Origin of the sequence: Staphylococcus sp. HMSC071G07, assembly GCF_001811435.1 — a bacterium.
Classification (GTDB): Bacteria; Bacillota; Bacilli; order Staphylococcales; family Staphylococcaceae; genus Staphylococcus; species Staphylococcus pettenkoferi.
The window spans coordinates 115,344-173,014 of record NZ_KV804750.1 but is presented as its reverse complement, the minus strand read 5'-3'; the positions used below and the strand labels follow the sequence as shown (position 1 = coordinate 173,014).

Sequence of the window (57,671 nt, the reverse complement as noted above, 5' to 3'; positions counted from 1 at the left end):
ACATGTTTTGCATTGATATATTTATCTTCATTAACGAACAGCTGAATCATATCGCGTCTTTTATCTGTATACTTATGACCCTTGTTTTTTAAAATTTTAATCGCATTATCTGTCTTCATGTGTTTTCACTCCTTTTACACTATGAGATCTCACTTTCTGTAGCAACATGACGAGTGCGAGACCCAGAACGAGTAAGATAACAATGACTCCACCTGGCGAGAGGTTCAGGTAGAAGGCAAGTACGAGCCCTGCAATAACTGCTATCTCACCGATAACAATACTGAGTAAGATAAGTTGTTTAAAGGCTTTCGTCAATCTGAGAGAAATAGCTACGGGCAGTGTAATAAGCGCGCTGACAAGCAAGATACCAACGACGCGCATTGAAGCTGAAATGACCATAGCTACAATGACGATGAAGAGAAATTGTATCCACTTTGGTATGCCGATTACAGCACTATACTCTTCGTCGAATGAGAGTAAAAATAATTCTTTGTAAAGTGACAGGATAAAAATAACCACAATCAATGTGATGATCAAGATCGTAATCGTGTCACTTAAAGTGACTGCACTGATTGATCCGAAAAGCAACCCTATAATTTCTTGATTAAAACCATCAGCGAGTGAGATAAAGATAGCACTCAATGCAATCCCTGCACTCATAATAATGGGAATCGCAATTTCTTGGTAATTGCTGTAGGACGTCCGTAGTTTCTCAATAAGTAAAGCACCTACTACAGCATACAGAATACCGAACCACATTGGGTTAATAAAGGCAACTGCAGGGACGACTGTGATAAGAAACATACCGAATGAAATTCCACCGAGCGTGACGTGGCTGAGTGCGTCGGCAATTAAAGATAAACGACGGACCACGATAAAGGCGCCGATGAGTGGCGCGACGAAACCGATGAGTAGACCACTGATGAGCGAGTAGCGGACGAAATCGAAATTGAGTAATGCATCAATCATGAGTTACAACACTCCCTCTCATGCTGGTGATCTACAAAGCGTACAGGATGACCGTATATTTTAGATATTTCTACTTCATCTAAAGATTTGAAGTCCTCAGTTGAACCATGGAAGTGTAAGTGTTTATTGAGACATGCCACTTCTGTCGCTGTATCCGCTACTACTCCAATATCGTGAGTTACAAGTATAATCGTCACACCTTCCTGCTTTAGACGCTCTAATGTTTGATAGAATTCGTTAACGTGTTTCGCGTCGATGCCATTGGTTGGCTCATCGAGAATTAAGACGCTCGGATTACTAATTAATGCACGAGCAATAAGAACACGTTGCTGCTGGCCACCTGAGAGCTCGGGGATATTTTTATTGATGAGATGTTCAATATTTAAACGTTCCAAGACGTTGTGCACTTGTGCGACATCTTTTTTATTGAACCATTGTAAAAGCCTCTTCTTTTTCGTTAAGCCACTCAAGACCACTTCTTTAACACTTGCTGGAAAGCCGGAATTGAATGCGCGCGCTTTCTGAGAAACATAACTCACTTGAGGCGCTTGTTGTGACTTTTTGTAGACTTTGCCGTCAATCAGGATTTGACCTTGTTGTAACGGTAATAACCCTAACATAATCTTAAGTAAGGTTGACTTACCTGCTCCATTAGGTCCTACAATAGCCAGAAATTCGCCTCGGTTAATTTTAATATTAATATTCTCAAGCACTTGCTTTCTGTCGAAATAATAATCTATATTTTTAAGTTCGAAGACTGGTGTCGTCATGATTTCACCTCGTAATTACTATACAATCTCTCGTTAGACTTGTAAATAGTAATGTTTTCGACTTGTTTAACTTTCAAAAAATAAGGAGGAAAACCGTTAGGATAAGTTTAAAAATAGAACTACATCGAAACAATAAGTACGAAGCAATTAAATGGGGGTTCAAATAAAAAAGTGGCTGTTCATTTCGTTTTGGGCGTTCCACTTATATTTACGCCTCTATCATTAATGAACAGCCATCATCCGCGAAGTGTCACTCAATTAATGACCTTCGTTAATAATCTTATCTTTCATATCTGGATCAAATTGTTGATTACGCAGCATTTGAATTTCACGTACGAATGGATTCTTTTTACTCTTCTTATCTAAACCTACAAAAGGTGTCTCAAGAATCTTAGGAATGTCTTTAAATGCATCATGATGAACGACATAGTTAAGCGCGTCGAAACCGATGTGACCGAAACCGATGTTCTCGTGTCTATCTTTATGTGCGCCGCATTCGTTCTTACTATCGTTGACATGAACAACTTTAATGCGATCTAAACCGATGATTTGATCAAACTCATTTAAGACACCATCAAAGTCATTCTTCACATCATAACCCGCGTCATGTGTATGGCACGTATCAAAGCACACAGAAAGTCTTTCGTTGTGTTCTACGCCGTCGATGATGCGCGCAAGTTCTTCGAAATTACGTCCAACTTCAGAACCCTTGCCTGCCATCGTTTCAAGTGCGATACGGACATCGTTGTCATGTGTAAGGACTTCGTTAAGCCCTTCGATTATCTTTTTGATTCCTGCATCTGCACCAGCACCGACATGTGAGCCAGGATGTAAGACGATATCTTTCGCACCAATTGCTTGGGTACGTTCAATTTCGCTTTGTAGGAACTCCACACCCAAGTCGAATACGTGAGGTTTTTGAGTATTAGCGATATTGATAATGTAGGGAGCGTGAACGACAATATTTGATAAGCCATATTCTTTCATAGCTTCATGACCTTTTTCAATATTCAAATCTTCAATCGCTTTACGGCGCGTATTCTGAGGAGCGCCGGTATAGATCATAAATGTTGTTTCGCCATATTCATGTGCTTGTTCGGCTGCTCCTTGTAACATTTTCTTACCGCTCATAGAGACATGTGAGCCTAATAACATGTAATTCACCTATCCTTTATTTCTTTTTCTTATTCATACGTCGCTGTTTCTTACTATACTGTTTACGTTCCTGACGCTTCAATTCTTCCAGTTCTTTTTTGAACTTTTTCTTATAACCTGGTTTGACTTTTTTCTTATTATTGCGTTTAACTTTATGTTTCACTTTTTGAGTAAGATGGTCGTCTTGTTTCTTACGAGTATGACGTTTGTTATGCGCCTTAATTTCTTTAAGTTCTCCATTTTTCACATCCACATTGGTAAAATGGTAACCTTTCTCTTCAATTAACATGACGTTTTCTTCTTCATCTGGACTATAAAGTGTAATCGCAATGCCTTTATATTGGCCACGTCCTGTACGACCGACGCGATGTGTAAAGAAGTCGAGTTCGTGTGGTACGTCAAAGTTGATGACGTGGCTGACACCTTCAATATCGATCCCTCTTGATGCCAAGTCACTCGCAATCACGTATTGATAGTCTAGGTTACGAATACGTTTCATTTGTTGTTTACGTTCACGAGGCGTTAAGCCACCATGAATCATACCCACTTTGATCCCTTCGTTTGTTAATTCCTCAGCTAAAGCATCAGCATTCTCTCTACTGTTACAGAAAATGATACAGAGATAAGGGTTAAGGATATCAATTAATTTTAACGTTTTCGCAACTTTACTATCGCCTTTAGTTGGGATTAAATAGAAGTCAATATTCTTCTTATTCTGAGATTTATTGTTGATTTCGACATAATCCGGATTCTCAAGATATTTATTCAAGAACGGATGTAATGATTTAGGAATTGTAGCACTAAATACTGCAATATGTGCTTCTGAACTCAGCCGTGCTGCCACGTGGTCAACATCTTCTATGAGGCCTAAGTCAATCATAAGATCCGCCTCGTCGATAACGAGATATGAAGCTAAATGTACATGTAGCTCTCCGTTGCGAGCTAAATCATTGATACGTGTGGGTGTGCCAATCACGAGTTGAGGTTGCTGTTTCGCACGCTGTCTATCACGTTCAATATCTGTTCCTCCGATAAATAGCTTGACGCTTACATCTCTTTTGAAACGCGCGAGCTGTTGTGCTACATCAAAGAGTTGTTGTGCTAATTCACGCGTAGGCGCCACGATGATTGATTGAGGTTCTTGAACTTCTGGGTCAATGAGTTGCATTAAAGGTAATAAGAATGCATGAGACTTCCCAGTTCCTGTCTGAGATTGACCAATCAGATTAGTTTGTTTAATGATCTTTGGGATGACGCGATTTTGAATTTGTGTAGGTTTGTTAAAGTTAAGGTCTTTAACTGCATCTATTAAAGATGAGTCAAGATTAAAATGTTCAAATGGATGTTTGCTCATCTTTTTCACTCCTTTGTCTTGATAGTTCAGTTTTGGTAATTAGTTATATTCATTAAGGATGGGTGTGTTTTAAGTTATTTTTGATTCATCATTTTAGCAGAGGTCAATATTACGCATTTTACCAGCTTAATAATAACTATAAGGATCCGTATTGTGTTCGCTCGCTTTAATTGGGATTTCTAATTGATGATTGTACCAACTATTTAAAAGGTTAACGAGCCCTTCTTTCATAACGTATTCACTATAATGATTAATGTCTAGCATATTTATGCCAGCAATCTTCGCATCTAACGCTTCGTGGTGTTTAATATCACCCGTAATGAAGATATCAGCGCCAAGGTTATGCGCAAGTGTTTCGAACCCTACACCTGCACCACCGATAATCGCTACAGTTTCAATCTTAGAATGTTCATCACCGATAAATCTCACACTTGGCATGTCAAGTTGTGATTTAACCTGCTTAACAAACGTTGGGACGTCCATGGATTGATCAAGTTGACCGATAACGCCCAAACCACGTTCGCTAAATTTCGTCATATGCATGATATCGTAGACTGGTGTTTCATAAGGATGATATTTCTCAATAGCTCGTTGCGCGAGTTGACGTTGATGTGGTGCAATCATAAATTCTACTTTCATTTCATCAACATGTTCTATTTCGCCTACCTCGCCTAGTGTCGGATTTGCATCACCCACCGGTTTAAACTGACCTTTGCCTTGTGATTGGAAGTAACAAGCTTCATAATTGCCTTCTTGAGCTAAACCGTGACGACTTAACTGATCTTTAAATGTTTCCACGTCTGTTTCAGGAATGAATACTTGAACTTTATAATACTCAGTCGTTTGTGGATTAAGAATATCAACGTCACTGAGCTGTAAACGGTCAGCAAGCATCGCATTGACACCTTGAGGATAAACGTCGAGATTCGTATGTAACGCAATGAGATTGATATCGTGTTGGATGAGCTTACGGATAATTGCGCCATAACCTTCTTGTTGGAGGATACTTTGAACACCTTTAAAAATTAAAGGGTGATGACTAATGATTGTGTTATATCCGAGTTCAATAGCTTCGTCTACTACCACTTCTGTGCAGTCGAGTGCTGTAAGAATACCTGTCACGTCACTCTCTTCGTCGCCAATGAGTAATCCTACATTATCCCATGATTCAGCTGTCTTAAATGGCACATGCTCATTTAACGTTGTGAGTAATTGTTTTAAATTCATATCTTTAACACCTCATTTATCATTTCGATTTCAGCGTTGATTTCCTCTAAACGTTGCTGATGTTTAGTCGCATCTAATTGTGCTTTTATTTTTTCTAGTGCATCAACTTCACGTTGCCATTTTTCTATAAATTGGGCATTTTTGTTACGCAGTAATAGAGGACCAAATTTTAATTCTTGCTTAGTTAACGGTTGAGAATTGGATTGATAATCTGCAACGACGAGTTCATAAATATGGCCTTTTTCTTTAAAAATCAATTCCTGTGTAATCTCGAAATCTAAGTGTTCTAGCGTCCGTCGCAAAGCCTCCGTTTGTACATTACTTTGTAGTACTAAGCGTGTGTGGGGTTTTAGCTTACTAGCCCCTTGTTGCAGAATTTGTGCTATGAGAGGGCCTCCCATTCCACAGATAGTAATGGTATCCACATGATCAGAGTCAGTGAGAATCGAGAGTCCATCTCCTAGACGTACATCAATTTGACTATCGTATCCATAGTATCGAACATTTTTAATAGAAGCTTCGTATGGACCTTGAATCACTTCACCTGCTATCGCTGTGCGAATTAATTGATGTTCTAAAGCATAAATAGGTAAATATGCATGGTCGGAACCAATATCTGCTAAACAGTCGCCTTGAATATATTCACTTACATATGTCAGTCGTTGATTAAGTTGTAGCATGCAGGATCTCCTTAATACGTAAAATAAAGGGATGAGACTAAATCCAAATTTACAAAAGGATAAGTAGTCACACCCCCATGAACAATTAATCCATAAAGTCTTTGAGTCGTTTGCTACGACTTGGATGTCTCAGTTTTCTCAATGCTTTCGCTTCGATTTGACGAATACGTTCGCGTGTTACTCCAAACACCTTACCTACTTCTTCAAGCGTACGCGTACGGCCATCATCAAGACCAAAACGTAAACGTAAGACGTTCTCTTCTCTATCAGTAAGCGTGTCGAGTACATCTTCAAGTTGCTCTTTCAATAACTCGTATGCCGCATGATCTGAAGGGCTTTGTGCTTCTTGGTCTTCGATAAAGTCACCAAGATGGCTGTCGTCTTCTTCACCGATTGGCGTTTCAAGTGACACAGGTTCTTGAGCAATCTTCAAGATTTCTCTAACCTTTTCAGGTGGTAAATCCATTTCTTCACCGATTTCTTCAGGTGCTGGATCACGACCTAAGTCTTGTAAGAGTTGTCTTTGAACACGGATGAGTTTATTGATAGTTTCAACCATATGCACAGGGATACGAATCGTACGTGCTTGGTCAGCGATTGCACGTGTAATGGCTTGACGAATCCACCATGTTGCATATGTGGAGAATTTAAATCCTTTACTAAAGTCGAATTTCTCAACGGCTTTGATGAGACCCATATTCCCTTCTTGAATAAGGTCTAAGAACAACATGCCACGCCCAACGTAACGTTTAGCGATACTTACCACGAGACGTAAGTTAGCTTCAGCCAAGCGAGATTTAGCTACTTCATCGCCTTGTTCAATATGTTTAGCGAGTTCTATTTCTTCTTGAGCGCTGAGTAAATCCACACGTCCAATTTCCTTTAAGTACATGCGCACTGGGTCATTTATCTTTACACCTGGAGGCGCGCTTAAATCGTTAGGATTTAATTTATCATCCGTATCAGAATTGTCCTTTTCATTAACGAGATTGATATCATTATCGTTGAGTTGATCAAAGAAATCATCCATTTGGTCGCTATCCATCTCGAAATTCTGCAATTTCTCAGCTATTTCTTCATGGCTTAAGTGACCTTCTTTTTTCCCTTTTTCTAATAATTGTTTTTTTACATCCTCTAGCGTAAGAGATGGATCAATCGTTTGTTTCTTTATTTTCACTTCATTACCAGACATCAAAAAGGCCTCCCGATTATAAAGTCAACATAGTATAATAATGAGAACAAATTACACTATAATAATTCACAAAATCGCCTTGTGTTAAACATTCAGTAACCCTATTATTATACTAAATAAGTGATATATTTGTATACTATGTCTTCGTATTTTTATTAAAATTAACGATTTTCTCTAAGTAATATTTCTGAAGTTCGACATCACCTAATCGTAAAGCTTCATTTAAACGACGATTGAGAGATTCTTTACTTTCTTCATCGCGATTCTCAAGAATGATCGCGACATAATCATCTAGCTCATGATCATAGGGTTCATCATTCAATAAGAAGTTGTCCAATGCGATGAAAGCTTCCTTCATCTCGTCTGAGTCCACATATTGAATCACATCACTGAGTGTATAGGTTTCATTCTCCGAATAAAAGTCGCGTAAAGTATTAAATATACGCTTAAAATAAGAATTTGTAAAATCATCTGCTTCAATCTGTCTATGATAATTAAGGAAACGGTCTTTATCATAAACAAAGTGTTTCAAGAGACAAACCTCTGCTTTCTCATTACGCGAAAGTTGCCTGAACTGTGGTATGTCCGGCGCTGCAGATGGTGGCTCAGGTGCTTGATGTGAGTAATGTCCCACTGATTGACTGAGACTATCAAAGCTAACTTTAAAAAAATCTGCAACTTCTTGCAATACTTTTTTGCGTAAAATTGAAGAATTCATATATGAAATATCTTGAGTAATTTCTTTTAAATATTTTTCATATGCTAAATCATTATTTTGAATTTCATCTTGATGTAAGTGAATCTTGAAATTGATAAACGTTTTCTTTTCATGTGTCACGAAATGATTGAACGCATCTTCACCGTGTTTGACTAAATATTCATCGGGATCCATGCCAGATGGAAGTTGAATGACAAAGACGTTGAATCCTTGTTGCAACAGTTGTTGACCTGTTTTGAGTGTAGCATTCTGTCCTGCACTATCGCCATCAAACATGAGTGTAATATTATTCGTTAATTTTTTGACCACAGTGATATGTTCTTGTGAAAGTTGCGTCCCCATTGTGGCCACAACTTGATGAAGACCAGCTTGATCGGATTTAATAACGTCCATGAAACCTTCAAGCAACATGATTTCATCAATTTTTCTAATAGAACGTCGTGCTTTATCAAGATTGTAGAGTAAGCGGCGTTTTTGGAAGATTGGTGTCTCTGGGCTATTGAGATATTTCGGCTCTTGATCAGTGTACGTTCTTCCTGAATAGCCTACCGTGCGACCTTGAGCATTCTGCAAAGGAAACATAATACGGTCGCGGAACCGGTCGTAGTAGCTAAAGTTCTCTTCATTTCTCGATAACAGACCTGCTTCATACGCGAGTTCGATGTCGTAACCTTTCTTCTCAAGGAAATCGTGACAGAAAGTCGCATTATTAGGTGCATAACCAATCTTACGTTTCTCTATCATTTCATCGCTAAAGCCACGTTCTTTCAAATAATTGAGCGCTGCTTCCCCTTCAACTGTCTTCACTAGCGCATAGTGATAGTACGCTTGCATTAGTTCATGCATTTCTATCATCTGTAAATCTTCAGAGGCGATTTGGTGTGTACCATCGTCTTGGCTGTAATTCGGTACATCTACTTGTATATTAACCCTTTCACCGAGTTCTTTCACAGCTTCGGTAAAAGGAATATCTTTAATTTCTTGAATAAATTGGAAGACATTCCCACCTTTTTTACAACCGAAACAGTGACAAATCTGTTTGTCCTCTGACACGGTAAATGATGGCGTCTTTTCATCATGAAAAGGACACAATCCAATATAATTGCGTCCCCTTTTCTCTAATTTGACATATTCACTGACAACATCGAGTATATCGGTCTTATCTTTAATTTCATTGATTGTCGATTGATCAATTCGCACTAGTCATCACCTAACTACTTTAAGTATTAGCTATCTTTCTTTAGTTCGTTGAAATCATTCTGGTCGATAATATTCATAATATCATTCGCTGTTTCTTCAATAGCTTTATCCGAAACATCAATTACCGTGCAACCTATACGATCAACTAGTTCATGGAAATATTCAAGTTCCTCTTGAATGCGTTGCTCAGTTGCATATCGCGCTTTATCTCCTAAACCGAGTTGCTTAAGACGCTCTTTACGAATCTTGTTGAGTTTCTGCTCACTAATTTTAAGCGCTATTATCTTCTTAGGATCAACCTCAAACAAATTATCTGGAGGAGTAACTTCTGGAACGACGGGAATGTTAAGTACTTTATAGCTTTTATGTGCCAAGTACTGTGATAAAGGTGTTTTTGAAGTTCTAGAAATTCCTAGTAGAATGATATCTGCTTTTGAAATACCTTTGGGATCTTTCCCGTCATCATATTTTACAGCAAACTCAATCGCTTCTATTTTATTAAAATAAGCTTCGTCTAGTCGGTGGACAAGTCCAGGCTCATAATACGGTTCCTCTTCAATTTCGTCTCTTAAAATATTCATTAAAGGTCCCATGATATCTACAGATTTCACAGTACTCTCCTGTAACTTCGACTCCATATAAGCGCGTATTTCGGGCTTAACTAACGTGTAAACTACGATAGAATTTGTGTCTTCTGCGACCTGCACTACCTCATCAACGTTCTCAAATGATTCCACATAAGGATAGCGTGCAGTTTCTTGATCGCATTGATCGGGTGTGAATTGTGATAAACCTGCTCTAGCGACTAAATCAGCTGTTTCACCAACTGAATCTGACGCGACTATTATATTAACTTTCTTCATCGTGATCAGACCACCTATTCTTTAAATAATGAAACAAATAATTTAGTGATTGTCGTCTTAGAAATGCGTCCTTTAATTTCTAAATTACCGTTCTCTTTCTGTTGTACGATGGGTAAGGAATCTATTTCTTTTTCAATCATTAATTGCGCTGCATAGATAACTTTGTCGTCCATGGAAATATAGCTTAGGTTAGGCATGCGCGTCATAATAATATCTACTGGCGTAGTATGGATATCTTCACCCATCATTGAAGCGCGGAGTAAATCTTTACGCGAGCAGACACCTACGAAATCGCCCTTATCATTGATGATAAAAAGCGTGCTTACATCTTCCATAAAAATAGTACAAATCGCATCATAGATTGACGTTCCATTTTTAATAATAATTGGATGAGAAGCGTATTCTCGAACATGATATTTTTTCAATTCATCAGCGATAATTTTATTCTGTGATTTATTAGTATAATAGTAGCCCACTCGAGGTCTTGCTTCAAGAATCCCCGACATCGTTAGGAAAGCGAGATCAGGTCGTAGTGTTGCACGTGTGAGATCGAGTCGATCAGCGATATGCTCACCCGTAATTGGGCCGTTATGTTTCACGATATCAATAATCTGTTGTTGACGTTTATTAAGTTCGATAGCGCTTCACCCCTTTTTACCTATACAAATATTAATTATACATTGAAATGATATTTGCCACAAATACAGATATTTACTTGCTATTATACAAGGTATCAATTAGAATAAGTTGTACAGCGAGTTAAGGATAGTGTGAGCTTAACGACTTAAATTGGCACACAATTATATACCTCTAAAGCGAGTGTCTACACTAATTTGGGTGGAACCGCGGGTTAATTTCAATTTTAATGCTAATAGTGATAGTTAATCAGCGCTTACGTCATACATATGACGCGTATACGAAGCGGATTAACATATACATGAAATCAGAAATCAAACTCGTCCCAAGGCAAGGTCAAATGTTTACTTTGTCTTGGGACGTTTTTATGTAAAAAAGGAGTGTTTGTACAATGGCAAAAGACATGGAAAGTGTCGTTCATTTAGCGAAACATAGAGGATTCGTCTTCCCTGGTAGTGACATCTACGGTGGTTTATCTAACACATGGGATTACGGTCCACTCGGTGTTGAATTAAAAAATAATATCAAAAAAGCTTGGTGGCAAAAATTCATTACGCAATCACCATACAACGTTGGTTTAGACGCAGCAATCTTAATGAATCCTAAGACTTGGGAAGCGTCAGGTCACCTCGGTAACTTCAATGACCCAATGATTGATAACAAAGATAGTAAAATTCGCTATCGTGCAGATAAATTAATTGAAGAATATATGCAAAATGAAAAAGGTGACGAGAACTTTGTTGCTGATGGTTTAAGTTTCGATGAAATGAAACGTATCATCGACGAAGAAGGCATCGTTTGTCCCGTGAGTGGCACAGCAAATTGGACTGATATTCGTCAATTTAACTTAATGTTCAAGACATTCCAAGGTGTAACGGAAGATTCTACTAGTGAACTCTTCTTACGTCCTGAAACTGCACAAGGTATCTTCGTTAACTATAAGAACGTGCAACGTACGATGCGTAAGAAATTACCATTTGGTATTGGACAAATTGGTAAATCATTCCGTAATGAAATCACACCTGGTAACTTCATCTTCAGAACACGTGAATTCGAACAAATGGAACTTGAATTCTTCTGTAAACCTGGTGAAGAAATTGAATGGCAAAGTTACTGGAAGACGTTTGCGAGCGAATGGTTAAAAGATCTTGGTCTTCAAGAAGCTAATACACGTTTACGTGATCACGATGCAGATGAATTATCTCACTACTCTAATGCGACAACTGATATCGAGTATCGTTTCCCGTTCGGCTGGGGCGAACTTTGGGGTATCGCAAGTCGTACAGACTATGACTTGAAGAAACACGCAGAGCATTCAGGTGAAGATTTCCGCTACCACGATCAAGAAACAAACGAGAAATATTTACCATATTGTATCGAACCTTCATTAGGTGCTGATCGTGTAACACTCGCATTCTTATGTGATGCATATGACGAAGAAGGCGTTGAAGGCAGTAAAGATGCACGTACAGTGCTTCATTTCCACCCTGCCCTGGCACCATACAAAGCAGCTGTTCTACCATTAAGTAAGAAATTATCAGGTGAAGCGATTAAGATCTTCGAACAATTAAGTCCGAAATTCTCTATCGACTTCGACGAATCTCAATCTATTGGTAAACGTTACCGTCGTCAAGACGAAATTGGTACGCCATACTGTATTACGTTTGACTTCGATTCATTAGAAGACAATCAAGTTACTGTGCGTGACCGTGATTCTATGGAACAAATCCGTATGCCAATTTCTGAGTTAGATGATTTCTTAGCTGAAAAAATTAAATATTAATTTTGAGTGTTAAGTTATAGAAAAATGCCCGTAGATGGATGTGATAATCCATTTACGGGCTTGATTTATGGCTTGTCTGATGAGGAATCAGTTCTAGAAACAATATACAAGAAGCGGGATATAGTAAATAACTTATACACTCTCCCGCGTTCCTACATCTTAATACCGAACTTACTTCGAATCAGTTTCTAAACGACGAAGTTGATTAATTAATTTTTGACTTTTAAAAAACATACCTGCATATTCGCGATAAAGCATAATCACTAACTCGGACATCTCATCTACAATTGCTTGATGAATACAGAGTCCACTCATCTTATCGATAGGAAGTGATTGTAACATATAAAGTAAATACAGTGTCTTGTTGGATAATCGTAGTGCGTGCGGATCTTGCGACAGCGCTTGTTGAGAAATAGCACCATCAAACTTGAAACTATAACCCACAAGATCAGCCTGAGTGGTTGAGCCAATGACAGCGCAATGATCAAATATTGCGTTGAAACCGAAACGTGGCATACATTTTAACAAGATCACTACTGACATTAATTGTGCAGATACCCCTTCGCGCATCTTCTCTAAAGCGAAAGAAAGGAGTTTGTAACTATATTCGGAGACTTCATCGTCCTCTAATGAACGGTCAATCGTCTCTACACACAGTGAGGCATAGCTACTTTCATAAATATCGAGTCGGAGATTGTAGTTCTGCTCAATCACATCGACAGAATTTAATGTTCCCATGCCTTTCCAACGAGAAAAGATAAAGAGACCATAAACGAAGCGTTGTGTATTCGCTTGTAAACCACTCTTATTCTTTTTCGCACGTCTAGCCATTAAAGGCACTTTCGCACCATGTTCGTTAAGAATCGTGATAATCTTATCGGATTCCCCATAATCAATCGTTTTGATAATTATACCTTTTTGTTTGACTAACATGACAAACACCGACTCTCATTCATATTAATCTTGGTCTTCAATGTAACCCATTTGACGAATGAAATTCACTTTGTTTCTCCAATCTTTTTGAACTTTAACCCACAGTTCAAGATAGACTTTAGAGCCGAGCAAATGCTCGATATCGAGTCGCGCACGTTTCCCTACTTCTTTTAATTTTTTACCGCCTTTACCGATAACGATACCTTTTTGTGAATTACGTTCAACGAAGATGGTCGCTTCAATACGTACGCGAGATTCACTTTCTTTAATCATGCGATCAACGTTGACCCCGATAGAGTGAGGGATTTCTTCACTCGTTAAATGCAAGATTTTTTCACGAATCAGTTCACTGACCACAAACTGTTCTGGATGGTCTGAAATTTGATCGTCTGGATAGTATTTAGGCCCTTCTGGTAAGTAGGACTTTAGAACTTCGATAAAGTGATCGACGTTGTGCCCTTCAAGTGCAGAGATTGGCACGATTTCGGTAAAGTCCATGTAGGTTTGATATTGCTCAATCTTAGGCATCAAATCATCTGGGTGGACGAGATCAATCTTATTTAAGACAAGAAATACAGGTGTGTCGACATGTTTCAACATCTCCATGATATATTCGTCACCACGGCCGATTTCTTCATTAATGTTCACCATGAACATGATGGCGTCGATTTCAGCTAGCGTATTTCGTGCGACACGCATCATGTAATCGCCTAATTTATGTTTAGGTTTGTGAATTCCAGGTGTGTCTAAAAAGATGATTTGGGCATCTTCTTGTGTCATCACACCTTGAATTTTATTGCGAGTTGTTTGGGGTTTGTCAGACATAATTGCAATTTTATGCCCAATTACTCGGTTGACGAACGTAGATTTACCTACATTCGGTCTGCCGATGATAGATACGAATCCTGATTTGTGTTCTGACATTCAGTTAACCTTCCTTTGTTAATTTATCTTTTACAAATAGCTCATGCATCTGACTAAAGTTATAGAATAACTTATAAAATGTACGGAATGAAGATAATTAATCCAATAATGGCTGCAATAATACTAACAATAAGCACACTCGTCGCAGCAATATCTTTCGCATGTTTAGCGAAGAGATGGTATTCATCGGTTGCCAAATCCACGACATACTCGACAGCGGTATTTATCGCTTCAAAGGACATGACTAACCCTATTGCTAAGATGAGAAATAGCCATTCAGTTTGTGTGATGTGAAAAACGAACCCAAAGAATATAACGATGAGTCCAAAGATACAATGTAATAGAAATTTGAAATCTTTCTTAATCAGGGCTATGAAACCTTGATAAGCATATTTAAAGCGCTGCATAGCCTCAGTCCCTTGTCAGACCATAGTCATCCAGTATGTCTTTCTGACGTCCGAACATCACTTTCTCTTCGTCTTCAGTCATGTGATCATAACCTAATAGATGGAGAAAACCATGCAACGCAAGAAAGCCTAATTCACGTTCAAACGAATGACCGTACGCTTCTGCTTGTTCCTCTGCGACGTCAGTACAAATGATGATGTCTCCTAGCACACGTGGTAAATCTGCTCCCATGATGTGAGGATCCTCTTCTTCAAACGCAAAGGAAATCACGTCTGTCGGTTTATCTTTATCTCTATAGGTTTGATTAATCTCATGAATTTCTGCTTTATCTGCAAAGGTTACAGAGAGTTCAGCATCTTCCTTAATCTCTTCTTTATCTTTAGCGAATTGGAGTAAGTCGTCAATTTGTTGAACCCATTCAGACTTCACACTATCCGTGTGATCGCTATAATCTATAGTAAACATTTACTCATTCCCTTCGTATCGATCGATGATGCGACTGACTAGTGGATGACGTACTACATCAGTTTGGTCGAGCTCCATAATACTGATGCCTTTAACATTTCGTAATTTCTTTGTCGCTTCTTTTAAGCCACTTTTAATCCCTTTAGGTAAATCGACTTGTGATTGGTCGCCAGTTACTACCATTTTAGAACCAAAGCCAAGACGTGTAAGGAACATCTTCATCTGCGCATGCGTAGTATTCTGCGCTTCGTCGAGAATAACGAAAGCATCATCCAATGTACGTCCACGCATATAGGCTAATGGTGCGATTTCTATAATCCCTCTTTCAATAAAACGCGCTGTTTGTTCGCGACCGAGTACAGTGTTTAAGCCATCATATAAAGGTCTTAAATAAGGATCAACCTTTTCCTTTAAATCACCAGGTAAGAACCCTAAAGATTCGCCTGCTTCTACAGCAGGACGCGTTAAGACGATTCGTTTCACATTACCTTTGCGCAATTGTTTAGCTGCAAATACGACAGCTAAGAATGTCTTACCTGTACCTGCAGGCCCTAAACCAAAGACGAGATCATCTCGTTGCATCGCATTAATATACATACGCTGACCCATCGTCTTGGCACGAATTGTTTTACCGAAAGCGTCTTTCGTAATCTCTTCTTCATAAAGATCTAATAGATATTGTATTGTATGGTTCTGAGCCATTTTAATAGCAGCTTCTACATCTTTAATCGTGATAGTGATGCCTTGCTCAATCACCTTTCTAAGATTCAGTAGTACTGCTTCGGCTTGTTCAACATGCTCTACTTTCTCACCTTTCACTGCAATTTCTTGCCCACGAGCATGTATGATAACATCAAATCCCTCTTCAATCGCTTCTAAATGTTCGTCGTTATTACCGACGAGAGCTTGAGTCACATTGATGTCATCAATTTGTATAATTCCAGGCATATAGGCGCTCCTTTACTACTAAATATTTCCATCATTATTCTAGCCTAATTGGCTTGTTAAAACAAAGTAAGAATCACTTTGAAATGGATAGTTGAAAGTTTCGAGTATCAACATCATTATAACATTGATTGAGGGTGACTTTGGAAGATTTAACATTCAAAAGTTTATGGAGATTCAAAGGAATTGATCAATGACATTGTTGGTGGAATGAATAGTGGCATTTGAGATATTAAAAGAGCGGGACGCCATCTTCGATGAGATGGTCCCACTCTTACTAATAGGAATTATTAAAGTTGTTTCGGTTTATTGAGTATTTCGGACCAAATGATGCCGTTGACGACATCGTCTTTATGGAAAGCGAGTGACGATTGAGTTGACTGAGATTGACGTGAAGTGCGATTAAACAGTTGATTGAGTCTAACCTGTTTCGCACGTGTAGATAACGTAGAATCTGAAATGATAGCTTGCGCTTTTTTCTCAAGGCGTTCTAATCTTTGATCGCTTTCTCGATTAATTTGGTCTCTAATATCATCGATACGTGTAAACATATCACGTTGAAGTTCTGCACGCTTTTCCTCATCTCTATCAAGTTGACGTCGCTTTGTTTGTTCTGCTTGGCTTGGTTGTTCTTCTACGTGCGACGTCGTTTGCGTAACGGGTTGAGGTTGTTCATTATCCATTTTTTCAGGACGTGTTTGATTTTTATAACGTCTTCCGTTCGGTTGATAATCAGGTCTAGGGACTTTATTTGTGCGTTTAGAGGAGTCGTCATCTGAGAACTCTCTCTCTATCTCCCGCATGCTTTTCTTGATTTCACCGAAGAAGCCATCATCATTTTGAGTTTGCTTTTTCGGTTTAGAGGGGTCGCGCTCTTTATCACTGTTATCTATAACAGCTTTAATAATCGAAATTACTACAGATATTACAAAGATAATAATACCTATACTCATTTAATCACCCCTAGTTATTCTTCTGGTGATTCGTCATCTTCTTGATGTGTACGTTCGTTAATTGCATTTCTCATGCCTGTATCTGCTTCGATATTCTTCAGATTATAATAATCTTTCACACCGATATTTCCTGAACGTAAAGCTTCTGCCATAGCAAGTGGTACTTCTGCTTCGGCTTCAACAACTTTAGATCTCATTTCTTGAACTTTCGCTTTCATTTCTTGTTCTTGAGCGACAGCCATTGCGCGTCTTTCTTCCGCTTTCGCTTGAGCGATGTTCTTATCTGCGATGGCTTGTTCAGTTTGAAGGTCGGCACCGATGTTCTTGCTAATATCTACGTCGGCGATATCGATTGAAAGAATTTCGAATGCTGTACCTGAATCGAGACCTTTACTTAAGACAGTCTTAGAAATATTGTCTGGATTCTCTAACACTTGTGTATGAGAATCACTTGAACCTAGAGTTGAAACGATACCTTCACCAACACGAGCGATGATTGTTTCTTCTCCAGCACCACCGACTAAGCGAGAGATGTTAGCTCGAACAGTAATACGTGCTTTCGCTTTAACTTCGATACCGTTCATAGCTACACCAGCGATAAATGGTGTTTCAATGACTTTAGGGTTAACAGACATTTTAACTGCATCTAACACGTCACGTCCTGCAAGGTCGATTGCAGCCGCACGCTCAAATGGCAAGTTGATTTCTGCACGTTCTGCAGCGATGTTTGCATCTACAACGCGGTCAACATTACCACCTGCTAAATAGTGAGATTCGAGCTGTTCAATCTTCAAGTGTAAACCAGCTTTGTGCGCTTTAATCAACGGTTCGATGACTTTACGTGGTGATACACGTCTGAAGCGCATACCGATAAGTGTACCGATACTTACTTTAACACCAGCAGCTATAGCTGAAATCCATAGACCTACTGGTACGAATGAGAAGAAGATAAGTAATACGACAATAATAACTATTGCTATGATGATAAGGCCAAATAGTCCTGGCATAGTTGAAATTCCACTCCTTTTAAGATTCTAGTTCACGAACAACGACGCGCGTGCCTTCAACTTCAAGTACACGGACTTGTTTGTTACGTAGGATAAAAGCCCCGTCGGACACTGCATCAATACGTTCGTTATCAATTGAGATCATACCTGCCGGACGTAAATCCGTTAATGTCAGAGCAGTTTGACCTACTAAATGAGAACGGTCATCGTGGGATGTAAAGCCAGCTTCGGCACTAGTTGAGTCATTGAGTACTACATTCTGCAATAAAGGTATCGTGCGATGACACACCTTAACTAGAATGACCCACTCGATAATTGCGAGTATAAGCGCAACGACGACATTGCCTACCATATAAACTAAACTATTACCGAGAGTCACGATACTGAAAATAATTAAACCTATACCAATGATGCCGATCACAGCACCCACGACAAACAATTCAATTACGACAAGAATGACACCTAAGATAAATAAGATAATCGAAAGTAAGTTCACTTCGCCCTTCAGTAGGAACCCTAAGAAAAAGATTAATAAGACAATTGTGGATAATACTCCAATCACGTTGATGCGTTTAGAATAGATTTGGAATAAGAAACCACAGAAAATCAGACACGTAAGTATTAGGGTAATAATTGGATGAACGATGAAATTAGCAAGTTGACTTACCCAGCTGCCATCTCCCGTCATATCTGTCGCAAATAAACTATGTATATCTGAGACGGTATTCATGTTCTCACCTCGCTCTCAATTAGATTATACATGAAACGGAAGTCTGGTTATAGCGTTTTTAAGCGAAAGTTTAAAAAAGTCAATTTATAAAATATATGTATTAGAATTTATGATTTATTAACAAATTTAGACTGAATTTTAAGTGATCGTGAGGGTGGTTCGAGAGGTAGTAAAAGTTGGGTTGGATTTGCCCTTTTAGTGAGATATAACGCAACAAAAAAGCCCCAGCACAAAGGCTGAGGCAAGATTTATAATTAATGTTAATGTTGAGGGAGTCAACGAACAATTAATTATCTGAATTTGCGTTTACGTGCAGCTTCAGATTTCTTTTTACGTTTAACGCTTGGTTTTTCGTAAAATTCACGTTTACGCACTTCTTGGATTGTACCGCTCTTAGAAACTGAACGTTTGAAACGACGTAACGCATCTTCAAGTGATTCGTTTTTACGGACTACTGTTTTAGACATCTGTATTTCCCTCCCTCCAAATATCAACGAAACTTTAAATTCATCAATAGTCATTAACATATATTAACTTGCTATAGAGTAAACAAACCTTATATTCAAGAAATAACATTGGGTCGGTTTATTTATTCTAAGAAGTCACTATAAGGTGGTAAGACGCACCACTGACTATTTATTACACAGTATAATATATCTTATTAACGTGGTCAATTAGTAAAATTTACATTTTTTACAATCTATTGTTCATTAGACTGTCATCACATGTTCAGTTTGATTTGAAGCATGTTGTACAACGCGAAGTACTTCACCTTGGTTCATTGGATAGTCAGCTCGAGTAATCTTAACTTTCACGAGCTCTCCGATGAGTGAAGGATCAGCTTCAAATTGTACTTTCATGTAGTTATCTGCATAACCGATGAGCGTACCTGGCTGATCGCCTTCTTCTTCAGGAATCACTTCTAATACTTCTTGATCGAAATTAGAAGCGTAAGATTTGGCTAATTGGTCACTTAAGTTAATTAAGCGATGTACGCGTTCGTTTTTCACATTTTCATCTACTTGATCATCCATACGTGCTGCTGGTGTACCAATTCTAGGTGAATATGGGAAGACATGCAGTTCTGAAAAATGGTGATCAACGATAAAGTCGTAAGTTTGTTGGAACTCTTCTTCTGTTTCACCTGGGAAACCTACGATAACATCACTTGTTACAGCTAAACCTGGTAATACTTCATGTAATTTAGTTAAACGCTCAGAAAAATGTGCCATTGAGTATTTACGACGCATACGTTTAAGCACGCTGTCTGAGCCTGATTGTAACGGAATGTGTAAATGACGTACGACTTTATTTGAATGTGCAATTACGTCAATCACTTCATCCGTAAGTTGGCTTGCTTCAATAGATGAAATACGGATACGTTCTAAACCATCTACTGTTTCTAAATCACGTAATAATTGAGCCAAGTTATAATTTTTTAGGTCTTGACCGTAACCGCCTGTATGAATTCCAGTTAAGACAATTTCTTTATAACCAGAATCTACAAGTTGGCTCGCTTGTTCTACTACTTTTTCAGGATCTCTAGAACGCATTAAACCGCGTGCCCAAGGAATGATACAGAATGTGCAGAAGTTATTACACCCTTCTTGAATCTTAAGCGAAGCACGCGTACGGTCAGTGAAGTAAGGCACTTCAAGTTCTTCGTAAGTACGGTTCTTCATGATGTTACCTACGCCGTTAATCGGTTCGCGTTCTTTCTTATACTGCTCTATGTAGTCTAATAACTTCGCACGATCTTGTGTACCTACTACAACATCTACGCCAGGAATATCCATGATTTCAGCTGGAGAAGTTTGTGCGTAACAACCTGTGACACATACGACCGCCTCAGGATTTTGTCTAATCGCTCTTCGAATAATTTGTCTACTTTTCTTATCTCCTGTATTTGTCACTGTGCATGTGTTAATCACGAACACATCTGCGTTAGTGTTAAAATCAACTCTATCGTAATCTGCTTCTTTGAATAATTGCCATATCGCTTCTGTTTCATAATGATTCACTTTACAGCCTAAAGTGTGGAAAGCAACTGTGGACATTAATATCACCCCATTAATTCTTTTTGATAACTCACTGCACTGAGCACATAAAGTGGTGCAGTTTCTGCCCGTAATATGCGAGGTCCTAATCCGACCTGATATGCCACATGTTTAAATAATTGAATTTCTGCTTCAGACAAGCCGCCTTCTGGTCCGAAGATGACTAGCACTCGATCTTGGTTGTCCATCTGACTGATTACTCGCTTAAGCATGCTTGTTTCCCCACTTTTGGCAGCATCTTCATAAGCGATAAGTACATAGTCATATTGTTCTATAGTATCATATAATGCCTTTAAATTCGATACATAATCTATCGTTGGGATATTTAAGCGGTAACTCTGTTCCGCAGCTTCTTTAATTATTTTTTCCCAACGTTGAAGTTTTTTCTGCACTTTGCTCTCGGTCAGTTTGACTACAGAACGATCCATACGTGTAGCGATAAAGTGGCTTGCCCCAAGTTCAGTCGCTTTCTGTAAAAGCCATTCATATTTATCAGCTTTAATCAAGCCACTGCATATTGTGATTTCTTGAGGTAATTCAGTTTGAATATCAAGCTTTTTAGCTAAGCTCAATTCTATAACATCTTCAGCTATCTTGATAATCTCACATTGATAAACGTTCTGATCATTGAAATTAACAATAATATGCTGGCCTTCCTGATGGCGCATGACCGTCACGATATGGTGAATATCATTTGAATCTGTAATAAAAAAACGCTGATTTTCATCAGCGTTTTGGTCAATAAAGTATCTTTGCATGACTATTCGCTCACTTTCTGTCCTACGATACATACCCAGCCGTTGTCATGGGTAGTTGAAATGATTGAAAATCCAACACGCTTCATATGATTTACAATATCTTGTTCTTTTTCAGTTATAATACCTGAAGTAATAAAATATCTTTCTTCATTTAAAGTATTATAAGCATCTTCAATCATTTCATCAATAATGTGAGCTAAAATATTAGCAATAACGATGTCATAATGTCCATCTTCATTTGTTAATAAATTACTCGCTTCAGTTTCAATCGCTTGTAAGCAGTGGTTTTTCTCAAAGTTCTCTTCTGCGACTTGAACCGCCATATCATCCACGTCTATAGCTTTAATCTTTTTAACGCCAAGCAAGTAACTTGCAATGCTTAAGATACCTGAACCGGTACCGACATCAATTACAGAGTGATGAGGAGATACGTAGCGCTCAATCGCTTTTAAACACATACTCGTCGTTGGGTGATCTCCTGTACCGAATGCCATGCCTGGATCAAGTTCAATACATAATTCTTGATCATCTTTACGGTCGTATTCTTCCCAGCTAGGAACGATAGTAAAACGTTCCGAAGCTTTGAATGGATGGAAATAATTCTTCCATTCATTCGCCCAGTCTACTTCCTGAATTGTTTGAGTTTCGTAATGGTACAAAGATTGATTTAACGTTTGAAGCTGTGACACTTCAGATTTTAGCGTTTCTTCGAGTTGTGTGTTGTATTCGAGTTCGTTAAAGTAAGCTTTAACTCTAACACCTTGATCTGGATAGTCATTAGGGTCAAGTTCATAAATTTCACCAAAACGATCCCCGAATTCACCATTTAAATCACTTGAATCTTCTATAACTACGCCATTAGAACCGTGTCGCTCTAATATTTGTGTGACACTGTCCATTGCTTCATGATTCACTGTAATTGATATCTCGGTCCAGTCCATGATTTATTCTCCTTTAAAGAAGCGTTTCGCTCTATCTTTGAAATTAGTTGGTTGCTCTTCTACCTTCTCGCCACTCTCTTCAGCAAACTCTCTGAGTAATTCTTTCTGACGATCATTTAACTTAGTCGGTGTTTGTACATTGACATTAACGAATAAATCGCCGTAACCAAAGCCATGTACATTTTTCACACCTTTATCTTTCATTCTGAACTGCTTACCTGTTTGCGTTCCAGCTGGAATAGTAAGCATGACTTTGCTTTTGAGTGTAGGCACTTTGATTTCGTCACCTAGTGCTGCTTGAGTAAATGTAATGTTGAGATTGTAGAAGATGTCGTCGCCCTCACGTTCAAACGTTTGAGAAGGTTTCACTCGGAAGACGATAAATAAGTCACCTTGTGGCCCGCCGTTTTCACCTGGCGCACCTTCACCGGCAAGTCGAATTTGTTGTTCATTATCGACACCTTCAGGAATTTTAACATTGATCTTAACGTTTTTATTTTCAGTACCTTTACCATGACAAGTTTGACATTTCTCTTCAAACTCTTGGCCAGAACCATTACATACTGGGCAGACTTTCTCGCTTCTTACACGACCGAGGATCGTATTCTGTTCAACTGACACATGACCTGCCCCATTACAGTAATGACAAGTTTTCTTCTTAGTTCCTGGTTTGGCACCTTCACCATGACAAGTGTGACAAGTCACATCTTTGCGAATTGAAATTTCTTTCTCAGCACCAAATACAGCTTCGTCGAAAGTAATTGTCATATTGTATTGTAAGTCGTCACCTTTACGTGGTGCATTCGGATCACGTTGACGACCACCGCCGAAGAATGAGCTGAAGATATCTTCGAAGCCGCCGCCAAAGCCACCAAAGTCTTGGCCGCCACCGAATCCTTGACTGCCAAAGCCACCTTGAGGGCCATCGTGACCGAATTGGTCATAATTTGCACGTTTATTCTCATCGCTTAGAACTTCATAGGCTTCAGAAATCTCTTTAAACTTCTCATCTGCGCCTTCTTCTTGGTTAATATCAGGATGATACTTTTTAGATAGTTTACGATAAGCCTTTTTGATTTCGTCTTTAGAAGCATCTTTGCTGACACCTAAGACCTCATAATAATCTCTTTTGGCCAATTGATCTCTCTCCTTTAACGATATTTTCTTGATTAAAAAGGAAAAAGTCAAAGCCAATGTTCAATTGACTTTGACTTATGTTGGCTAAGCAATTGTTTCACATATTTGATTGTGATGCATTATTTTTGTTGATTATCGTCGTCGTTAACTTCTTTGAAATCAGCATCTTCTACATTGCTATCTTGTGAACCTGCTTCTTGACCTTGTTGTCCTTGTTGAGCTTGCGCTTGTTCTTGTGCTTGTTGATAAACTTTAGCTGATAAATCTTGAACAACTTTTTCTAGTTCTTCTTTCTTAGATTTAATATCTTCTAAGTCTTCGCCTTCAAGCGCTGATTTAAGCGCATCTTTTTTCTCTTCAGCGTTAGATTTGTCTTCTTCGCTGATGTTGTCGCCTAAGTCAGAGATTGTTTTTTCAACTTGGAATACGAGGCTATCTGCTTCGTTACGTAAATCACTTTCTTCACGGCGTTTTTCGTCAGCTTCAGCATTTTCTTCAGCATCTTTAACCATGCGGTCGATTTCTTCATCAGATAATGAAGAGCTAGATTGGATAGTGATGTTTTGTTCTTTGTTAGTACCTAAGTCTTTAGCAGTTACGTTAACGATACCGTTTTTATCAATATCGAATGTTACTTCGATTTGAGGTACACCACGTGGAGCTGGTGGAATATCAGTTAATTGGAAACGACCAAGCGTTTTGTTGTCTGATGCCATTGGACGTTCACCTTGTAATACGTGGATGTCAACGGCTGGTTGGTTATCTGCTGCTGTTGAATAAACTTGTGATTTAGATGTTGGGATAGTAGTGTTACGTTCGATTAACGTATTCATACGGCCACCCATGATTTCGATACCTAATGAAAGTGGTGTTACGTCAAGAAGTACAACGTCTTTAACATCACCTGTTAAGACACCACCTTGGATAGCTGCACCCATAGCTACAACTTCGTCTGGGTTAACACCTTTATGAGGGTCTTTACCAATTTCTTTCTTAACAGCTTCTTGAACTGCAGGAATACGAGTTGAACCACCAACTAAGATAACTTCGTCGATTTCACTGTTTGAAAGACCAGCGTCTTTAAGTGCTTGACGAGTAGGATCCATAGTTTTTTGTACAAGTGAATCAGCAAGTTCTTCGAATTTAGAACGAGTTAAGTTGATTTCTAAGTGTAATGGACCACTTTCTCCTGCTGAGATGAATGGTAATGAAATTTGAGTTTGAGATACACCTGATAAGTCTTTTTTAGCTTTTTCTGCAGCGTCTTTAAGACGTTGTAAAGCCATTTTATCTTTTGATAAGTCGATACCATTTTCTTTCTTGAATTCTTCTACGAGGTAGTCGATGATAACTTGGTCAAAGTCGTCACCACCAAGTTTGTTGTCACCTGCTGTAGCAAGTACTTCAAATACACCGTCACCTAATTCAAGGATAGAAACGTCGAATGTACCGCCACCAAGGTCGAATACAAGTACTTTTTGATCTTGTTCAGTTTTGTCTAAACCGTAAGCTAAAGCAGCTGCTGTTGGTTCGTTGATAATACGTTCAACTTCTAAACCAGCGATTTTACCAGCGTCTTTAGTTGCTTGACGTTCACCATCGTTGAAATATGCTGGAACAGTGATAACTGCTTTTTCTACTTTTTCACCTAAGTAGTCTTCAGCAGTTTTTTTCAAGTTTTGAAGAATCATTGCTGATAATTCTTGAGGTGTGTATGATTTACCTTCGATGTCTACTTTATAGTCAGTACCCATGTGACGTTTGATAGATTGAACAGTGTTAGGGTTAGTGATTGCTTGACGTTTAGCAACTTCACCTACTTGAGTTTCTCCATTTTTGAATGAAACTACTGATGGTGTTGTTCTCGCACCTTCTGGGTTTTGAATTACTTTTGGTTCGTCACCTTCTAAAATAGCTACACAAGAGTTTGTTGTACCTAAGTCAATACCTATTACTTTACTCATAAAGAAATTCCTCCTATATCGTAATCAGTTAGTGTTGTGATTTATTTACTTATTATTGATTTACTTTAACCATTGAAGGTCGAAGTACACGGTCTTTCAATTTATACCCTGTTTGTAGTTCTTGAGTGATTTGACCTGATTCATAATCAGGGTTATCATCTTGCATTACTGCTTGATGATAGTTAGGGTCAAATTGTTCACCGTCTGTTTTGATAACTTCGAGTCCGTTATCTTCCAGTGCTTTTAGCAAGCTTTCGTGAACCATTTTAACGCCTTTTTGAAGTGATTGAAACTGTTCATCTTCACCTTCGATTTGCAATGCGCGTTCGATGTTGTCAATCGTAGGTAAGATGTCAGTAAGTACACTTTGTGATTGATATTTTTTCATCGTTTGATTTTCTTTTTGTAAGCGGCGTTTATAATTTTCGAATTCCGCGTACAATCTTAAATATTTGTCTTCATTTTCTTTAACTTGTTCTTTTAATTGTTGAATCTCTTCATCTTTAGGATCAACATTTTCTTCCTCATCAGCAGTTGTTTCTTCATCTGATGTCGTTTGTGAAGATGATTCATTTTGAGCGTCAGAATTAACATCAGTTTGTTCAGTTGATGCTTGCTCTTCTGAAGTTTCTTGTTCTACATCTTGAGATTGAACTTCTTCTTGAGCATCAGTTTGACTGTTGACTGATTCATTTTTTTCTGCCATTGTCTGCCCTCCAATTGTCACGTCTTACCAAATTGCATTTAGCAACTGGATAACGTTTTGATATCGCATTGCAATTGGTCCGATAATTGCAATTTGTCCACGTAAATTATCATCGATATGATAATCACTTGTAATGATGGAAATGTCGCTTAAATGATCGTCAATCTCATCCCCTATCTTAACGTTAATCGGTGCATCAGACATCGAATCTAATAACTGCGTAATCTTATGTGATTCAATGTACTGTAAGATAGGTTGGATTGATGATACATTCTGTTCGTTTAACGCATCAATTAGTTTAACCTTTCCACCGGTAAAAATGCCATTACTTTGTTCATCAATATGCACTTCCAAAGATGAGACGAGGTTTTTAATAAAATCTCTCTCAGTTGGAGAATTAGTGAACATATTGATTTCACTATCAAAACGAACATCTCGTTGATGTTTGAATTGCGCACTGACGAAATTTGCTATCTTTGTGAGTGTTTCGTTAGTCAACGGAGCTTGTGATGCAAGATGCAAATGTTCGACATGGCCTGAAGTGAAAACGACAATCATAATGACAAGAAATGCATTTGCTCGAACCAAATGAATGTCATTAATTACATCTTGTTTATGATCTGGTCTCATTACCAACGTTGTGTATTGTGACGCTTTAGAAATTTCATCCGCGAATTCACTGAGTGCAGACGAAATATTGTAATGATTGGAAGCCATTAGCGTTTTCAAACGTTGGGTCTTACTTTGTTGTTGATGAGATGCTTGATCCAATAGATAATCTACATGATGTCTGAAACCTTGAACTGAAGGCGTTCTTCCTGAAGACGTGTGTGTCTTCTCGATAAGGTCAAACTCTTCTAAAGCTTTCATCTCATTGCGGATCGTTGCTGGACTAACATCGAGTTGATGTCGTTCAATCAACGTCTTTGAACCTATTGGATGTCCTAAATCAACATAATCTTCAACAATTGCATTCAGTATGCTTAATTGTCTCTCAGTTATCATGTTTTCACCTCATTAGCACTCTTTTGTTTCAAGTGCTAATTATAATTTATCAAATTGGTCAAAGTAAGTCAATGTTAAAGCACGTTTTTTTGAAAAAATTTTTGAGAAAGTTTATACGCTGAGTAAAAATGCTTCAAATACTTCATTGCCAATCACTTTGCCTCTTTTAGTTAGTGAAATATATCCATCGTTGATTTCAATAAGACCATCTGAAACAAGTTGATTTAATGTTTGACCATAGATTTGATCAATAGATTGATCAAATTTTTCTTCAAAGCGTTTGATACTTACACCCTTGTTCATTCGTAAACCTAAGAACATCTCTTCTTCCATTTGTTCTTGAATCGTAGGTCGAGTTGAGTGTAGCACGGGTCGTTCCCCCGCTTGAATCTTTTTAATGTAATGATTGACAGGATTAACATTGGTATAACGCTCACCATCAACATAACCACTGGCACCAGCGCCGAAACCGTAGTATCCCTCGTTTTTCCAATATACTTTATTATGTTCAGATTCATGTCCTTTTTTAGCAAAGTTAGAGATCTCATATTGATGGAAACTGGTTTGATTCAGCCGTTCTATTAAATACGTATACATTTCTTCCCCAACATCTTCTGAAGGTAACTTGAGCTTTCCTTTACGATACATATTATAGAATTGCGTTTGTGGTTCTAATATGAGACCGTAACTGGAAATATGATCAATGTTTAGTGAAAGTGCAATATCTAAACTTTCTTTGAAATCATCTAAACTTTGCTGTGGTAAATGATACATTAAATCTAAACTTATCGATTCAATGCCGACTTGACGCGCGTTATCTATAGCTTGATAAATATCTTCTGGCGCGTGTGTACGACCGAGTAATTCCAGAAGTTGTGGATTAAAAGTTTGAACACCCATTGATAAACGGTTTACACCATATTTTTTGAGCAGACGAACTTTGTTCAGCGTTAACTCATCAGGGTTGGCTTCGAAGCTAAATTCATCTTCAATAGTGAACAATGACGTGATGGCTTGAAGTAATCTTTCTAGCTGTGCTTCAGATAAAGCGGTTGGCGTTCCACCACCCACAAATAATGTTTTAAGCTGACGTACTTCACTTGTCTTCATTTCCTTAATTAAACAACTGAGATATTCATCCACGGGCTGATTCTGTATAAAATATTTATTGAAATCACAGTAAGTACAAATACGTACACAGAACGGTATATGAATATAGGCACTTTGAACTTTCATGCTAACCCTCACTTTTTCTTGAAAAACGAAAGGTGAACTCCATGAAATGTCTGGAATTCACCCTTGCCTTTACGAGTATATATTATTCGTCGTCCATCTTAAGGACTGCTAAGAATGCGTCTTGTGGTATTTCTACGTTCCCCACTGCTTTCATTTTAGCTTTACCAGCTTTTTGTTTTTCTAACAGCTTACGTTTACGGCTAATGTCCCCGCCGTAACATTTAGATAGAACGTTTTTACCCATTGATTTAATGTTCGTACGAGCAACGATTTTTTGACCAATTGCTGCTTGTACTGGCACTTCGAATTGTTGACGAGGTATTAATGTTTTCAGCTTTTCAACTAAAGCTTTACCTCTTTCGTAAGCAAAGTCACGATGTACGATAAAGCTCAATGCATCGATTTTGTCACCATTAAGTAAAATGTCCATCTTAACGAGATTACTTTCCTTATTATCGATGAATTCGTAATCAAATGATGCGTAGCCTTTCGTTTGAGACTTCAATTGATCAAAGAAGTCGAATACTACTTCAGCTAATGGAATTTCATAGATGATGTTAACACGAATATCATCTAAGTAATCCATATTAATAAACTGACCACGTTTGCGTTGACAGAGCTCCATCACAGGACCTACGTAATCATTAGGAACCATCATTGTAGCTCTAACGAATGGTTCATAGACAGCTTCAATTTGATCACGCTCTGGCATTTGTGCAGGATTGTCTACAGACACCTCTTCGCCCGTTTTCAAAATACATTGGTAGATAACTGAAGGCGCTGTTGCAATCAATCCGATGCCGAATTCTCTTTCAATACGTTCTTGAATAATTTCCATGTGGAGCATTCCAAGGAAACCTGTACGATAACCAAAACCTAACGCTTGGGATGACTCAGGTTCAAACTCAAGTGATGAATCGTTAAGTTGAAGTTTTTCCAGTGCTTCACGTAAATCATTGTAGTCTTTGTTGTCGATTGGGAATAATCCACAGAAGACCATAGGATTCATCTTTTTATAACCTTTTAATGGCTCTGGAGCTGGTTGGTTCGCGTGAGTAATCGTATCACCTACACGTGAGTCATCGACATTTTTAATATTTGCGATAATGTAACCTACATCCCCAACAGTGAGTTCTTCAACCGGTAAATCTTTAGGCGTATTAATTCCAACTTCAGTTACCTCAAACTCTTTACCTGTCGCCATCATCTTAATACGGTCACCAGCTTTAACGACACCTTCCATTACACGGATAGCTGAAATTACACCGCGATATGAATCATATTCAGAGTCGAAGATGAGCGCTTTAAGAGGCGCTTGAGGATCGCCTTCAGGTGGTGGTACCATTTCGACGACTTGTTCTAGAATTTCTTCGATGCCGATATTAGATTTGGCACTAGCGAGCACTACATCATCTTGATCTAAACCTATAACATCTTCTAACTCTTGTTTCACTCGTTCAGGTTCAGCTGCTGGCAAGTCAATCTTATTAACAACAGGTAGCAGTTCCAAATCATTATCTAAGGCGAGGTAAACGTTAGCTAAGGTTTGGGCCTCGATACCTTGTGCTGCATCGACGACAAGAATCGCACCTTCACATGCTGCCAGTGAACGTGAGACTTCATAAGTGAAATCGACGTGTCCTGGTGTGTCGATTAAATGGAATGTATATGTATTGCCATCTTTAGCATCATATTTTAAACGCACAGCATTCAATTTAATTGTGATACCGCGTTCTCTTTCAAGATCCATTGAATCGAGTAATTGATCTTGCATTTCGCGTGATTCAACTGACTTTGTATTCTCTAATATACGGTCAGCTAAAGTTGATTTACCGTGGTCAATATGCGCAATAATAGAAAAGTTTCGTATATATTTTCGACGATTTAATCGTTCTTGATTATCCATGTCATATCCTTCTCGCTTTCATATTACCCTGATTATTAAACATCTTTGTCATAGTAACGTTTTTAACCTTTAATTGCAAGAGTTCTAAGCCGATAGTGTTAAGTCTCAGAACATACTTTGTGTTCATACATTTAAAGTTGAAGTTAAATTAAAGGCGGATACCTGTAACCTCATCTTAAACCTATTATCTATTTATTAAAGAGTTACATGGGTTAAGATTATTCCTCGGTTGTGATAAATCGCTATTTCACAGTTCTTCCTCTTTACGTTACCATGCTACATCTATTATTATATAAATTATGCAGAGACTTTCCAATCACTTATGATACAGTTATAATGTTATGTATCTGTATTAAATAAATGATTGCAGAATGAGAACTGTTTTGATAAAATATTTCTTGTTGTAATCAAAAATTATTTTGATATGGTAGCCTAATCTAGGAGGTGACAGATATGCCAAATATTAAATCTGCAGTTAAACGTGTGAGAAAAACTGAAGAAGTTGAACACCGTAACATTTCACAGAAAAACGCTATGCGTACAGCTGTGAAACGTGCTAAAACAGCTATCGAAACAAATGCTAGTGAGAAAGATGAATTAGTGAGCTTCGCACTTAAAAAAGTCGACAAAGCAGCTCAACGTAATTTAATTCACTCAAATAAAGCGGACAGAATTAAATCAAAATTAATGTCTGCTAGCAAATAATTATTACTTAATTAGAGGCCAAGGCTCAATGAGTCTTAGCCTCTTTTTATGTGTGATTTTAAAATTGCTAGAGAGACAGAATAAACAGTTCTAAAATGAGCTGTTTGTCCATATAAGAAGATTTCAGTTTATAATCTGTTTCAGCACAGTTATTAATAATATTTAAAAGTTGATGCAACTGATAGTAGCGCGCTTGTTGTAAAGCGAGCTTCACTCGATAAGGATGCACGTTCACTGTCTTTGCGATTTGTTGTCCGCTATACCCTTTCTCATTGAGTATCTTACTTTGGTAGAACAATCGATAATTACTCGTTATGAGTGCAAGCAATTTAATAGGCTCCTCTTTCATAGCTATCAAATCTCTCACTAGATGAATCGCTTTGTCTTTATTGCCTTTTTGTATATAGTCGGTGAGTAAAAAGACATTCTGTTCCAAACTACGGTTTACGATATCATGTACATCTTGACGATTAATCGTTGGACGGTCCCCCAAGAATAACTGTAATTTTTCAAACTCTTGTTTAATAATGTTGTAATTAATACCTGTCAATTCAATAAATAAGTTCAACGCATCTTCCTTGATATCTTTGTAGTTCTCATGTAAATAACTTTTGATCCAGTTTTTCATTTCTTTCTCAGACATCTGCTCTATTTTAATCAAGTTGGCTTGTTTCTTGAGCGTTTTTACTAATTTCTTCCGCTCATCTAATTTATTGTGATTGACTTCAAATATGAGTAACGTCGAACCATCATATTTACTTAAAAACTCAATGAGCCCCTCAATATTTGGATTAACGTCTTTTGGTGCTTTCTCACCTGTAAAGACGAATGCATTTTGCACTATCACGACTTTTTTATCTGAAAAGAAAGGCATAGTCAATGTTTCTTCAATAATTTGATTCAGTGAGTCTTCGTACATATTGTATCTAATATAGTTAAAGTCATCCTTAGGCTCATCTAAATATTCTTCAACCAGCTCGTTCGCTTTCTTCTCAATGAGTTCAGGAACTTCACCATAAATTGTATATATCATGTCACTCATAGTGTATTAGCTTCCTTTCTAAATCAACATCGCTTATTTATTATAGCATGTATTACGACGTTATTCCGACGATTTTAAAGGCTCATATATTTTCCATGGCTTTAGCATACTCTCAATAGAAGTTTCCAAATCAAGGGTGATTTCACCATTCTCGACCGTGGTCAGTATTGCTGATTGGTTATCGTTCAATCTTTCTTCTACTTCTTTGTTTGGTAAATGATAGCGATTATTTTTACCGGCTGAAATGAGACTCACACGGGGATGAATCGCATCGATAAATGCCTGACTGGAACTCGTCTTACTACCGTGATGTCCTACTTTCAGAATATCAATTGGTGGTAATTGATATTGTTGCAATAAGGTCTCTTCATTTCTCACTGTGGCATCTCCCATGAAGAGTAAATGTTTATCTCGGAATTGCATTAAAGTAATGATACAGTGTTCGTTTAAATCATCACTCGTATCATGCGTCGCATCTAATAATTGGAGTTGATATTCATCAAAAGTGAGTTGTGGCATTTGACGAAAATCTATGACGTTACCTTTCCACTGACTTAAACGTTCGGTAAGATGTGTGAGCTGTTGTGGTGTATAACTATGAGGGTTCAGGATAAGATGTTTCACTTTAATTTGTGTGAGTAAATAGTCCAATTCTCCCATATGATCCGCATGCGGGTGAGTAATAATTAAATAGTCTATACTCGTAATATTTCTCTTTTTAAAAGTTGGAAGAATATGATACTTACTAATTTGATGTTTATCGACTTCTCCTGGACGAAGATGTTTGCCTCCTGTATCAATCATCAAAGTCTGTCCCTTTTTACTTTCAACTAAAAAAGCATCTCCTTGTCCTACATTGAGCATGGTCAAACGATTAACATGATGAGCCGGGAAAAATTGCAGAATTAAAAATAAGCCTATACAAACTATAAGTGCAGTTATAAACCGCCGAGCTACAAAGAAGTATAATATACTTAATAAAACAAGTAACAATAATGTCAGCAACATTTCATTTAACTGGGGAATAAACCATTTAAAATGATTGAGTTGTAAAATCCAACGTACGATATAATCATGAATATTAAACATCATATTAATGAAATAATCTAGTGTATTTATAGGTATCTTTAAATGTAACCAAGCAAAGTAAAATATTGCTAGAGGAAATAAAACAATTGAATAAAATGGTACAAAAATGAGATTAGCAAATAGCCCTATCCATTGTACTTCGTTAAAATGAATGGCACTAATGAGAAAGGAACCGAGTTGAGCTATAAATGTCATGTAAAGCAAACTTTTAATGACTGAAGTTTCGTCTAACAGTGGTTGTGACAATAAGATAAAAAGTGTGATTAAGTAAGAAAATTGAAATCCAATATCGAATAAAAAATGTGGAAAAATAAGCGTTAATAAAATAAATGAGGCGCCTACGATATCTAAAGCATGATGGTAAAAGCGCGATGGAATCAGAATGACTAACATAACTGTAAAAATGGATCTGAGTGCGCTAGGCGCTAAATCAGTATAAAGACCGTAAACTGGTAACAAAAACAATAAAGTGAGTTTAATATAGAACAATGGAACGTTTAGTCTTAGAAGTAACGCATACGTAATCGAACATATAATCGCAATATGAGAGCCACTTACTGCAATGAGATGATAAATACCTAAATTTTTTACTTCTGAGACTTCTTGTTCACTTAAATAACTCGTATCTCCGGACACGAGCGCAATTATACGACCTGGATGTTCTAGATGAGTATGAGAAATTTGATGATAGATAAAGTTTTTATGTCGTTCAATCAAACTGAGAGAAGCTTTCGAATTTGCTTGGCAACTGTTTAAATTAATATCTTTGATAAAGAAATACTGCGGACTATATGGAGAATCACTTAAATACTTTAGCTCCCCTTTGACTTCACATTGAGTTCCGGGAGCTAAGGGAGGTATATTGTTTGGTTGTCGTAAAAAATAATGATAAGAATATGAATTATCATTTATGGAGACGTGGCCGCGAAGTGATGATCCATTATGCATCGCTTGATCGGTGAAAGTAGCACGACCTTGCAGTTCAGGATGTAACAACTGCGCACTATATGCTTGTTGGTGGCGCAAATCTTGATAATGGAAATAATATCCACTGACCCATGGCAATATGAGGCAGCCTACTGTAATTAATTTGCTAACGCGCTTGCGATACATTATAACTATTAAAGTTAACAACAAACATACAGCCATGTAACGGTGGTAAAGAAAGAGAATACCTATTAAGTAAGCGAGTGTTAAGTAAAACATCTTAGTCCATTAAATACTGCGCGACATTCTCTTTATCGAAAGGAATTTTCTTATATTCAATATGAGATTGATTGAGCAGTCTGAGAGCGTAGTCATGGTTATGATAATCTTCTGCGTAATAAATCTTCTTGATTCCGGCTTGAATAATTGACTTTGTGCAATTTAGGCAAGGAAAGTGAGTGACATAAATAGTTGCCCCTTCTGTTGATACACCTTGTTTAGCACATTGAAGCAAAGCATTCATCTCTGCATGAATCGTACGTATACAATGACCATCTTCTATAAGACAGCCTTCATCGATACAGTGTACTTCACCAGCAACTGAACCATTATACCCTCCTGCAATAATGCGATTGTCTTTCACTATTGTTGCGCCTACTGAGAGACGTGTACAAGTTGAACGCAAAGCAAGTAGATGGCTTTGTGCCATAAAGTACTCTTCCCATTGTAATCGTTTCATCTTTGATCCTCCGTGTTCTATTCTTGATTTAATACTTCTAGGTTAAGTCTTACAGCGTTAGAATGCAATAGATTTTAAACTGTGAGATAGTCCTTTAATTTATCGAAGGTCTTCTCGCCGATACCATTCACTTCCTTGATCTTCTCTACAGAATCAAAGGCACCGTTTGTGTCTCTATATTCAATAATCAATTTCGCTTTAGAAGGTCCTATTCCAGGTATTGATTGCAAATCACTTTCCGTGGCTGTATTAATATTGACTTGTTTATCCACAGATGTATTACTACTCGCTGAACCTGTCGTCGCACTAGTTGAGGCGGTTGTTCCTGGTGACGCGCCACTAGTACCAGCTGCTTGTTCCCCTTTCTTTGGAATGACGATGAGCTTTTGATCAGTAAGCCTTTCTGCTAAGTTAATTTGAGTTAAATCGGCTTGAGAGGTCGGTTGTGCTTTATCTAATAGCTGCTTGAGTCGATCTGTAGACATCATGCGATAAATATTAGGATGCTTTACTGCGCCTTTAATATCAACGTAAATTTCTTCAACCTTAGTATTTGATGTATTGCTAGCCCCAGAACTTGAAGCTCCATTCGTGGTTCCGTTATTCCTTCCTTGTGCATCTGTCGCTTTAAAGGCTTGTTCTTGTAACGTTGCATCCTCAGCCTTCAAGTCATTACTTTGGCCTATATGAGACACAAAGTAAAAAGCGAGTACGCATAAAGCGACACATGCGATGATGACATAAATCTTGTATTTCATCACTAGAGCTTTAATTTGAGTTAAATCCCAAGACATAAAAAATCACTCCTTTACTATATACACGTAGTTCGGAGTGATTTTACTTTATTTTTTTGCGATAAAGAATAAACGATTGCCTTTAGCGTCGCATGCGTCATACTCAAAGTCAGTAAACGTATTAATAACAATGAAACCTTGCTCTTGAAGCATTTTAAGATAAGTGTCTTGGGTATAGGTTCTCTGATAATGTGATTCGTTAATGCGATGATACGTGTGATCTTCATTCTGAACGAAAAAGGTTAAGTCATGCCATACACTGAGGGGTTCCTCGCCTCTTACAGCTTCCCAAGCGAGAAATACTTGATCTGTTTCATCGATATAACATTGATTGTTGAACCAAGTTTGCATTTTATGCTCAGTATGGACATCGAAAATGAGCAAACCACTTGGAGCGAGATGTTGATAAACACTTTCGAAAGTTTGCTTAACCTCTTCTTCAGAAGCTAAATAATTTAAGGAATCACACAGAATAGTTACGATGTCAAACTGTAGACCGAGATCAAAATCAGTCATATCGCCTTCAACCCATTGAACATTCGATGACTTCTGCTCAGCTAGGGTAAGCATATCAATACTTAAATCCATACCAAACACTGTATCAAAACCACGTAATAGAGTAGTAAGATTACCAGTTCCGCAGCCTATATCTAACAGTGTTTGTCGATGCTCTCGATAATGTTCTATAATGTCTCGCCATGACGTGTAAGGTTGGTCACGTGTGAGACTATCATAGAACTGACTTAATTCGTGATATTGTACCATATTTAATAAACTGCCTGATTGTAATTTTTAAGTGGTGCATCTTGATATAATTTCTCAAGATTGTAGTAGTTACGTTCGTCTTTATGAAAGACATGGATGACTACATCCGCCAAGTCTATGAGGATCCAACGCCCTTCGTTGAAACCTTCCATTCGTTTAACATCTAATCCTTGCTCGTGCGCAGTTTCTTTCACTGAACGTGCAATGGCCTGAACTTGGCGTTCGTTATTCCCGTGACAGACGACGAAATAGTCCGTCATATCACTAATACCTTGCATATCAAGTGAAATAATATCTTCTGCTTTCTTATTCTCAGTTGCTTCTATCACAATATTTAATAACTCGCTTGATTTCATTTAATCATCCTTTACTCTTTCATCACTATAGTTATAATAATTTAAACATTCGATTGTTGTATTAAAAACGGTAATGTCATTGCTAATTAAATAAAGTACAGTTCGCTTAGAAATTTCATAAATTGTATGATCTAAGCTACCTTGATTGTATGCCATATCTCGGATTTCTTCAACGCCTGGTATTTGACGTTCAGGCTCGATATAATCAGCAATAAAGACTATCTTTTCAGTTTTAGTCATCTGAGCACGACCTGTTGTATGGTAAGCGATAGCTGTTAGAATCTCATCGTCTGTTATATCATATTCTGATTTCATCAGTGCAGCACACACTGGGCCATGTAAGATCTCTCCTCCAAAGCTCAAGAGATTCGGATCTAAATCATGCTGTCTTACAATTTGGTACATATAACCTAAATCATCATATTTACAATAGTCATGTAAGATGCCGGCCATCTCTGCTTTATCGACATCACCTTCGTAAATACGTGCTAATTTCACAGCAGTATCTGCCACACGTAATGAGTGTTGATAGCGTTTATCAGGTAATTTCTTTTTAATTAATTCAATCGCTTCTGATTTATTCATACAAGTTCTCCTCTGCAATATATTGTTGAATGAGTGGTGGTACGAGGACCTGAATATTGTGTCGTTCTTGTATGCGCTGACGAATCATAGTTGAACTAATATCTAAGCGTGGTATCGTGACACTCACCGTTGAGGGATCAACTTCTTGTTGTGATGTTCCTCGATTCACGACGACAAATGTCACTAAAGATTTTAAATCTTCTATATGATACCACTTATCGAGTTGCTCATATTGGTCAGTGCCAATCACAAAGTATATCTTGCTATCTGGATAGGATTCACGAAGCGTACATATCGTATCGTAGGTGTAACTTTGACCTTTTCTTTCTAAATCCAAATAGCAAATTTCTCCAAAACCTAACGTTTCAATCGCTAAGTTCACCATAGCCACACGATGCTTTGAGTCTAAGGCATCTTTGTGTGACTTCAACGGTGACATATAGCTTGGCAAGAAGAAGAAACGTTCGGGCTTAAGTGTGTGATAAACTTCACTCGCCACCATGAGATGAGCAGTGTGTATTGGGTTAAATTGACCGCCATAGAGGACGATTGATTCAGCTTGATGTGTCATTATGAGGGTAAGTGAATCTGTTTATTCTCTGAAGACGCTTTATACAAGACGATCATTGACCCTATAACTTGAACGAGCTCACTTTCAGTCAACTCACTTAAATTGGCTGCTAATTCTTTCTTATCCTCGAAGTTATTTTGTAAAATGTGAACTTTAATGAGCTCTCTTTTTTCTAAGATATCTTTTAACTGCTCTACCATATTCTCATTAATTCCAGCCTTGCCAATTTGGAATGTCGGTTCAATATTATGCGCTAAGCTACGTAAATAGCGTTTCTGCTTTCCTGTTAACATAACTACTCTCCTTCTAAATGTTTAATGACAGTTTGTTTCATAGCTTCTGTATTAGGTGTTTCACCCGTCCATATTCTAAAGCTTTCGGCACCTTGATTGATAAACATGTCTAATCCATTATAAATTTCGTTTCCGTTTTCTTCTGCTTGGAGTAAAAATGCTGTCTTGCTTGGTGTGTAAATGATGTCGCTTACTAATGTGCGCTCATCGAGTTGATCTAATGAAATAACAACATCTCTATTACTACTCATACCCGCTGGCGTCGTATTAATAATGATATCAAATTCACTTAAGTGTGCTTCTGCTTGTTGTAAAGTGAGTTTATTGACATCTAAGTTCCAATTATCAAAACGCTGCATCGTACGGTTAGCAACAGATAGTTTAGGTTTAACAACGTGATTTAGTACATTAGCAATGCCTTTGCTGGCACCACCTGCTCCGAGTATTAATATATAAGCATTACCTAAGTCCGGGTATACCGACTGTAAGCCTTTAACGTAGCCGATGCCATCGGTGTTGTAACCAATCCATTGACCATCCACAATTTTAACTGTATTAACTGCTCCTAAATCGTGAGCTTGTACGTCAATGTCATCGAGATATGGGAGAATGCGTTCTTTATGTGGGATAGTAATGTTAAAGCCATCTAAATTTCTTGAAGAAATAATTTCCTTAATATCGTCAAACTGTTCCGGCGGTATATCGAGCGCCTCATACGTATCATCACGTCCTAAAGCACTGAAGTTCGCTTCGTGCATGACGGGTGATAACGAATGCGCAATAGGATGACCTATGACAGCGAATTTCATAATTGCTCCCCCTTACATTATAGATTTACGTAATACAACATCAACGTCTTTAGGAACGTGAACCACTACTTTAGCGCCTGCTTCAATGGTGATAAAACCTAATCCTGAAATCATCACGTCACGTTTCTCTTTACCCGTTTCTAAACGTACACGCTTAACTTGTGATAAATCGAAATGAGACGCAGAAGTCGGTGGTGTAAGCATTTCGCCTAAGTGGTTGTGCCACAAGTCATCTGCTTTCTCTGTCTTCGTACGATGAATGTTGAGTTCGTTTGAGAAGTAGCAGACGAGTGAACGGCGGCCGCCGCTAACATAATCGATTCGAGCGAGCCCTCCGAAGAATAACGTTTGTCCTTCGTTTAACTGATAGACACGTTGTTTGATTTCATTCTTAGGAATAATCGTCTTCAACTCTTCAGGTGTCACATAGTGTGTCATCTGATGGTCTTGGATAATTCCTGGAGTATCGTACATAAATGATGTTTCATCTAAAGGAATATCAATCATATCCAAAGTCGTACCTGGGAAGCGGGAAGTTGTAACGACGTCTTTCTCGCCCACACTTTGCTCAATTAAGCGATTAATTAATGTAGACTTACCTACATTCGTCGTACCTACAATATAGACATCTTCATTGCGACGAACTTTATTGATAGCCTCAATTAAATCTTGAATACCTTTATTGTGTTGGGCAGAGAGTAGTACGACTGCTTCAGCGTCTAAGCCATACTTACGGGCTGTGCGACGTAACCAGTCTCTTACTCTGTTTTTATTAATTTGTTTAGGTAAAAGGTCAACTTTATTCGCTGCAAGAATAATCTTCTTATTACCGACGATACGTTTCACTGCGTTAATAAACGAACCTTCAAAGTCAAAGACATCGACTACATTGACGACGATACCTTTTTTATCTGCAAGCGTATTTAGTAAGTTAAGAAAATCTTCGCTGTCCATACCGACATCTTGCACTTCGTTGTAATGTTTAAGACGGAAACATCTCTTACATACGACATCATCTCGGAATAAATTATGTTCAGGTACATAGCCTGGTGTCTTAGGATCTTCAGATTGAAGCGGCGCACCGCAACCTATACATCTTAGTACTTCTGTTTCACTCAATCACGATTCCTCCCATTTGATATAACCTTTACGTCTAAAGTGATTTAATAAACGACGTTCAATCATGCGATTTAATTTCGTTATCCAGCCATCTGTTTGTTTAACGGGTACGACCATAATCGTATAAAGACCTCGATTATTTCCACCAAAGACATCTGTCATCATTTGGTCGCCAATAACGACAGTCTCACTAGGCTGAAGCCCCATGCGTTGAATTGCTTTCTTAAATGCTTTGCCCATTGGTTTCTTGGCTTTGAAAATGTAATCGACATCTAGCGATTTAGAAAAGCTTCCTACTCGTTGTTTATTGTTATTTGAGACAATGGTTACAGTAATACCCAAGAATTGTAATTGTTGGAACCATTGTCTCACTTCTGGTGTAGGATCTGCTTCATCCCAGCCTACTAATGTATTATCTAAATCTGTAATAATTCCTTTAACGCCACTTTGGGATAACTGTGCTAAATCAATTTGATGGATAGATTGCACGTATGCATTTGGCATAAAGTATTTTTTAATCAAACCCATAGTTAGTCACCTTTTTGCCCTATTTTATTCACTAAATTCTCTACAACTTGACTTGAAGATTGTGCAGCTTTTTTCAGAAATGCTTCAAAGGATAATTCAGCTTCTCCATTAGCTAAATCTGAAATGGCACGTGTAATAATAAACGGTACGTTAAACTGGTAACAAGTTTGTGCAATCGCTGTCGCTTCCATCTCAACCGCGAGAGCATCTGGGAATGCAACGCGTATCGTTTCTCTCTGTGTATTCGTACCGATAAAGCTATCTCCACTTACGATGAGCCCTTTTTGAGCCGTTAATGATTGCGCTTCAATCGCTTCAGTCGTTAGCTCTAATAGTTCTGCATCAGCTGCGTATTGTGCTGGCATTTGAGGAATTTGACCGAGCTCATATCCGAAAGCTTGTGCATCTGCATCATGATAAGCCACGCTTTCGCTCACGACCACGTCTCCTACATTTAATTCACCATCAAGTGCACCCGCTGATCCTGTATTAATGATGACATCGGGCTTAAATTCGTGGATTAATAGTGTGGTAGAAATGGCTACGTTAACTTTACCAATGCCACTTTGCGTTAACACTACTTCATGACCGTTGAGTTGCCCACGATAGAACTTGACATGAGCAATATGTATTTCATCTAATTGAGTTAATTGATCTTTAAGTATCGCTACTTCTTCTTCCATAGCGCCAATAATACCTATCATGATTTGTCACCTCGTTGATATATTTAATGCTTTAGTTATTTTACCATAACTTCGAACATTCCTCGATCATGCGAGGTCATTTCTTCAACGTAAAAACACCTGCACAGATGAATATAATCACTCTAAGTCCGCGCAGGTGTTTATAACAAACTCTCTATTTATCTCACCGACTTTATATTGTTTAAAGTCGTATTATTCATCGTCATCGGATTTATTATCGAAGTTACGTCCTTCTAAGCCGGCTAACTCTTCTTTAGAAGCAGCAGGTGCTTTCATTTCGAATATTTGATCTACTACTGTGTAGTCATAATAACCTAAACGTGCAATCGGACGAATAGATGGGATATCGATCTTACCTTCGTCAGTGATGAAACGATCATCAATATGCACGTGCGCGACACGGCCAATAACGATATCGACGGTTGAAACTGGATCGCCAGTTGGAATACGTATTGTTTGTACATATTCACACTCGAAATGGATAGGACTTTCTTTAACGCGATAACCTGGTGCTTCAATACATTCTTCTTTCGTTACACCAGCGTAATCGAATTCGTCTACGTCATAATCGAGTGCTTTCGCTGAAAGATTGACTGCTTCTCTTAAATCATATGTTGCCATGTTCCAAACGAACCAACCTGTTTCTTCGATGTTCTTCACAGTATCTTTACGTTCATGGTCACCCAATACAGATTGGTTAGCTGCGAACATAACCATAGGAGGATCCCATGTTAAATTCTGATATTGACTGTAGGGAGCTAAATTATCTTTGCCATCTTTAGATGTTGTGGATAACCAGCCTATAGGTCACGGTACAGTGCTACTTTTAAATGGATCATGTGGAAGTCCGTGACTTCTTGTTCCTTGTTTTGGTGAATATTGCATTTTTTATACCTCCTTGTTGTTGTTCTATACCCTTGTTAACTAACTTCGATTCATAATAAATACTTATACATTTATTATTGCACGTAATCAACTTAATCTTTTTAAAAGAATAAAACGTGCAAACTTTAAGAAAATTTGTATTCGTATTAATGTTAAGAATAAATAGTTTGTTATCAATTTGTGAAAAATTAAATTTTACACTTTAAATACGTTTATCTTCGTGTGATAATATCACAGGCAAATAAAATAGAAAGGTGAATGTTATGGAACAAGAGCTTAAATATAATCGAATTACTACAGTGTTCTTTATCACTGGTATCATTGTAATGTGTAGCTTATATGCAGCTATTCCTATGCTACCCCACATTGCGAAAGATTTCGGCATCTCTAAAGCTACAGCAACTTTGAATGGCGTGGTCTTCTCACTGGCCTATTCAATTAGTTGTTTACTTTATGGTGTCATTTCAGATAAATTTGGTCGTATTAAAATTATCCTTATTGGACTAGTAGGACTCGTTGTAGTTTCACTCGGTATTGGATTTGTAAATTCCTTTGGCTTATTACTAGTTCTTAGAGTATTCCAAGGTATATTCGCAGCGACGTTCTCGCCTGTTTCCTTAGCGTATACGACTGAGATGTATCCCCCTGTTAAACGTGTGACGGCGATTAGTTTCATTAGTACAAGCTTTATGCTCTCAGGTATTATCGGTCAGAACTTAAGTGAAATCCTATCCAATGCTTACGGATGGCGTGTCACTTATATAGTACTCAGTGTACTTTATATCATCTTAACTTTCGTCGTTTCGAAACTTGTTCCGGAAAGTCCATATCGTAACCCAGATATTAAACTTTCACGTTTCATGAGTCACTTTAAAGATATATTCTTATATAAATCAGTCATTGGATGTTTCTTTATTTCATTAACTTTACTCACTAATTTTATCAGTATGTATACTATTCTTAATGACTATATTAAATCTCACTTTGTACATGGTGATTTAACGACGACCTTTGTTGTTAAGTTGTTAGGTATTATTGGCATGATTTTATCGTTATTTGCGGGTCGTATTAGTGACAAGTTGAGTGTCATTTGGGTGATTAAAATTGCGCTTGTAGCCCAAATTATTTCACTCATCGGTTTAGGTATTACTTCCAACATTGTTATCATTACTTTCTTTAGTATCGTATTTGTCGCAGGTGTTGCATTCTGTATTCCATCTGTGATCTCTAAAGTGGGTATGCTTGCAGCGACGAACCGCGGTTTTTTCCTATCAGTAAATACCTTTATCTTGTTCCTTGGTACCGCAATCGCACCAGTACTTTCAATCTATTTAGAAAAGCTCACACATTATTTCGTAGCCTTTAGCATTCTCAGTTTAATCGCTTTAGCTGCGTTAATCGTTAGCTTCTTTATTCCGAAAGGTATTAACCCTGATACAGCAAAATAGTAGAATTTATAAATAAGCCTCAATCGTTCGGATATAACACCGCTACGATTGAGGCTTTCTCTATAGAATAGTTATTTATTTTGATTATCTTCACTATCCATTGAATTGTGAAGGACGTTGAGGACGAGAGCACTAACTGGCACAAATGTTTTATTTTTAGTCGATTCAGCGATAACAGAAGTTAAGTCTTTATAAATCGCATCTAACGTACCATTATTTTTATATTCTTTAATTTCACCCCAGTTGTTCGCTGCCCAACTATTACCTGTACTTACTTCAACGATATCGAGTACATCTTCTTCTTCAAGACCATAACTATTACCAAATTTCACAGCTTCTGAAATACCTACCATGTTGATACCTAATAAGAGGTTATTTGCTAATTTAGCTGCTTGCCCTGCTCCGATCTTATCTCCTAAGTCAAAGATATGAGATCCCATCGCTTCAAAGTAAGGTTTGAGTTGTGACTTAGTCTCTTGAGCACCAGATGAGAAGATAGCTAAACTCCCTTTCTCAGCACCAGATAAACTACCACTAACAGGCGCATCAAGAAGATTTAACTTATAATCTGAAACTTTCTTTTCAAGATCTTCCATAATCGTTGGATTGAGCGTACTCATGACTACTACAGTTACATCGTGGTTATTTGCAGACGTGATACCATTGTCTCCGAAGATGACATCTTCTGTTTGTGCTTGATTGCGCACCATCGTAATGACTGCATCATCAACTTGTTCAGTAACTTCTTTTATGGAGTCACAACCTTGAATGCCCTCTTTTGCTAATTCATTAATTTTATCTTTATCAAGGTCATATGCCAGAACTTGGAAGCCAGATTTTTGTAAATTCTTTGCCATTCCAGCCCCCATATTTCCTAGACCTACAAAACCGATTTTTTTCATTGTAAACGCCTCCTAATAGTTACTATTTTAACTTTGCATCAAACTATGCGTAAAATATATAATTAGAATTATACTTATGACAAAAAATCATAAATCTATTGAGGAGGTTGCTTATGGATATTCGTCAGCTTAAATATTTTATCGCCGTAGTAGAGAACAAAGGATTTTCAAGAGCAGCTGAGACACTTTATCTATCACAATCGACATTGAGTAAAGTAGTGAAGAGTTTAGAGGATGAATTAGATACGATATTATTAGATCGTTCGAATAAACAAATTGAATTGACTGAATCTGGCAACATTGTCTATCAACAAGGTATTCAAGTCTTACATTCTTTAGATAACATCACCAATCAACTTTTTGACATTGAGAATCTGAAACAAGGTCATATTCATATCGGCCTTCCACCTATTTCAGGTACACTCTACTTTCCTGAAATTATTAAAACTTTTACAGACCTATATCCGAGAATCGATCTTCAAATTTATGAAGCAGGTGCATATAAGGTTAAAAACGCCTTGCTTGATGGCACGGTAGATATTGTTGTTTCGATGGAGCTTGAAAGTGAAGCGAACCTTGATGTTATTCCGCTCATCAATGACCCACTCGTAGTGTATGTAAATCAAGATCATCCATTGGCTCGCCAATCTTCAGTAACATTGACTGATCTTAAAAATGAATCATTTATTGTGCTAACGTCAGACTATGAATTACGTAAAAAGTTGATATACGAATGCTATAAATCTAACTTTAAACCTTCAATACAACTAGAAAGTGCACAATGGGACTTCATACTGTCAATGGTCAATGAAGGTTTCGGAATCGCCGTTATGCCTTATTCATTGAGTTCACTACTCAACTTTGAAAAAATCACTACAATTCCTATTGAGAATGATGAAATGACGATGGATATTAACTTTGTTGTTAAAAGTCACAAACCGCTATCAACACCTTTAAAAGCGTTTATAGAATATACCAAAGAACATATACAAACTATGAAATTTAGTAATACTTAGTATTATTATTATGAACTTTTAGAATATAAGATCTCGTATTACAATTGCATTAGAGTTTCGATATAGGAGGTCTTAACGATGGAACAAAGTCGTAGCGAAATCGGACAAAAAATTATGGATGATTTAACAGCAAGCGATAATGAGAATATCCCTACTCATGCTAACATCGAAGAAGAACTTGGTGATGTTGCACCCGGTTTAGGAGATTTAGTCAAAGAATTCGCGTTTGGAGATATTTATTCACGTGAAGGGCTTGATTACAAACAACGCGCAATCAGTACTATTTCTGCTCTTGTCACATTAGGTACTGAACCGCAATTAGAATTACACATTAATGTTGCGTTAACTGTGGGGTTAATACCACAAGAAATTTCAGAAACTATTATGCACTTACTTCCATATGTTGGTTTTCCACGTGTGCTAAATGCACTTCAATTAGTGAAAAAAGTTTACAAAGAACGTAACGTCGACTACTATACTCAACCTGAAAAATAATAATTGTCACAAAGCACCCGATAGCAAAACTTTACCCTTTGGGAGTGAGACAGAAATCTACCTGATTTCGTCGTCTCACCCCCCGCTAGGCTGACTAGTATTTGAGAAAGCGCAAGCTATCTCAAATACAGACAGCTACTGCGTAATTGCTTAATTAGAACTATCAGTAGCCTTAAGGTTCCGTATCATCCATTGGTACGGAACCTTAGCTATATCCCCCACATCTTAGCCAAAATAAAAAATCTTGAGCCCAAAAGTAAGCTCAAGATTCTATAAATGAACGATTTAACTTCCATATCACGTTAGCTTGTCCAAAGTGCACCGAGTTCTTTAAATGACATTATACCTGTGACTATCGTGATAATCACGGCAATGATACCGAGTATCATCATCCATTTCGGATGGCGATAATCACCTACGATAGACTTACGTGTACTTGCGACAAGAATTGTACCTAATGTAATTGGAAGTACTAAGCCGTTTAAAGCACCAGCAATGATTAATAATTTAACTGGTTTTCCGATGAATAAGAAGATTAAAGTTGAAACAACGATAAATGTAATAACGATTAAGTTGTTACGTTCAAATAACTTCTTGTGCATCGTCTTTAAGAATGTCGCACTTGTATATGCTGAACCAATCACGGATGACATCGCTGCTGCGAATAATACGATACCAAAGATATTTCTACCGATAGGTCCTAAGACTTTTTCAAAAACAGAGGCTGGTGGGTTATCTTGACTTAAAGTAAAGCCTGTTACAACTACACCCAGCACTGCTAAGAAGAGTAAAGCACGAAGCACACCTGTCGTTAAGATACCTGAAATCGCTGCTCGGTTAACGAATGGTAAATAATCTTTACCTTTAATTCCTGAATCCAGGATACGGTGTGCACCGGCAAAGGTAATATAACCCCCTACTGTACCACCTACGAGCGTGATGATTGGCAATACGAGTGCTACAGGATGTTCTGGCCACACCATATGTGCTGCTGCATCTGCATATGGCGGATTGGCTTTAAACATAACGACTGCAACTACGATAATCATCAGTGCACCGAGCACCATTGATACAACGTCCATCACTTTCTGACCATTCTTTGAAATAAAGATGGCGATAGATAGAACTGCTGTAATTGCAGCGCCCCATTTCACATCAAGTCCAAAGATGGCATTTAACCCTAGTCCAGCTCCGGCTATATTACCAATATTGAAAGCAAGTCCCCCTATAGCGATCAATATTGAAATGAAAGTCCCTAAACCACCTACGACATCATTGGCAATTTCTTGGCCACGTTTACCTGTAACAACAAGAATACGCCATATGTTCACTTGTGCTGCAATGTCGATAAGTATGGATAGCAATATGGCAAAGGCAAAGCTTGCTGCAAACTGACCTGTAAATACTGCAGTTTGCGTCAAGAATGCCGGTCCAATAGCTGATGTTGCCATCAAGAAGACTGAACCTAATAATAGCCTCTTGTGACCCTTTGTGAATTGAAAATCATTTGTTTGAAGTTTCTTCTTCCCCATGTGTTAACCCCCTAGTTGTGTAATGGAAACACCTTCTTTGTTTAATGTCTCACGAATGTTACGTACAAACTCTAATGCATTTGCGCCATCGCCGTGTACACAGATTGTGTCCGCTTTCAAATCAATCACTTTGCCTGTCTTAGTTACGACTTGTTGGTCTTTAACCATCTTCAAGACTTGATTGATTGCTTCATCTTTATCTGTGAGTACAGCATCCGGCTCTTTACGACTTACAAGCTGTCCATCTTCTTCGTATCGACGGTCAGCAAAGACTTCTGAAGCAGCTGTTAAACTAACTTTTTCAGCTTCAGAAATCAATAGCGTGTTAGATAAACCAACATAAATCAGTTCTGGATCGAAATCATACACTGCTTGTGCAATTGCATGCGCGATATCTTTGTCACGCGCACCCATTTGATAAAGTGCACCATGTGGTTTTACATGATTGATACGCGTGTCGTGAATCTGACAAAAGCTATTGAGTGCACCTAGCTGATAAGTCACAATGTTGTAGATTTCGTCAGGAGAAATATCCATATTGCGACGACCGAAGCCTTGTAAATCAGGTAGACCTGGATGGGCCCCAATACCGATATTAGATTCCTTCGCTAACTTCACTGTTTCGTGCATAACGTTCCAGTCCCCAGCATGGAAACCGCATGCCACGTTAGCAGAAGTGATTAATGGAATGATATCATTGTCTCCACCAAAGCTATAATTACCAAATGCTTCTCCTAAGTCGCAGTTTAAATCGATCTTCATTCTTAAGCCCCCTTGATAATCTTATGACGTTCTAAGAATTTAATATCTACATCGCTTGCATCTCCGTCTGCATAGGCAGGATAAGAGAGTACAGCATATAAGAAATCAGCAGTTGTTGAGAAACCATCAATGACCATTTCATCTAACGTACATTTCAACTTATTGATTGCAAGTGCACGTGTTGGTGCTTTGACGATCACTTTAGCTACAAGTGAATCGTAGTATGGTGAAACCATGTAACCTTGATAAAGTAGTGAGTCTACACGTACGTTAAATCCTTGTGGTAAATGTAAGGCTTGTACTTTACCCGGTGTCGGCTGGAAGTGTTTTTCAGGATCTTCCGCATTGATACGTGCTTCTATCACGTGTCCGTCAAAGATAATATCATCTTGCGTATATGGTAGATGGTTATGTTGCATCAAGTAGAGTTGCGCTGCTAACAAGTCTCTTCCAGCACGCATTTCCGTTACGGTATGTTCTACTTGAATACGAGCGTTCATTTCGATGAAATAATACGCATCATCTGTAACAAGGAATTCAATTGTACCCGCACTGCGATAGTGAGATGCTTTCGCAACCTTAACAGCATCGTCACAGATACGTTGACGCTTCTCATCAGTCAATGAAGAACATGGTGATTCCTCGATTAATTTTTGGTTTTTACGTTGGACTGAACAGTCACGTTCCCCAAGGTGAATGTAGTTATCTTTACCATCACCGAGGATTTGCACTTCCACGTGTTTCGCTACAGGTATAAAGGCTTCTACATAAATACGATCATCATCGAAGTATTTTTTACCTTCACTTTTAGCTTCTTTAAAAGATTTATCTAACATCTCTGGCTCTTTGACGATACGGATACCTTTACCGCCACCACCACTCGCTGCTTTCAACACGAGTGGATAACCAATTTCTTTAGCAATTTCCTTTACTTCATCAACTGATTCGACTGCATCAGTTGAACCTGGAATGATAGGTACACCCGCTTGATCTACAGTTTGGCGTGCGGTAATCTTATCACCCATCATTTGCATCGTTTCTTTCGTTGGACCGATAAAGTAAATATCATTCTCTTCGACTTTATGGGCAAATGACGGACTTTCTGATAAGAAACCATATCCTGGATGAATCGCATTAGCTCCAGTCATTTCTGCGGCTGAGATAATACGATCTTGGTTTAAGTAACTATCAAGTGCATTGGCTTCACCGACACATACTGCTTGATCGGCTAAGCTAACATGCAGACTTGATTCATCTCCCTTAGCGTAGATAGCTACAGTTTCGATACCGAGTTCACGACATGCGCGAATGATACGAACTGCGATTTCTCCTCTGTTTGCAATTAAACAACGATACAATGCAATGCCCCCCTTTGCGTTGATTATTTCACTCTTATTATTGGTTGATCATATTCAACATTTGAACCATGTTCGACGAGAATATCAGTCACTTCACCGTCAACGTCGCTTGTTACTTCGTTCATTACTTTCATAGCTTCAATATAGCCAATTACATCGCCAGATTTAACTTGGTCACCAACTTTGATGATTGGATCAGTGAGCTCTTTCTCTTCTTGTAAATAGAAAGTACCTACCATTTGTGCTTTAACTTCTTGACCCTCTGAATCATCGCTAGCACTTTGGTCTTCATTTGATGATTGAGATTGAGCAGAGTCAGCAGTACCTTGTGGCATACTTGCTGGCATGCTCGCTACTGGTGCATTCTCTTCAGTGAAGTCAAGTTCGATTTCATGTTCGTAATCTTTATATTTAAATTTCTTTAATTCATTTTCCTTAACTAATTTGATTAATTGCTCGATATTTTCAAAATTCATTATGCTTCCCCTTTCAATAATGCATTTAGACGTTTTGAAGTAGAGCGTAACTGTTGTATTTGATAAACAGGTGTACGTTCTATTTCCTGTAAAGCTTCTTGTAGTGCCTCATCAAGCTGTTGTAAACTGTCGATGGCTTCTTCCACCGTTACCCATTCGAAACGAATTGTTTCGCCAGGTTGTTTCTGAGCTAGAATAGATAAATCAGCTTGTGTTACTGTGGCAATCTTAGTGTATCCCCCCACAGTTTGTTTGTCGTTCAACAGTATGATAGGGTTCCCATCATTTGGCACTTGCACACTACCTAAAGCTACAGGCTCTGAAATAATATCTGCAGATTCTTCTGGTGGAATTTCACTACCTCTTAGACGGTAGCCCATACGGTCTGATTGTTCAGAAATTTGATATTCACCTGAAGTCATCGCGTTCACTGCCTCCGATGAGAATCGGTCGAATTGCGGACCTTTAACGATGTGAATGGTTGTTTCATCTGTATTCACGAGTTGTACATCTGTACTGAGTCCTACGCGATATTTTGCTTCATCGTTTGGAATCGTTTGGATGCGATCTTGCGCTTTTAAAGTACGACCCTCAAATCCGCCAATATGACTACGAGTATGTGTAGATTGACTGTTAGCTACTACTGGAATATCTAATGGACAACCGAAGAAGATATATCCTCTAGCTCCTTGCTTGGCAGCACCAAGTTTAAGTTCGTCGCCCTTCTCAGCTTTATAAACAGATTGCATCTCGATCGGTTCGCCATTCAGCTCACTGCCGAACTCGCCACCTGTCACCACAAAGGTATTTGGAGTGGTAAAACGAATCGTCGGACCGATCACAGTGAATTCAATCGCTGGTCCATCGTTACCAATCAGTTTCTGTCCGAGCTGATAACTTATAAGGTCTAAAGCTCCAGCTGTTGAAAATCCTTGATCTTGAAATCCATAGCGCCCTTGATCTTGAACTGTCGTAAAGAGACCTGGATTATTAATTAGAATACTCATTGTCTTTAGACACCCACTTTCTCATATCGAAAGAATCAGATTCTTGTTCGTCAATGATTTGGTCATATTGTTCTTCAGATATAGCATAGAACTTAATGTAATCACCTGGTTGATAGAGACACATCGGTTCGCGTGTTAAATCAAAGACTTTGATTGGTGTACGACCGATAATTTGCCAGCCACCTGGGGATTCACTTGGGTAAAGTCCTGTTTGTTGATTAGCTATTCCTACTGAACCTTCTGGTAAACGCGTTCTCGGTTCAGAACGGCGTGGTGTATGAAGACGCTCATCTAAACCACCAAGGAACGGGAAGCCTGGCATAAACCCAAGCATATAGATGAGATAAGGTTGACTACTATGAATATCGATGACTTCTTCTGTATCGAGATTATTAGTAGATGCTACCTCATCGATGTCTGGTCCGGCTTCTCCAGCGTAAAGTACTGGAATGTAGACCGTCTTCGTCTCGATATCTTGACCAGCAAAGTCTTTGGCGTCTAACTCATCTAGTTTAAGCTCTTCTACTAATGATTGAGGTGTCATCTTCTCAATATCTATATTGATTAGAATAGCACGGTAAGAAGGTACGATTTCTGTAATACCTTCTACGTTCAGATTATGTATGTATTGAACAACTTGTTGCATTTGCTTAAATATATCTTCACTAATTCGTTCTTCTAAGTAAATCATAAGTGCTTGTTCGTTGATGATCTGATAATTCATGATGGATTAACCTCCTTCAATGCACATTAAGTAAACGCTTACTTAAGCAATACACTTTATTATACCATTTCAATAGCGATGTTGTTTAATAAAGAAATTTTATCAACATTTATAATGTATATTTAACCAATAGGATTTAAGGCTTACAAGTTTAATTATTTTAGCCCTTTTTCATTTTTCTATTTTGCTAAAAGTAAGACGAGCGTATGGATGAACGCGATAGTTCTTAATTTCACTTTCTCACTATGAATTAAACGCTATTGATTAGTTATAACTCTAAATTTACCAAATTCAGAGTTTTTCGACTAGAATTATTTTTACCATAAAATAGAAAAACTTCCCAAACGGAGACGAATTCGTTTGGGAAGTACGCTGAAATATCGAATTATTTAATGTCTACAATCTTAACGTTCATTTCTGCACCATTTGGTAGAGACACACGAACTTCATCGTTAAGATGTTTACCAATCAAGCTTTGAGCCATTGGTGATTCGTTAGAAATCTTGCCGTTGAAAGCGTCTGATTCTGCAGAACCAACGATTTGATAACTTTCTTCTTCATCACCTGGTAGTTCAACGAATGTAACGGTCTTACCGATTTGAACGACATTATTGTCACCCGTATCTTCAATGATTAAAGCATTACGAATCATATTCTCGATACGTTGGATATCTTGTTCGATGAAACCTTGCTCGTCTTTCGCTGCATCATACTCAGAGTTCTCAGAAAGGTCACCGAAAGAACGCGCCACTTTAATCTTTTCTACAACTTCTGGGCGTTTAACTGTCTTTAATTCTTCTAATTCTTTTTCAAGTTTGTCATAACCTTCTTGGGTCATAGGATATTGTTTTTGGTTTTCCATATTGTCATCTTCCTTTTCTAACTGTTCTATTGTTTACGTATAAGTGATTTAATCTTAGTTGTTAAAATATCAATGGCAACTTTATTACTGCCACCTTCAGGAATAATTAAATCAGCATATTTCTTAGTTGGTTCAATAAATTGATTGTGCATTGAGCGTACGACATTTAAATATTGTGTAATTACAGATTCCATCGTCCGCCCACGTTCAGCTGTGTCACGCATCAATCTTCGGAGAATGCGCAAATCAGCGTCAGTATCTACGTATACTTTAACATCCATCATCTCACGTAATGTTTGATTTTCCAAAGCAAAGATACCTTCAACAATAATCACATCTTTGGGTTCAAATGTGATTGTAACATCACTTCGAGTATGATTTGTGTAATCATACGTAGGTATCTCTACTGTTTGACCGTCCTTTAGAGATTGTAGATTACTGATTAGTAAATCGTTATCAAACGCGAATGGATGGTCGTAGTTCGTTTCTAAACGCTCTTCAAAGCTTAAATGAGATTGATCTTTATAATAATAATCTTGAGCGATGAGTGCGATACTATATCCTTCAAGTAAGGACATGATTTCACTCGTTACACTTGTCTTACCAGAACCTGATCCACCGGCTATACCTATAATCGTTGTGCCACTCATCGTTTGAGTTCCTTTCTCATCATATTATTTTTATAAAGTGGATGGTCTACTTTGATTTGAACGATTTGAAGTGGATGACGAGCGGCATCAAGTTCATTGCCTTCTTCGTCATATATCGCGTCAACCACTTGTCTAAAGGTATCAATTTCAGGTCCGAAGAATTCGATTTCTTGACCTGGTTTAAAATGATTACGTTGTTGAATGGTCGCAATATGAGAGTCTTCGTCATAATCTAAGACCAGACCACAGAAATCATATGCCGCTTTCTTATTCTGCTCTGCACCAAACATTTGCTCTTCGTAACCAGGTGTACCTTCGAAAAAGGCTGGCGCAGTATCACGGTTCGCACATTTATCTAGCTCAATCAACCATTCAGGTTGAATTTGGAAATGTTCTGGATCAGCTGCGTAGGCATCTATCACTTTACGATAGACGGAAACGACTGTCGCGATATAGTGAATCGACTTCATGCGCCCTTCTATTTTTAAAGAGTCTATACCTATATCCATCATATTAGGGATTGATTCTATCAGTTTCAAGTCTTTCGGACTCATCGCAAATGGTGTGACGTCACCGTCTTTATAGAGTAAATCTAACTCACCGTCGTCTTCGATTTGTAAAAGGTCATAATCCCAACGACAACTTTGACAACAACCACCACGGTTTGAGTCACGGGCAGTCATGTGGTTGCTCAATGTACAGCGTCCAGAATAAGCGATACACATAGCACCATGGATAAAGGCTTCAATTTCGATATCGACTTTATCTTTCATTTCGCGCATTTCTTCTGCGCCAGTTTCACGCGCTAATACGACACGATCTAAACCTTCTTCTTTCCAGAATTCGACAGCCTTATAGTTAGATAATGATTGTTGCGTCGAAAGATGGATTTCTAAACGAGGCGCTACCTTTTTACACGTTTCAATAACAAGTGGATCAGCCACGATGATACCTGTCGCACCTGTGGCTTCTAAAGCTGACAGATAGTCATCTAAACCTTCCATATTCTCATCATGTGCAATAATATTCGTTGTTACATAAATCTTTGCACCGTAACGTTTCACGAACTCAACGCCCTCTTGAAATTCTGCCATTGTGAAATTATCGGCGTTTGAGCGTAGTCCATATTCTTGGCCACCTAGAAAGACTGCATCGGCACCATAATGCACTGCGATCTTTAATTTCTCAAGATTACCTGCTGGTGCAAGCAATTCAGGTTTCTTCATGCGAGGCTTAGCATCAGGTTGCACTTCTTCTAATACTTTCACAGCATGCATCCTCCTTTAATAAACAGTTTGTTTGAATAAGAATCCTTCATCGAATGGGCGATGATCAGGTTGAATGTCTTCAATAGGGTCAACGAGCATAAATTTCTCATCTTCATAGGCTTCAGGATCTTCGTTAAATAAATCGATAGCTTCACGATATTGTTCAGTACATACGTTAATATATTCTTCTGTATGTAACAGGCCATCTATTTTAATCGCATCGATGCCTGCCTCTAATAATGGATCTAATTCTTCGATTAGACACATATCATTTGGCGACATGATATGGGTACCATTGTAATCTTCATAGACAGGATATAAATTATCACGTTCTTCATCATAAAGTAATAAATCTTTATCATCGTTCTGACGTTGGATCTTCATTTGACGGTCTTGGAATGTATAGTAATTGCCGAGTAACATACGTTTAGATTGGAACATACAAGTCATACCATGAACTTGTACTTCAATTTCAACATTCGCATGTTCTTTAATATTGAGCATTTCCTCTAAATTAAGTTCACGCGCTAAGACAGCACGTTTCGCACCCTTTTCTCCCCAATAATTACATTGGAAATAGTTCGTTACAAGGGTCTCGGCATCCCAATTCAATGGGATGGGATCTTCTTGTTGCTTCACATACATCACAACTGCCGGATCACCGAAAATGATGCGATCTACTCTAACTTCATGAAGAAATGAGATGTAATCTTCTAACGCGCGTAGATGATAGTTATGGAATATACCATTCACTGCCACGTAGGCTTTTTTACCATGTTCATGAATTAATTGAACGGCCTCAACGAGCTGATCACGATTAAACTCGCCTGCTAAACGTAAGCCGAATTTCTGTTCTCCTATTACAAAGGCATCTGCGCCCTTCTCTATCAATGTTTCAATGTGTGAAATGGACTTGGGTGTGACCAGTAATTCAGTCATTTCAATTCTCCTTTTTTACGGAAATCGCTATTCCGTCATCAATATTAAGAAAGTTTGTCTCATATCGTGGATGTTGAACCAGCCAATCGTTGTATTTCTGCAGCTTCTTCACCATTTGTCTTACATTTCGAGAATGTACCACGTCGATGTCGGCAACGAAATCGTGATAAAGAATATTATCAGTGATCACAACCCCGCCAAGCTTCAGCAATGGCTCATAGGTTTCGAAGAAGCGTTGCGTTTGAGCTTTCGCTGCATCGATAAATATAACATCAAATGTCTTATCTTTAAGCGTTTCAAATTGTTCGCGTGCATCTCCTTTAATCATCGTTATCTGTTGTTGATAACCGAAATGTTCAATATTTTGCGAAGCGCGCGCTTGCATCTCTGTATCACGCTCAATCGTCGTAATATGTATATCGGATGACACAGAGGCAAATTGCATTGCACTATAACCGATAGCAGTACCAAGCTCTAATATGTGTCGAGGTTGTTTGAGTCTCAACACTTGCTTAATCGCTTCTAAGCTCATCTTGTCGACAATAGGGACGCGATTCTCTTCGGCATATGTACGCAAACTTTCTATATCATTATTATTATGCTGCATTAATTCTAAGAGATATTCTTGATTCTTGTCCATATCGTCTCTCCCTTAGTTACTCCTCTATAGTTTAGGACGGCGTACGCATTACGCCAGCCTTTTGACTTTTTAAAATGGTGTTGAATTTAACTCAACACATTCTACCACATTTTAATAAAAATATTAAGTCTCTGTTCTTCTCTCGCGGTCGAAGTTATCTCTAATATCAAGTGATTCAAATGAGCGCTGCAGATTAGCTCAACCAGTGAGCTCAGAATGATAACAGAAAATAGCCCTAGCACCTACTTATGTGTCAATGACATAAGCTCACAGCTAGGACTATTTCGCACTTCATCGAATGATAGTACTAGAAGAATATGATTATTCTTCGTCGTTCATTTCAGTATTTACGATTTCTTCAATCATGTCCCATTCTTCATCAGATTCGACTGGTAAGAATTTGCCACCTTCACCATCTTCATCTGGTTCGTTAATCATTGGAACAAGTTCAACCATATCGTCATCATCTGACTCAGCACCTTCTTCAGCGAGGATGACATATTCTTTCTTGAATTCTGGGTGATAGAACTCAAGTACTTTGCGGTAAAGTACTTCGTTGCCCTCTTCATCGTAAAGTGTTAATAACTCTTCATTATTATTTACGTGTAATTCAGCTTCATTATGCTCTGCCATGATTATGCTCCTTTGTTATTGTATAGAATCCAAGTAGCCTTGCAGAATAAATACTGCGGCCATCTTATCAATCACTTTTTTTCGTTTCTGTCTAGAGAGATCAGCTTCTAATAAAGAGCGTTCCGCTGCCATTGTGCTTAAGCGTTCATCCCAAGTCTTGATTTCAAGATCAGGGCGTCTTTCTTGCAACATCTCTTTGTAGTGTAACGAAGCTTCACCTCTAAATCCAATTGAATTATTCATATTCTTAGGGAGACCGATGATGACGGTCCCCACTTTTTCTTTATCAATAATGTCTACTAACTTTTCAATACCTAAATCGCCATTCTCTTCGTCTATGCGGAGTGTATCTAATCCTTGGGCAGTCCAACCCATCAAGTCGCTAATAGCTACACCTACTGTCTTACTTCCTACGTCTAAACCAAT

Annotated in this window: 61 protein-coding genes and 1 pseudogene (2 of these 62 cut by a window edge); 5 read left to right on the top strand and 57 right to left on the bottom strand. The window is 38.1% G+C overall.

All coding sequences use genetic code 11. From position 1 onward, the window contains the following. From HMPREF2802_RS00840 to HMPREF2802_RS00790, 11 genes are all read right to left on the bottom strand, one after another. Positions 1-119 carry the 5' end (the start) of a Fur family transcriptional regulator gene (locus tag HMPREF2802_RS00840; protein WP_002472471.1) on the bottom strand. It extends 298 nt beyond the left edge of the window, so only the first 119 of its 417 coding nucleotides appear in the window; it begins with the start codon at positions 117-119; its stop codon lies beyond the left edge, outside the window. Beyond that, entirely contained in the window at positions 106-969 is an 864-nt protein-coding gene (locus HMPREF2802_RS00835) for a metal ABC transporter permease (RefSeq protein WP_002472486.1), read from the bottom strand. Before HMPREF2802_RS00835 ends, HMPREF2802_RS00840 begins: the two co-directional genes overlap by 14 nt. Then, positions 966-1,739 (bottom strand): metal ABC transporter ATP-binding protein, encoded by a 774-nt coding sequence (locus HMPREF2802_RS00830; protein WP_070502463.1) that lies wholly within the window; start codon positions 1,737-1,739, stop codon positions 966-968. Before HMPREF2802_RS00830 ends, HMPREF2802_RS00835 begins: the two co-directional genes overlap by 4 nt. A gap of 258 nt (positions 1,740-1,997) precedes the next feature. Further along, positions 1,998-2,894 (bottom strand): deoxyribonuclease IV, encoded by an 897-nt coding sequence (locus HMPREF2802_RS00825; protein ID WP_070502462.1) that lies wholly within the window; start codon positions 2,892-2,894, stop codon positions 1,998-2,000. Positions 2,895-2,910: 16 nt separating this feature from the next. Next, positions 2,911-4,248, bottom strand: a complete 1,338-nt coding sequence (locus HMPREF2802_RS00820) for a DEAD/DEAH box helicase (RefSeq protein WP_070502461.1) — start codon at positions 4,246-4,248, stop codon at positions 2,911-2,913. Positions 4,249-4,374: 126 nt separating this feature from the next. After that, positions 4,375-5,475, bottom strand: a complete 1,101-nt coding sequence (locus tag HMPREF2802_RS00815; RefSeq protein WP_070502460.1) for a Nif3-like dinuclear metal center hexameric protein — start codon at positions 5,473-5,475, stop codon at positions 4,375-4,377. Continuing rightward, entirely contained in the window at positions 5,472-6,155 is a 684-nt protein-coding gene (locus tag HMPREF2802_RS00810) for a tRNA (adenine(22)-N(1))-methyltransferase (RefSeq protein ID WP_070502459.1), read from the bottom strand. Before HMPREF2802_RS00810 ends, HMPREF2802_RS00815 begins: the two co-directional genes overlap by 4 nt. An 85-nt stretch (positions 6,156-6,240) precedes the next feature. Continuing rightward, positions 6,241-7,347: an RNA polymerase sigma factor RpoD gene (gene rpoD / locus HMPREF2802_RS00805; RefSeq protein ID WP_070502458.1), complete on the bottom strand. Its 1,107-nt coding sequence runs from the start codon at positions 7,345-7,347 to the stop codon at positions 6,241-6,243. Positions 7,348-7,483: 136 nt separating this feature from the next. Further along, positions 7,484-9,265, bottom strand: a complete 1,782-nt coding sequence (gene dnaG, locus HMPREF2802_RS00800) for a DNA primase (RefSeq protein WP_070502457.1) — start codon at positions 9,263-9,265, stop codon at positions 7,484-7,486. Between the two features lie 26 nt (positions 9,266-9,291). Further along, complete coding sequence (locus HMPREF2802_RS00795) at positions 9,292-10,128, bottom strand: pyruvate, water dikinase regulatory protein (protein WP_049405278.1); 837 nt, start codon at positions 10,126-10,128, stop codon at positions 9,292-9,294. 14 nt (positions 10,129-10,142) lie between these two features. Continuing rightward, positions 10,143-10,766, bottom strand: coding sequence for a transcriptional regulator CcpN (locus HMPREF2802_RS00790; RefSeq protein ID WP_070502456.1), 624 nt, complete (start codon positions 10,764-10,766; stop codon positions 10,143-10,145). 389 nt (positions 10,767-11,155) lie between these two features. Between HMPREF2802_RS00790 and HMPREF2802_RS00785 the strand changes: the two genes are divergently transcribed. Continuing rightward, entirely contained in the window at positions 11,156-12,547 is a 1,392-nt protein-coding gene (locus HMPREF2802_RS00785) for a glycine--tRNA ligase (protein WP_002471124.1), read from the top strand. Positions 12,548-12,718: 171 nt separating this feature from the next. On the opposite strand, the gene recO is transcribed toward HMPREF2802_RS00785, so the two are convergent. The 18 genes from recO to lepA all read right to left on the bottom strand — a co-directional run bounded on the left by recO (position 12,719) and on the right by lepA (position 30,622). Further along, a complete protein-coding gene (gene recO / locus HMPREF2802_RS00780; protein ID WP_070502455.1) occupies positions 12,719-13,480 on the bottom strand; it encodes a DNA repair protein RecO in 762 nt (253 codons plus the stop codon). Between the two features lie 24 nt (positions 13,481-13,504). Then, on the bottom strand, positions 13,505-14,404 hold the full coding sequence (gene era, locus HMPREF2802_RS00775) for a GTPase Era (protein WP_002471055.1): 900 nt from the start codon (positions 14,402-14,404) through the stop codon (positions 13,505-13,507). Between the two features lie 71 nt (positions 14,405-14,475). Beyond that, positions 14,476-14,811, bottom strand: coding sequence for a diacylglycerol kinase family protein (locus tag HMPREF2802_RS00770; protein ID WP_002471059.1), 336 nt, complete (start codon positions 14,809-14,811; stop codon positions 14,476-14,478). 4 nt (positions 14,812-14,815) lie between these two features. Beyond that, positions 14,816-15,277, bottom strand: a complete 462-nt coding sequence (gene ybeY / locus HMPREF2802_RS00765) for an rRNA maturation RNase YbeY (protein WP_002471061.1) — start codon at positions 15,275-15,277, stop codon at positions 14,816-14,818. Further along, positions 15,278-16,225 carry a PhoH family protein gene (locus HMPREF2802_RS00760; protein ID WP_002471043.1) on the bottom strand — a complete coding sequence of 316 codons (948 nt, stop codon included), beginning with the start codon at positions 16,223-16,225 and terminating at the stop codon, positions 15,278-15,280. A 287-nt stretch (positions 16,226-16,512) separates the two neighbouring features. Next, positions 16,513-17,175 carry a hypothetical protein gene (locus HMPREF2802_RS00755; protein WP_049410296.1) on the bottom strand — a complete coding sequence of 221 codons (663 nt, stop codon included), beginning with the start codon at positions 17,173-17,175 and terminating at the stop codon, positions 16,513-16,515. Positions 17,176-17,189: 14 nt separating this feature from the next. Beyond that, positions 17,190-18,182, bottom strand: a complete 993-nt coding sequence (floA, locus tag HMPREF2802_RS00750; RefSeq protein WP_002471037.1) for a flotillin-like protein FloA — start codon at positions 18,180-18,182, stop codon at positions 17,190-17,192. Between the two features lie 19 nt (positions 18,183-18,201). Next, entirely contained in the window at positions 18,202-18,912 is a 711-nt protein-coding gene (locus tag HMPREF2802_RS00745) for an NfeD family protein (protein ID WP_070502454.1), read from the bottom strand. A gap of 290 nt (positions 18,913-19,202) precedes the next feature. After that, complete coding sequence (gene rpsU, locus HMPREF2802_RS00740; protein ID WP_002471046.1) at positions 19,203-19,379, bottom strand: 30S ribosomal protein S21; 177 nt, start codon at positions 19,377-19,379, stop codon at positions 19,203-19,205. A gap of 243 nt (positions 19,380-19,622) precedes the next feature. Then, a complete protein-coding gene (gene mtaB, locus HMPREF2802_RS00735) occupies positions 19,623-20,969 on the bottom strand; it encodes a tRNA (N(6)-L-threonylcarbamoyladenosine(37)-C(2))-methylthiotransferase MtaB (protein WP_070502453.1) in 1,347 nt (448 codons plus the stop codon). Positions 20,970-20,974: 5 nt separating this feature from the next. Continuing rightward, positions 20,975-21,727 carry a 16S rRNA (uracil(1498)-N(3))-methyltransferase gene (locus tag HMPREF2802_RS00730; RefSeq protein ID WP_070502452.1) on the bottom strand — a complete coding sequence of 251 codons (753 nt, stop codon included), beginning with the start codon at positions 21,725-21,727 and terminating at the stop codon, positions 20,975-20,977. A 2-nt stretch (positions 21,728-21,729) separates the two neighbouring features. Next, complete coding sequence (prmA, locus tag HMPREF2802_RS00725) at positions 21,730-22,668, bottom strand: 50S ribosomal protein L11 methyltransferase (protein ID WP_070502451.1); 939 nt, start codon at positions 22,666-22,668, stop codon at positions 21,730-21,732. A gap of 3 nt (positions 22,669-22,671) precedes the next feature. Continuing rightward, the gene (gene dnaJ / locus HMPREF2802_RS00720) at positions 22,672-23,805 is read right to left on the bottom strand and encodes a molecular chaperone DnaJ (protein ID WP_070502450.1); all 1,134 of its coding nucleotides are present in this window, start codon (positions 23,803-23,805) and stop codon (positions 22,672-22,674) included. 119 nt (positions 23,806-23,924) lie between these two features. Then, positions 23,925-25,769: a molecular chaperone DnaK gene (gene dnaK / locus HMPREF2802_RS00715; protein ID WP_070502449.1), complete on the bottom strand. Its 1,845-nt coding sequence runs from the start codon at positions 25,767-25,769 to the stop codon at positions 23,925-23,927. Between the two features lie 52 nt (positions 25,770-25,821). Further along, the gene (gene grpE / locus HMPREF2802_RS00710) at positions 25,822-26,475 is read right to left on the bottom strand and encodes a nucleotide exchange factor GrpE (RefSeq protein WP_070502448.1); all 654 of its coding nucleotides are present in this window, start codon (positions 26,473-26,475) and stop codon (positions 25,822-25,824) included. A gap of 24 nt (positions 26,476-26,499) precedes the next feature. After that, positions 26,500-27,480: a heat-inducible transcriptional repressor HrcA gene (hrcA, locus tag HMPREF2802_RS00705; RefSeq protein ID WP_002471081.1), complete on the bottom strand. Its 981-nt coding sequence runs from the start codon at positions 27,478-27,480 to the stop codon at positions 26,500-26,502. A gap of 111 nt (positions 27,481-27,591) precedes the next feature. Next, positions 27,592-28,716 (bottom strand): radical SAM family heme chaperone HemW, encoded by a 1,125-nt coding sequence (gene hemW / locus HMPREF2802_RS00700; protein ID WP_070502447.1) that lies wholly within the window; start codon positions 28,714-28,716, stop codon positions 27,592-27,594. Positions 28,717-28,798: 82 nt separating this feature from the next. Next, complete coding sequence (lepA, locus tag HMPREF2802_RS00695) at positions 28,799-30,622, bottom strand: translation elongation factor 4 (protein ID WP_002471033.1); 1,824 nt, start codon at positions 30,620-30,622, stop codon at positions 28,799-28,801. A 453-nt stretch (positions 30,623-31,075) separates the two neighbouring features. On the opposite strand from lepA, the gene rpsT reads away from it, so the two are divergent. Next, on the top strand, positions 31,076-31,327 hold the full coding sequence (gene rpsT / locus HMPREF2802_RS00690) for a 30S ribosomal protein S20 (RefSeq protein ID WP_049405621.1): 252 nt from the start codon (positions 31,076-31,078) through the stop codon (positions 31,325-31,327). Between the two features lie 67 nt (positions 31,328-31,394). Here rpsT and holA read toward each other — a convergent pair whose 3' ends face one another. From holA to HMPREF2802_RS00620, 14 genes and pseudogenes are all read right to left on the bottom strand, one after another. Then, complete coding sequence (gene holA, locus HMPREF2802_RS00685) at positions 31,395-32,369, bottom strand: DNA polymerase III subunit delta (RefSeq protein ID WP_070502446.1); 975 nt, start codon at positions 32,367-32,369, stop codon at positions 31,395-31,397. 60 nt (positions 32,370-32,429) lie between these two features. Continuing rightward, positions 32,430-34,523, bottom strand: a complete 2,094-nt coding sequence (locus tag HMPREF2802_RS00680) for a DNA internalization-related competence protein ComEC/Rec2 (RefSeq protein WP_218085166.1) — start codon at positions 34,521-34,523, stop codon at positions 32,430-32,432. A gap of 142 nt (positions 34,524-34,665) precedes the next feature. Further along, complete coding sequence (locus tag HMPREF2802_RS00675) at positions 34,666-35,124, bottom strand: ComE operon protein 2 (RefSeq protein ID WP_070502445.1); 459 nt, start codon at positions 35,122-35,124, stop codon at positions 34,666-34,668. Between the two features lie 74 nt (positions 35,125-35,198). Next, positions 35,199-35,918, bottom strand: a complete 720-nt coding sequence (locus HMPREF2802_RS00670; protein ID WP_070502444.1) for a helix-hairpin-helix domain-containing protein — start codon at positions 35,916-35,918, stop codon at positions 35,199-35,201. A 48-nt stretch (positions 35,919-35,966) separates the two neighbouring features. Then, positions 35,967-36,683, bottom strand: a complete 717-nt coding sequence (locus tag HMPREF2802_RS00665; protein WP_070502443.1) for a class I SAM-dependent DNA methyltransferase — start codon at positions 36,681-36,683, stop codon at positions 35,967-35,969. Positions 36,684-36,685: 2 nt separating this feature from the next. Then, positions 36,686-37,039 carry a ribosome silencing factor gene (gene rsfS / locus HMPREF2802_RS00660; RefSeq protein ID WP_070502442.1) on the bottom strand — a complete coding sequence of 118 codons (354 nt, stop codon included), beginning with the start codon at positions 37,037-37,039 and terminating at the stop codon, positions 36,686-36,688. Then, positions 37,040-37,624, bottom strand: a complete 585-nt coding sequence (gene yqeK, locus HMPREF2802_RS00655; RefSeq protein WP_070502441.1) for a bis(5'-nucleosyl)-tetraphosphatase (symmetrical) YqeK — start codon at positions 37,622-37,624, stop codon at positions 37,040-37,042. It lies immediately after the preceding gene. Next, entirely contained in the window at positions 37,617-38,195 is a 579-nt protein-coding gene (locus tag HMPREF2802_RS00650) for a nicotinate-nucleotide adenylyltransferase (RefSeq protein ID WP_070502440.1), read from the bottom strand. The genes yqeK and HMPREF2802_RS00650 overlap by 8 nt, the downstream gene beginning before the upstream one ends. After that, positions 38,195-38,488: a ribosome assembly RNA-binding protein YhbY gene (gene yhbY / locus HMPREF2802_RS00645; RefSeq protein ID WP_002471069.1), complete on the bottom strand. Its 294-nt coding sequence runs from the start codon at positions 38,486-38,488 to the stop codon at positions 38,195-38,197. The genes HMPREF2802_RS00650 and yhbY overlap by 1 nt, the downstream gene beginning before the upstream one ends. A 2-nt stretch (positions 38,489-38,490) precedes the next feature. Then, positions 38,491-39,297 carry a shikimate dehydrogenase gene (gene aroE / locus HMPREF2802_RS00640; RefSeq protein WP_070502439.1) on the bottom strand — a complete coding sequence of 269 codons (807 nt, stop codon included), beginning with the start codon at positions 39,295-39,297 and terminating at the stop codon, positions 38,491-38,493. 12 nt (positions 39,298-39,309) lie between these two features. Beyond that, positions 39,310-40,416, bottom strand: coding sequence for a ribosome biogenesis GTPase YqeH (gene yqeH, locus HMPREF2802_RS00635; protein ID WP_070502438.1), 1,107 nt, complete (start codon positions 40,414-40,416; stop codon positions 39,310-39,312). Beyond that, positions 40,417-40,944 carry a YqeG family HAD IIIA-type phosphatase gene (locus tag HMPREF2802_RS00630; protein WP_070502437.1) on the bottom strand — a complete coding sequence of 176 codons (528 nt, stop codon included), beginning with the start codon at positions 40,942-40,944 and terminating at the stop codon, positions 40,417-40,419. It abuts the gene before it with no gap. A 2-nt stretch (positions 40,945-40,946) separates the two neighbouring features. Next, a complete protein-coding gene (mtnN, locus tag HMPREF2802_RS00625; protein ID WP_070502436.1) occupies positions 40,947-41,648 on the bottom strand; it encodes a 5'-methylthioadenosine/S-adenosylhomocysteine nucleosidase in 702 nt (233 codons plus the stop codon). A gap of 192 nt (positions 41,649-41,840) precedes the next feature. Next, positions 41,841-42,533 (bottom strand): annotated as a pseudogene (locus tag HMPREF2802_RS00620) (flavin reductase family protein). 263 nt (positions 42,534-42,796) lie between these two features. On the opposite strand from HMPREF2802_RS00620, the gene HMPREF2802_RS00615 reads away from it, so the two are divergent. Then, positions 42,797-43,981 carry an MFS transporter gene (locus tag HMPREF2802_RS00615; RefSeq protein WP_070502435.1) on the top strand — a complete coding sequence of 395 codons (1,185 nt, stop codon included), beginning with the start codon at positions 42,797-42,799 and terminating at the stop codon, positions 43,979-43,981. A gap of 71 nt (positions 43,982-44,052) precedes the next feature. Here the strand turns inward: HMPREF2802_RS00615 and HMPREF2802_RS00610 are convergent, their stop codons facing one another. After that, positions 44,053-44,883, bottom strand: a complete 831-nt coding sequence (locus HMPREF2802_RS00610) for an NAD(P)-dependent oxidoreductase (protein WP_070502434.1) — start codon at positions 44,881-44,883, stop codon at positions 44,053-44,055. 113 nt (positions 44,884-44,996) lie between these two features. Between HMPREF2802_RS00610 and HMPREF2802_RS00605 the strand changes: the two genes are divergently transcribed. Further along, the gene (locus HMPREF2802_RS00605; protein ID WP_070502433.1) at positions 44,997-45,899 is read left to right on the top strand and encodes a LysR family transcriptional regulator; all 903 of its coding nucleotides are present in this window, start codon (positions 44,997-44,999) and stop codon (positions 45,897-45,899) included. 78 nt (positions 45,900-45,977) lie between these two features. Beyond that, positions 45,978-46,394: a carboxymuconolactone decarboxylase family protein gene (locus tag HMPREF2802_RS00600; RefSeq protein WP_070502432.1), complete on the top strand. Its 417-nt coding sequence runs from the start codon at positions 45,978-45,980 to the stop codon at positions 46,392-46,394. A gap of 302 nt (positions 46,395-46,696) precedes the next feature. Here the strand turns inward: HMPREF2802_RS00600 and HMPREF2802_RS00595 are convergent, their stop codons facing one another. From HMPREF2802_RS00595 to ruvX, 13 genes are all read right to left on the bottom strand, one after another. Then, positions 46,697-47,926, bottom strand: coding sequence for an NRAMP family divalent metal transporter (locus HMPREF2802_RS00595; protein WP_002471053.1), 1,230 nt, complete (start codon positions 47,924-47,926; stop codon positions 46,697-46,699). A 3-nt stretch (positions 47,927-47,929) separates the two neighbouring features. After that, entirely contained in the window at positions 47,930-48,688 is a 759-nt protein-coding gene (pxpA, locus tag HMPREF2802_RS00590) for a 5-oxoprolinase subunit PxpA (protein WP_070502431.1), read from the bottom strand. Positions 48,689-48,690: 2 nt separating this feature from the next. Beyond that, complete coding sequence (locus tag HMPREF2802_RS00585; RefSeq protein WP_049405586.1) at positions 48,691-50,046, bottom strand: acetyl-CoA carboxylase biotin carboxylase subunit; 1,356 nt, start codon at positions 50,044-50,046, stop codon at positions 48,691-48,693. A 23-nt stretch (positions 50,047-50,069) separates the two neighbouring features. Beyond that, a complete protein-coding gene (locus tag HMPREF2802_RS00580) occupies positions 50,070-50,522 on the bottom strand; it encodes an acetyl-CoA carboxylase biotin carboxyl carrier protein (protein WP_070502430.1) in 453 nt (150 codons plus the stop codon). After that, complete coding sequence (locus tag HMPREF2802_RS00575; protein ID WP_070502429.1) at positions 50,522-51,529, bottom strand: 5-oxoprolinase subunit C family protein; 1,008 nt, start codon at positions 51,527-51,529, stop codon at positions 50,522-50,524. The genes HMPREF2802_RS00580 and HMPREF2802_RS00575 overlap by 1 nt, the downstream gene beginning before the upstream one ends. After that, entirely contained in the window at positions 51,513-52,253 is a 741-nt protein-coding gene (pxpB, locus tag HMPREF2802_RS00570) for a 5-oxoprolinase subunit PxpB (RefSeq protein WP_002471083.1), read from the bottom strand. Before pxpB ends, HMPREF2802_RS00575 begins: the two co-directional genes overlap by 17 nt. Positions 52,254-52,638: 385 nt before the next feature. After that, complete coding sequence (gene greA / locus HMPREF2802_RS00565) at positions 52,639-53,115, bottom strand: transcription elongation factor GreA (protein ID WP_070502428.1); 477 nt, start codon at positions 53,113-53,115, stop codon at positions 52,639-52,641. Positions 53,116-53,141: 26 nt separating this feature from the next. Next, entirely contained in the window at positions 53,142-53,765 is a 624-nt protein-coding gene (gene udk / locus HMPREF2802_RS00560; RefSeq protein ID WP_070502427.1) for a uridine kinase, read from the bottom strand. After that, positions 53,762-55,042 carry a peptidase U32 family protein gene (locus HMPREF2802_RS00555; protein WP_371091342.1) on the bottom strand — a complete coding sequence of 427 codons (1,281 nt, stop codon included), beginning with the start codon at positions 55,040-55,042 and terminating at the stop codon, positions 53,762-53,764. The genes udk and HMPREF2802_RS00555 overlap by 4 nt, the downstream gene beginning before the upstream one ends. Positions 55,043-55,048: 6 nt before the next feature. Next, positions 55,049-55,972, bottom strand: a complete 924-nt coding sequence (locus tag HMPREF2802_RS00550; protein WP_070502426.1) for a peptidase U32 family protein — start codon at positions 55,970-55,972, stop codon at positions 55,049-55,051. Between the two features lies 1 nt (position 55,973). Beyond that, the gene (locus tag HMPREF2802_RS00545) at positions 55,974-56,612 is read right to left on the bottom strand and encodes an O-methyltransferase (RefSeq protein WP_070502425.1); all 639 of its coding nucleotides are present in this window, start codon (positions 56,610-56,612) and stop codon (positions 55,974-55,976) included. 321 nt (positions 56,613-56,933) lie between these two features. Continuing rightward, complete coding sequence (locus HMPREF2802_RS00540) at positions 56,934-57,245, bottom strand: DUF1292 domain-containing protein (RefSeq protein WP_002471066.1); 312 nt, start codon at positions 57,243-57,245, stop codon at positions 56,934-56,936. Between the two features lie 15 nt (positions 57,246-57,260). Then, on the bottom strand, positions 57,261-57,671 hold the 3' portion of the coding sequence (gene ruvX / locus HMPREF2802_RS00535; RefSeq protein ID WP_070502424.1) for a Holliday junction resolvase RuvX. The gene runs 18 nt beyond the window's last position; the window shows 411 of its 429 coding nt (coding positions 19-429); its start codon lies beyond the right edge, outside the window; it ends in the stop codon at positions 57,261-57,263.

Bases quoted from the DNA above. Each gene is read 5' to 3' on its own strand.
- HMPREF2802_RS00835 (WP_002472486.1), bottom strand. From the start codon at position 969: ATGATTGATGCATTACTCAATTTCGATTTCGTCCGCTACTCGCTCATC.
- HMPREF2802_RS00830 (WP_070502463.1), bottom strand. From the start codon at position 1,739: ATGACGACACCAGTCTTCGAACTTAAAAATATAGATTATTATTTCGAC.
- HMPREF2802_RS00825 (WP_070502462.1), bottom strand. From the start codon at position 2,894: ATGTTATTAGGCTCACATGTCTCTATGAGCGGTAAGAAAATGTTACAA.
- HMPREF2802_RS00820 (WP_070502461.1), bottom strand. From the start codon at position 4,248: ATGAGCAAACATCCATTTGAACATTTTAATCTTGACTCATCTTTAATA.
- HMPREF2802_RS00815 (WP_070502460.1), bottom strand. From the start codon at position 5,475: ATGAATTTAAAACAATTACTCACAACGTTAAATGAGCATGTGCCATTT.
- HMPREF2802_RS00810 (WP_070502459.1), bottom strand. From the start codon at position 6,155: ATGCTACAACTTAATCAACGACTGACATATGTAAGTGAATATATTCAA.
- rpoD (WP_070502458.1), bottom strand. From the start codon at position 7,347: ATGTCTGGTAATGAAGTGAAAATAAAGAAACAAACGATTGATCCATCT.
- HMPREF2802_RS00795 (WP_049405278.1), bottom strand. From the start codon at position 10,128: ATGAAGAAAGTTAATATAATAGTCGCGTCAGATTCAGTTGGTGAAACA.
- HMPREF2802_RS00785 (WP_002471124.1), top strand. From the start codon at position 11,156: ATGGCAAAAGACATGGAAAGTGTCGTTCATTTAGCGAAACATAGAGGA.
- recO (WP_070502455.1), bottom strand. From the start codon at position 13,480: ATGTTAGTCAAACAAAAAGGTATAATTATCAAAACGATTGATTATGGG.
- era (WP_002471055.1), bottom strand. From the start codon at position 14,404: ATGTCAGAACACAAATCAGGATTCGTATCTATCATCGGCAGACCGAAT.
- HMPREF2802_RS00770 (WP_002471059.1), bottom strand. From the start codon at position 14,811: ATGCAGCGCTTTAAATATGCTTATCAAGGTTTCATAGCCCTGATTAAG.
- ybeY (WP_002471061.1), bottom strand. From the start codon at position 15,277: ATGTTTACTATAGATTATAGCGATCACACGGATAGTGTGAAGTCTGAA.
- HMPREF2802_RS00760 (WP_002471043.1), bottom strand. From the start codon at position 16,225: ATGCCTGGAATTATACAAATTGATGACATCAATGTGACTCAAGCTCTC.
- HMPREF2802_RS00755 (WP_049410296.1), bottom strand. From the start codon at position 17,175: ATGAGTATAGGTATTATTATCTTTGTAATATCTGTAGTAATTTCGATT.
- floA (WP_002471037.1), bottom strand. From the start codon at position 18,182: ATGCCAGGACTATTTGGCCTTATCATCATAGCAATAGTTATTATTGTC.
- HMPREF2802_RS00745 (WP_070502454.1), bottom strand. From the start codon at position 18,912: ATGAATACCGTCTCAGATATACATAGTTTATTTGCGACAGATATGACG.
- rpsU (WP_002471046.1), bottom strand. From the start codon at position 19,379: ATGTCTAAAACAGTAGTCCGTAAAAACGAATCACTTGAAGATGCGTTA.
- mtaB (WP_070502453.1), bottom strand. From the start codon at position 20,969: ATGTCCACAGTTGCTTTCCACACTTTAGGCTGTAAAGTGAATCATTAT.
- HMPREF2802_RS00730 (WP_070502452.1), bottom strand. From the start codon at position 21,727: ATGCAAAGATACTTTATTGACCAAAACGCTGATGAAAATCAGCGTTTT.
- prmA (WP_070502451.1), bottom strand. From the start codon at position 22,668: ATGGACTGGACCGAGATATCAATTACAGTGAATCATGAAGCAATGGAC.
- dnaK (WP_070502449.1), bottom strand. From the start codon at position 25,769: ATGAGTAAAGTAATAGGTATTGACTTAGGTACAACAAACTCTTGTGTA.
- grpE (WP_070502448.1), bottom strand. From the start codon at position 26,475: ATGGCAGAAAAAAATGAATCAGTCAACAGTCAAACTGATGCTCAAGAA.
- hrcA (WP_002471081.1), bottom strand. From the start codon at position 27,480: ATGATAACTGAGAGACAATTAAGCATACTGAATGCAATTGTTGAAGAT.
- hemW (WP_070502447.1), bottom strand. From the start codon at position 28,716: ATGAAAGTTCAAAGTGCCTATATTCATATACCGTTCTGTGTACGTATT.
- lepA (WP_002471033.1), bottom strand. From the start codon at position 30,622: ATGGATAATCAAGAACGATTAAATCGTCGAAAATATATACGAAACTTT.
- rpsT (WP_049405621.1), top strand. From the start codon at position 31,076: ATGCCAAATATTAAATCTGCAGTTAAACGTGTGAGAAAAACTGAAGAA.
- holA (WP_070502446.1), bottom strand. From the start codon at position 32,369: ATGAGTGACATGATATATACAATTTATGGTGAAGTTCCTGAACTCATT.
- HMPREF2802_RS00675 (WP_070502445.1), bottom strand. From the start codon at position 35,124: ATGAAACGATTACAATGGGAAGAGTACTTTATGGCACAAAGCCATCTA.
- HMPREF2802_RS00670 (WP_070502444.1), bottom strand. From the start codon at position 35,918: ATGTCTTGGGATTTAACTCAAATTAAAGCTCTAGTGATGAAATACAAG.
- HMPREF2802_RS00665 (WP_070502443.1), bottom strand. From the start codon at position 36,683: ATGGTACAATATCACGAATTAAGTCAGTTCTATGATAGTCTCACACGT.
- rsfS (WP_070502442.1), bottom strand. From the start codon at position 37,039: ATGAAATCAAGCGAGTTATTAAATATTGTGATAGAAGCAACTGAGAAT.
- yqeK (WP_070502441.1), bottom strand. From the start codon at position 37,624: ATGAATAAATCAGAAGCGATTGAATTAATTAAAAAGAAATTACCTGAT.
- HMPREF2802_RS00650 (WP_070502440.1), bottom strand. From the start codon at position 38,195: ATGACACATCAAGCTGAATCAATCGTCCTCTATGGCGGTCAATTTAAC.
- yhbY (WP_002471069.1), bottom strand. From the start codon at position 38,488: ATGTTAACAGGAAAGCAGAAACGCTATTTACGTAGCTTAGCGCATAAT.
- aroE (WP_070502439.1), bottom strand. From the start codon at position 39,297: ATGAAATTCGCTGTCATAGGTCATCCTATTGCGCATTCGTTATCACCC.
- HMPREF2802_RS00630 (WP_070502437.1), bottom strand. From the start codon at position 40,944: ATGGGTTTGATTAAAAAATACTTTATGCCAAATGCATACGTGCAATCT.
- mtnN (WP_070502436.1), bottom strand. From the start codon at position 41,648: ATGATAGGTATTATTGGCGCTATGGAAGAAGAAGTAGCGATACTTAAA.
- HMPREF2802_RS00615 (WP_070502435.1), top strand. From the start codon at position 42,797: ATGGAACAAGAGCTTAAATATAATCGAATTACTACAGTGTTCTTTATC.
- HMPREF2802_RS00610 (WP_070502434.1), bottom strand. From the start codon at position 44,883: ATGAAAAAAATCGGTTTTGTAGGTCTAGGAAATATGGGGGCTGGAATG.
- HMPREF2802_RS00605 (WP_070502433.1), top strand. From the start codon at position 44,997: ATGGATATTCGTCAGCTTAAATATTTTATCGCCGTAGTAGAGAACAAA.
- HMPREF2802_RS00600 (WP_070502432.1), top strand. From the start codon at position 45,978: ATGGAACAAAGTCGTAGCGAAATCGGACAAAAAATTATGGATGATTTA.
- HMPREF2802_RS00595 (WP_002471053.1), bottom strand. From the start codon at position 47,926: ATGGGGAAGAAGAAACTTCAAACAAATGATTTTCAATTCACAAAGGGT.
- pxpA (WP_070502431.1), bottom strand. From the start codon at position 48,688: ATGAAGATCGATTTAAACTGCGACTTAGGAGAAGCATTTGGTAATTAT.
- HMPREF2802_RS00580 (WP_070502430.1), bottom strand. From the start codon at position 50,522: ATGAATTTTGAAAATATCGAGCAATTAATCAAATTAGTTAAGGAAAAT.
- HMPREF2802_RS00575 (WP_070502429.1), bottom strand. From the start codon at position 51,529: ATGAGTATTCTAATTAATAATCCAGGTCTCTTTACGACAGTTCAAGAT.
- pxpB (WP_002471083.1), bottom strand. From the start codon at position 52,253: ATGAATTATCAGATCATCAACGAACAAGCACTTATGATTTACTTAGAA.
- greA (WP_070502428.1), bottom strand. From the start codon at position 53,115: ATGGAAAACCAAAAACAATATCCTATGACCCAAGAAGGTTATGACAAA.
- udk (WP_070502427.1), bottom strand. From the start codon at position 53,765: ATGAGTGGCACAACGATTATAGGTATAGCCGGTGGATCAGGTTCTGGT.
- HMPREF2802_RS00555 (WP_371091342.1), bottom strand. From the start codon at position 55,042: ATGCATGCTGTGAAAGTATTAGAAGAAGTGCAACCTGATGCTAAGCCT.
- HMPREF2802_RS00550 (WP_070502426.1), bottom strand. From the start codon at position 55,972: ATGACTGAATTACTGGTCACACCCAAGTCCATTTCACACATTGAAACA.
- HMPREF2802_RS00545 (WP_070502425.1), bottom strand. From the start codon at position 56,612: ATGGACAAGAATCAAGAATATCTCTTAGAATTAATGCAGCATAATAAT.
- HMPREF2802_RS00540 (WP_002471066.1), bottom strand. From the start codon at position 57,245: ATGGCAGAGCATAATGAAGCTGAATTACACGTAAATAATAATGAAGAG.